The sequence below is a fragment of the Pseudomonas sp. D2002 genome (assembly GCF_013385735.1).
Lineage (GTDB): Bacteria > Pseudomonadota > Gammaproteobacteria > Pseudomonadales > Pseudomonadaceae > Aquipseudomonas.
The window spans coordinates 600,558-654,698 of the sequence record NZ_JACAPL010000003.1 but is presented as its reverse complement, the minus strand read 5'-3'; the positions used below and the strand labels follow the sequence as shown (position 1 = coordinate 654,698).

The following is a 54,141-nucleotide window of genomic DNA, read 5'->3' as shown; positions in this document are numbered from 1 at the left end:
GGCGAAGTGTGCCCTGCCAACTGGAAAAAAGGCGACAAAGGCATGAACGCTTCGCCAGAAGGCGTTGCGGCTTACCTGACCGAGAACGCCGGCAAGCTGTAAGCCTCGTTCGACGCAAAAAAAACCGGCCTGAGAAGGCCGGTTTTTTTATGCGCGGTGTTTAACTCTGTGGCCAGCGTGCTTCTGTGGCGAGCTAGCTTGTTGTGGCGAGCGAGCTTGCTCGCGTTGGGCTGCGCAGCGGCCCCAGAACCTGACACCGCGGTTTAACAGGTCAACGGTGGCGGTCTTATTGGGGCTGCTTCGCAGCCCAACGCGAGCAAGCTCGCTCGCCACAGAAGCTCGCTCGTTGCAGAGGTCGTGTTCGGGGCAGCCTCAGTCGTTGAAATCTTCCCAGCCGCCCATCTGCTTCCACCGATTGACGATGCCGCAGAACAGCTCGGCCGTCTTCTCGGTGTCGTAGCGAGCCGAGTGGGCCTCACGGCCGTCGAAGTCGATACCGGCCGCCTGGCAGGCTTTCGCCAGGACGGTCTGGCCATACGCCAGGCCTGCGAGGGTGGCGGTGTCGAAGCTGGAGAACGGGTGAAACGGGTTACGTTTCATGTCCAGCCGCGCCACGGCAGCGTTCAGGAAGCCCAGGTCGAAGCTGCTGTTGTGCCCGACCAGAATCGCGCGTTTGCAGCCATTGGCTTTCAACGCCTTGCGCACACCGCGGAAGATATCGGTCAGCGCCGCTTCTTCACTCACTGCCATGCGCAGCGGGTGATCCAGTTTGATCCCGGTGAACTCCAGGGCAGCCGCTTCGATGTTCGCGCCTTCAAACGGCTCAACGCGGAAGAAGTGAGTGTGTTCCGGGAACACAAAACCCTGCTCGTCCATGCCGATGGTGGTGGCGGCGATTTCCAGCAAGGCGTCGGTGGCGCAATTGAAACCACCGGTTTCTACGTCGATGACAACCGGCAGATAGCCGCGAAACCGCTCGGCCATCGGGTGACGGGAGCCGCCACCACTGTGCTCGTGTTCGTCATCGTAATGGTCTTCACTCACTTGCTTTCCTCCAGCAGGCGCCAGCGCAGTGTTTCACCGGCGCGCAGCGGGATAACAGTCAGCTCGCCAAACGGCAGGCTGGCAGGGGCGGTCCAGTCTTCACGGACCAGGGTAATGCGGTCGGTATTGGCCGGCAGGCCGTAGAAACGCGGGCCATTGAGGCTGGCGAAGCCTTCGAGCTTGTCCAGGGCATTGCGCTGTTCAAACGCTTCGGCGTACAGCTCGATCGCCGCATACGCGGTGTAGCAACCGGCACAGCCACACGCAGCTTCTTTGGCGTGTTGGGCGTGAGGTGCGGAGTCGGTGCCGAGGAAGAACTTCGGGCTGCCGCTGGTGGCGGCATCCAGCAAGGCCACCTGGTGGGTGTTGCGCTTGAGGATCGGCAGGCAATAGAAGTGCGGCCGAATCCCGCCCACCAGCATGTGGTTGCGGTTGTAGAGCAGGTGATGCGCGGTGATGGTCGCGCCCACGTTGGCCGAGGCCTCGCTGACGAACTGCACGGCGTCGGCGGTGGTGATGTGTTCAAACACCACTTTCAGCGTCGGGAACAGCTCGACCACACGGCGCATGTGTTCGTCGATGAAGATCTTCTCGCGATCAAACACGTCCACGTCGCCACGGGTGACTTCACCGTGAATCAGCAGCGGCATGCCGACTTCAGCCATGGCTTCGATGGCCGGCAGGATCTTGTCGATACTGGTCACGCCGGAATCGGAGTTGGTGGTCGCGCCGGCCGGGTACAGCTTGGCGGCGTGCACGAAGCCGGTCGCTTTGGCAGCGCGAATTTCTTCAGGCTGGGTGCGGTCGGTCAGGTAGAGCACCATCAGCGGTTCGAAGCGGCTGCCGGCCGGTCGTGCAGCGAGGATGCGCTGGCGATAGGCGTCGGCTTCAGCGGCATTACGTACCGGAGGCACCAGGTTAGGCATGATGATGGCGCGGCCAAACGTGCGCGCTACATCGGCCACAGTTTGGGGTAACGCAGCACCATCGCGAAGATGAATATGCCAGTCGTCGGGACGCAGCAGGGTCAGGCGGTCGGACATTGGGGATTCCAGGCGGGTCAATCTGGTGGGAATGCTACCGGAAAAGACTCTTGCAGGCACTCGCTATCAAGTTTTGCAGGACGCTACCGATATCCCTGGGTATGCCTTAACGACGTATGACGCTTTGAAGTGTTGTAGAAACCAGTGGAGCCTCCCGTGCGCCAGCATTATCTAGCCCTGCTCAGTGTGTTCGCCAGCCTGCCTGCGATGGCCCTCACGTTCCAGACACGTCTGGAGAATATTGAGTGGAAGGTGGAAGGCGACCAGTTTGAGTGCCGCCTCACCCAGCCGATCACCGATTTCGGCTCGGGCGAGTTCGTGCGCCGGGCCGGCGAGCAGGCGACATTTCGCCTCAAAGCCTACAACGGTGCGCTGGGCGTGGGCTCGGCAACCTTATTGGCGGCCGCCGCACCCTGGCAGCCGGGCCGTGGCGATATCAACCTTGGCGCCGTGCGTGTCGGCAGTGGCGACGTCTTGTTCAACAGCTCCCAGGCCCAGGCCGGGCGCCTGTTCACCGGTTTGCTCGAAGGGCGCAGCCCGACCGTGCGGCATTACGGGCGTGAAGGCGGCTACTCGGAAATTCGCCTGCTGCCGGTGAAATTCAACAAGGCCTTCAACGACTATCAACTGTGCACCACCAAGCTGTTGCCGATGAATTACGACCAGGTCAAACAGACCGAAGTCGGCTTCCCAGGCGGTGGTATCGAGCTGGACGCAGCGGCGAAGAAGAAGCTGGACGTGATTCTCGCGTTCATGAAAGCCGACCCTACCGTCAACCATATCGAGTTGAATGGCCATTCGGACAACAGTGGCAACCGCCTGACCAATCGTGATGTCTCGCGCCGTCGGGCGCTGGCGGTCACGGACTACTTCAAGGCCAATGGCATCCCGGAATCGCAGATCACCATGCGTTTCCACGGCGAAAGCTACCCGCTGGCGCCGAACACCAATGCCGCCAACCGGGCGCGCAATCGGCGTGTGAACATTCAGCTCGAACGCGTCGCAGCGCCTGAGAAGCCGGCGCCACAGGCCACTGCACCAAGCAACGCCGCCCACACATCCTGAGGTGCGACCATCGGTCGCCCGCTCGACATAATCTGTCGCTTTATCTTCATTTGCTGTCGCGCCTCTGTAAATTCACGGTTTTGGTCGGTAGAATCGACGGCTTTCCGTACAACCCCGTGGAGTGATGGCATGGCCGACGTAAACAAGGTCGTTCTCGCGTATTCCGGCGGCCTGGACACTTCGGTGATCCTCAAGTGGCTGCAGGATACTTATAACTGTGAAGTGGTGACCTTCACCGCTGACCTGGGTCAGGGCGAAGAGGTCGAACCTGCACGTGCCAAGGCGCAAGCCATGGGCGTGAAAGAGATCTACATTGACGACCTGCGCGAAGAGTTCGTCCGCGATTTCGTCTACCCGATGTTTCGCGCCAACACCGTCTACGAAGGCGAGTACCTGCTGGGTACTTCCATCGCACGTCCGCTGATCGCCAAACGCCTGATCGAAATCGCCAACGAAACCGGCGCCGACGCCATTTCCCATGGCGCCACCGGCAAGGGTAACGACCAGGTGCGTTTCGAACTGGGTGCCTACGCGCTCAAGCCAGGCGTGAAAGTGATTGCTCCTTGGCGTGAATGGGACCTGCTGTCGCGCGAAAAGCTGATGGATTACGCTGAAAAGCACGCCATCCCAATCGAGCGTCACGGCAAGAAGAAGTCCCCGTATTCGATGGATGCCAACCTGCTGCACATCTCCTATGAAGGCGGCGTGCTGGAAGACACCTGGACCGAACACGAAGAAGACATGTGGAAATGGACCGTCTCCCCGGAGAACGCTCCAGACAAGGCCCAGTACCTGGAACTGACCTACCGCAACGGCGACATCGTCGCGCTGGACGGCGTTGAGATGACGCCGGCCACCGTGCTGGCGACCCTGAACCGTATCGGTGGCGAACACGGTATCGGCCGTCTCGACATCGTCGAGAACCGTTACGTGGGCATGAAGTCCCGTGGCTGCTACGAAACCCCAGGTGGCACCATCATGTTGCGCGCCCACCGCGCCATCGAGTCCATCACCCTGGACCGTGAAGTCGCTCACCTCAAAGACGAGCTGATGCCTAAGTACGCCAGCCTGATCTACACCGGCTACTGGTGGAGCCCTGAGCGTCTGATGCTGCAACAGATGATCGACGCCTCCCAAGTCCACGTGAACGGTGTGGTTCGCCTGAAGCTGTACAAGGGCAATGTGATCGTCACCGGTCGCAAGTCCGATGAGTCGCTGTTCGACGCCAACATCGCCACCTTCGAAGAAGATGGCGGCGCCTACAACCAGGCGGATGCTGCGGGCTTCATCAAGTTGAATGCGCTGCGCATGCGCATCGCGGCCAACAAGGGTCGCAAGCTGTTCTGAGTGATCCCTTCGCTGTAAAAAAATGGCCCCTGTTTAAGGGGCCATTTTTTTTTGCTTGAATATTCAAGGCACTAGCCAGAAGTACGGCGTGATGTTTAAAAGCGTTTGGTAAATGTTTATGGTCTGTCAGTGAAAAAGTTATGGGCTGTGCTTTTGTTTTGGAGTTTTATTTTTTACGTCAGTGAATGATTTTTTAACACCTGTCTAGGAACTATGTCTTACAGAAGATTCACTATATAAGTGCGAATGGTATGTAAGACTAAGAAAATTCTGTAGGAATTAGGGATGTTAGAAAATATGTGGAATGGAACTAAAAGAGTCGGAATTTTCTCACCTGTTCACTCGCCTGGCGGCGCCACGCAATGGGCATTTCCTGAAAGTCTTGTGCGGCACGTTTACCTTGATCCCCTTATGCGGCGGATATTTCACTCAAGATATGTATGCCCACGGAAAGGTCTGAAAGTCTGCATAAAATCGGACGCGTCTGGGTTAATGTTTTTTTGTAGGTTAATTCCTATATCGTTGTGGGTTGGGTCTCTGCTTGCTGTTGCTTGGGGGGGAGCGCTATGCCAACTAGGAAACGACTAGGCTATTGTGCTTGCTCTAAATAATTCGAACAGCGAAATTGGACTTTCTCATGAATAAAGTGCTGATCGTGGATGATCATCCCGTCATTCGTCTTGCTGTGCGCATGCTCATGGAGCGTCATGGTTATGAAGTCGTTGCGGAGACTGATAACGGCGTCGATGCGTTGCAACTTGCACGCGAGCATGTGCCGGACATTGTTATATTGGATATCGGAATTCCCAAACTCGATGGCCTGGAGGTTATCTGCCGCCTGGCCTCCACCAAGCAGCCTGCGCCTGTGAAGGTGTTGGTGCTGACGTCCCAGGCGCCCGGGCATTTTTCCATGCGCTGCATGCAGGCGGGCGCGGCGGGCTACGTGTGCAAGCAGCAGGACCTGACTGAGTTGTTGAGCGCCATCAAGGCGGTGCTCTCCGGCTACAGCTATTTCCCCAACCAGGCGCTCAACTCCGTGCGCTCCACCATGGGTAACGCCAGTGAGGCGGACATGGTCGAACGCTTGTCGGGGCGCGAAATGATGGTGTTGCAGCAACTGGCGCGTGGCAAAACCAACAAAGAGATTGCTGACGGCATGTTCCTCAGCAACAAGACCGTGAGTACCTACAAGACGCGCCTGCTGCTCAAGCTCAATGCGCGTTCCCTCGTCGACCTGATTGAGCTGGCCCAACGCAACGGCCTGGTATAACGGCGGCGGGCGGCCCGCAGGAGCTCGTAGAACCGGCAAAAAAAAGCCTCCGTCAGGGAGGCTTCCGGTCGAAGGCGGCTCGATCAGAGATCGAAGTCGTAATCGGCCAGCTGTTTTTGCAAGCGTCGCTCTTCCAGAAGGTTATCGATAGTGCGACGTTTGCTCAAATTGGTCTTGGCCACCTCAACAGGAGGTGCTTCCCCCTCGTCTTCCGAATCAGCAACGAGGTCGTCTTCTACATCCAGTTGTTCTTTGCCAGTGCTCATAAGGTTAACTCCAGGCTAAGACTGCCGTTGGCGCCCCTTATAACGATAAACCACGAAAGGGTAAAAAAGATTTTTTCAATCGACTGATCGAGAAAACCAATGAACCCTCAATCGTCGGACGTCTTGTCCTTGTATTCGCACAAGTCTTCGATGCGGCAACTGCCGCAGCGCGGTTTGCGGGCCTGGCAAACGTAGCGTCCGTGAAGGATCAGCCAGTGATGGGAGTCGAGCAAGTACGGCTTGGGCACGAACTTCATCAACTGCTTTTCCACTTCCACCACGTTCTTGCCGCGCGCAATGCCGGTTCGGTTGCTGACGCGAAAAATATGCGTGTCCACCGCCATGGTCAGTTGCCGGAACGCGGTATTGAGCACCACATTGGCGGTTTTACGCCCCACCCCTGGAAGCGCTTCCAGTGCCTCGCGGGTCTGTGGGACTTCGCCGCCATGCAACTCGACGAGCAGGCGGCAGGTCTCGATAACATTCTTGGCTTTGCTGTTGTACAGGCCGATGGTCTTGATGTATTCCGACAACCCTTCCACGCCCAAGGCATAGATGGCCTGCGGCGTATTGGCCACCGGATACAGTTTGGCCGTGGCCTTGTTGACGCCAACGTCCGTGGACTGGGCTGACAGGATCACCGCAATCAGCAATTCGAACGGCGTCGAGTAGGCCAGCTCGGTTTTGGGTTCCGGATTGTCTTCGTGAAGCCTGCGGAAAATTTCCAGGCGTTTTGCGGCGTTCATGGGGCAGGCATTTCCTTACGGGCGGTCAGCGTGAGGGGCAACGTAGGGCCGAGCGTTGCAGGATAAACCATCGTCACCGTGCCCGGCAGCGCCGGTTGCGGCTCAAGCGCCGATATGGGCATCGACTTGGCGCTGCGCTTCGTCCAGTTTGAGTTGTGCGGCTTTCAGTTCATCCGCGCTGACGTCCGACTGGCGTTGCAGCTTGCTGACATCGGCGCGGGCATAGGCCAGGGCGGTTTTCAACTGACGCAACTGGGCGTCGACGGGGCGTTTTTCCACGCGCTGCAAGTCGGGCCGGGGCTGTTCGCTGATCGCCTCGGCATCATGCAGCGCCTGTTCGGCGTTGGACAGTGCGGCGCTCAGCGTTGCCAGTTGCTGCTCGTCGGCATTCAGGTCCTGAGCTTTTTTCAATTCGGCGCGGCGCATGGCCAGCTGGATTTTTGCGCGCTTGAGCTCAGGGTCTTTGGTGGTTGGAGGTGGCGGCGAGCTGTTCACTTCCAGTGCCGCAAGCGCCTGCTCCGCCGCTTCGAACTGCTGCTGCAGGGCAATCAACTGCGACTGCTGCTCAAAGGTTGGCGGGTGGCCGAACGCTTTCAGGGATTTGTGCAGTTGGGCGCGACTCATGGCGACCGTGATCTTGGCTTTCTTGACGGCAGCATCCCTGGCGGCCGCGGCGGAATCGGCCAGCACGGGCGCAATCGGCACCGAGCGTTTGGCCCGCGCCAGGCGCTCAGCGAGCTTGTGCGCTTCTTCGCGCTGCAAGCGTGCGTTGCGCTGCTCATAACGCCGGCGTGCGCGGTCGCGCTTGAGGCCGCGTTCATGGCGCTGGCGATCGTTGGCCGCCAGGCCGCCCACAATCGGCAGCACGGTGGTCGCAGGGCGCATTTCGATGCAGTCAACAGGGCAGGGCGCGACGCACAGGTCGCAACCGGTGCACTCATCGATGATCACCGTGTGCATCAACTTGGCCGCGCCGACAATCGCATCCACCGGGCAGGCCTGAATGCACTTGGTGCAGCCGATGCACTCGGCCTCGCGGATATAGGCGACTTGGGCGGGGGCTTCACCCCGGCTGGTGTCCAGTTCCAGCACCGGCACGCGCAGCAACTGCGCAAGGCCCGCGATGGTTTCCTGCCCACCGGGCGGGCACTTGTTGATTGCCTCGCCCTGAGCGATACCTTCGGCGTAAGGCTTGCAGCCCGGGTGCCCGCATTTGCCGCATTGGGTCTGCGGCAGCAGCGCGTCGATACGTTGAATCAGGTTCATGGGGTGATCATTGGCGTGCCGGTTAACCAAACAGAGGCTGATTATCCGGTAAGCGAGAAAAGGGGACTAGCTGAAAAGCCCTGTCGCCGAAGCGGCAGGGCTATTGTGCGGGCTTACTTGATCCGCTGACCCGGCTTGGCGCCGCTGTCAGGGCTCAACAGGTAGATCTCTTCGCCACCAGGGCCGGCGGCCATCACCATGCCTTCAGAGATGCCGAACTTCATTTTCCGTGGCTTGAGGTTGGCGATCATCATGGTCAGGCGGCCATCGAGCTTGGACGGGTCCGGGTAAGCGCTCTTGATACCGGAGAACACGTTACGTTGCTCGCCGCCCAGGTCCAGGGTCAGGCGCAGCAGCTTGTCGGCACCTTCCACGGCTTCGGCTTTGACGATCAGCGCGACACGCAGGTCCACGGCAGCAAAGGCGTCGAAATCGATTTGCGCCGAAATCGGGTCCTTGTCCAGTTCGCCGTTGCCTGCCGGTGCGGCCTCGCCGGTGTCGGTCTGGCTGGCGACCAGGTCTTCTTTCGAAGCGTCGGTCATCGCCTGCACCTTGACCGGGTCGATACGGGTCATAAGCGGCTTGAACTCGTTCAATTGATGGTTGCTGAGCAAGCTGGCGTGGTCGTTCCAGGTCAGCGGCGCGACGTTGAGGAATGCTTCGGCGTCAGCGGCCAGCAATGGCAGCACTGGCTTGAGGAAGATCACCAACTGGCGGAACAGGTTGACGCCCGTGGCGCAGATCGCCTGGACTTCAGCCTGCTTGCCTTCCTGCTTGTTCAGCGACCACGGTGCCTTGTCGGCGATCCAGGCGTTGGCACGGTCGGCCAGGCCCATGATCTCGCGCATGGCGCGGGCAAAGTCGCGGGCTTCATAGGCGTCGGCGATGCTTGGCGCAGCGGCCAGGAAGGCTTCGGTCAGTTCCGGCGCGGCGTTTTCCGCAACCAGTACGCCAGCATTGCCCTTGTGGATAAACCCGGCGCAACGGCTGGCGATGTTGACGACTTTGCCGACCAGGTCCGAGTTGACCTTCTGTACGAAGTCTTCCAGGTTCAGGTCGAGGTCGTCGACGCCACGGCCCAGCTTGGAGGCGTAGTAGTAGCGCAGGTATTCCGGCGACAGGTGGTCCAGGTAGGTGCGCGCCTTGATAAAGGTGCCACGGGACTTGGACATCTTCTGGCCGTTGACCGTCAGGTAGCCGTGTACCGCGATGCCGGTTGGCTTGCGGTAGCCCGAACCTTCGAGCATCGCCGGCCAGAACAGGGCGTGGAAGTTGACGATGTCCTTGCCGATGAAGTGGTACAGCTCGGCGGTGGAATCCTTGGCCCAGAACGCGTCGAAATTAAGCGCAGGCGTGCGGTCGCACAGGTTCTTGAAGCTGGCCATGTAGCCGATTGGCGCGTCCAGCCAAACATAGAAATACTTGCCCGGCTCGTCCGGAATCTCGAAGCCGAAGTACGGCGCATCGCGGGAAATGTCCCACTGTTGCAGGCCGGCATCCAGCCATTCGGCGATCTTGTTGGCCACGGCGTCTTGCAGGGTGCCGCTGCGGGTCCAGGTTTGCAGCATTTGCTGGAAATCCGGCAGCTTGAAGAAGAAGTGCTGGGAATCCTTGAGCACCGGAATGGCGCCAGAAATGGCCGAGCGCGGGTTCTTCAGGTCAGTCGGGGCGTAGGTGGCACCGCACTTCTCGCAGTTGTCACCGTACTGGTCCTCGGTGCCGCATTTCGGGCAGGTGCCCTTGATGAAGCGGTCGGCCAGGAACATTTTCTTTTCCGGGTCGAAATACTGCGTGATCGAGCGCGTGGCAATGTGCCCGGCGTCGCGCAAGCGCGTGTAGATCTGGCTCGACAGCTCGCGGTTTTCGTCGGAGTGGGTCGAGTGGAAGTTGTCGAAATCGACCAGGAACTCGGCAAAGTCGGCGCTGTGTTCAGCCTGCACATTGGCGATCAGTTGTTCCGGGGTGATCCCTTCCTTTTCGGCGCGCAACATGATGGCCGAACCGTGGGCGTCGTCCGCGCAGACATAAATGCATTGATTGCCGCGATGCTTCTGAAAGCGCACCCACATATCGGTCTGGATGTACTCAAGCATATGGCCAAGATGGATAGAACCATTGGCATAGGGCAGGGCGCTGGTGACGAGGATCTTGCGTGGCTCGGACATGGGGCTCGGCTACTTGATGAAACGGAGGTCGGCCACTATAAAGCGCCGGGAAATTTATTTCACCCCGTGAGGCTGTTTCAACCACCTCCCAACCTTCGAAAGCATGCCGCTGGGCGGCTGGAACGGTTAGGATAGCCGCCTGTTTCAGTCAGTCTTTTTTCGGGAGTAGCCCATGAGCGCCGTCAATCGCGCAGCGGTGGAAGCCGTTCTTCGCCAATACACCGACCCCTATTTGAACCAGGACCCGGTCAGTGCCGGCTGTGTACGCGCCATCGAAGTCCAGGGCGACACGGTGTCGGTCCAGCTGGAGCTGGGTTATGCCGCCGGTCTGTTCAAGAGCGGTTGGGCGCAGATGCTGCAAATGGCTATCGAGGGTCTCGACGGTGTGCGTTCCGCCAAGGTCGACATCCAGTGCGTGATCGCCGCGCACAAGGCCCAGGCGCAAATTCCTGGCCTGGCCAACGTCAAGAACGTCGTGGCCGTGGCGTCGGGCAAAGGCGGCGTGGGTAAATCCACCACGGCGGCCAACCTGGCGCTGGCGCTGGCCCGTGAAGGTGCGCGCGTGGGGATTCTCGACGCCGACATTTATGGCCCAAGCCAAGGTGTGATGTTCGGCATCGCCGAAGGCACCCGGCCGAAGGTCAAGGACCAGAAGTGGTTCGTGCCCATCGAGTCGATGGGCGTGGAAGTCATGTCCATGGCCTTCCTCACCGATGACAACACGCCGATGGTCTGGCGCGGGCCGATGGTCTCGGGCGCCTTGCTGCAACTGGTCACCCAGACCGCCTGGGGCGACCTGGATTACCTGGTGATCGACATGCCGCCAGGCACCGGCGATATCCAGCTGACCCTGGCGCAGAAAGTCCCGGTGGCCGGTTCGGTGATCGTGACCACACCGCAGGACCTGGCGCTGCTCGACGCGCGAAAAGGCGTGGAGATGTTCCGCAAGGTCAACATCCCGGTGCTGGGCGTGGTGGAAAACATGGCGGTACACATCTGCTCCAACTGCGGGCATGCCGAGCACCTGTTCGGTGAAGGCGGCGGTGCGAAGCTGGCCACCCAATACGGGGTTGAAGTGCTGGCCTCGTTGCCACTGGCGATGGAGATTCGTGAGCAGGCAGACGGCGGCAAACCCACCGTGGCCGCCGAGCCCGATGGGCAGATCGCTCTGATTTATCAAGAGCTGGCGCGGCATGTGGGCGCGCGTATCGTCCTTCAAGAAGCGGCTGCGCCGGCAATGCCGACGATTACGGTCAGCGACGACTGATCCGCCTGAAGGAAAACAAGCCTCGACTGGGTCGGGGCTTTTTCTTGCCTGCGAATAGGTCAACAAGGTGTAACTGCGCATTTACACAATTGCGCGTGTAAGCATTCGCTTACTTTTCCGTAAGTGTTTGGGTTTTTTGCCGGGTCGGGACGTCTCGAATTGACGAGAGTATTTTCTATCTTGTTGAAATATAACAATTATTTATATTTGTTTGAGCGTTCAAGTCTGTCAGCCCGCCGGTTGGATCCCGTTGAACTTACGTTGGAAGTCTCTAAGATCAGCCCTGTGTCCACGGATTGACACAGCCATCAAGGAACGATGGTTGAAGGAACGTCGCAGGATGCGATTCATCAGGACGATGAAAAGGAATACAGGGACTAGGGAAAAAATGTGGGCGGGTCATACCGCCCCTTTTTTTGCCTGCAGAAAAGTGAAACCCGCCACACAGAAACGCAAAAAGGCCCGCAAGGGGCCTTTTTTATTGGGCGGCGGCGCTGTTAGCGCTCCAGGTCTGCAATCTTGCCTTTCTTGCCATCCCACTGCGCTGCATCCGGCATCGGATCCTTGCGCTCAGTGATGTTCGGCCAGATTTCCGCCAGCTCGACGTTCAACTGAATGAATTCCTGCATCTCTGCCGGGACTTCGTCCTCGGAGAAAATAGCGACGGCCGGGCATTCTGGTTCACACAGGGCGCAGTCGATGCACTCGTCCGGGTGGATAACCAGGAAGTTCGGGCCTTCGTAGAAGCAGTCCACCGGACACACTTCGACGCAGTCGGTGTACTTGCACTTGATGCAGTTGTCGGTAACGACGAAGGTCATTTCTAATTTTCTCCTCAGGCGGCGGCAGCGAAACCCTTTGTGGCAGGGCTCGCGAGGTTCGGGAGCGATAGTCTGCAGGCCAGGCTAAAAGCCTGCAGCATCCCAAACCGCGCGAGAGTCTACCAGCTTGCAAGCGTCTGCGTTATATCCGAACTTGCAGTGCATATAACATTTCTAGCGCTTTTCGCGGCGTCAACCCGTCCAGGTCAAGTTTGGCCAGCTCATCCAGCACCGGATGCGGCAGGCTGGCGAACATGTCGCTCTGGTGCGGCGCGGCGGGTTTGCTGCTGGCTTTGGCCGGGCTGGCCACGGGAATATCGTGGGGCAGCGCGGTTTCTTCCAGGCGGCTCAAATGCTCGCGGGCACGGGTGATGACCTCGCTCGGCACACCCGCCAGCTGCGCCACGGCCAGGCCGTAACTCTGGCTGGCCGGCCCCGGCAGCACGTGGTGCAGGAACACAATGCGCTCGTTGTGCTCGGTGGCATTGAGGTGCACGTTGGCCACCAGCGGCTCGCTTTCCGGCAGTACGGTCAGCTCGAAATAGTGCGTGGCGAACAGCGTATAGGCACGCAAATGCGCCAAACGCTCGGCCGCCGCCCATGCCAGCGACAAACCGTCGAAGGTGCTGGTGCCGCGACCGACTTCGTCCATCAGCACCAGGCTGCGCTCGGTGGCGTTGTGCAGGATGTTGGCGGTTTCGCTCATTTCCACCATAAAGGTCGAACGGCCACCGGCCAGGTCATCGCTGGAACCGATCCGCGTGAAAATGCGGTCCACCAGCGACAACTCGCAACTGGCCGCCGGCACAAAGCTGCCGATATGCGCCAGCAACACGATCAAGGCGGTCTGGCGCATGTAGGTGGATTTACCGCCCATGTTCGGACCGGTGATCACCAGCATGCGGGTGTCGTCATCCAGCGACAGGTCGTTGGCGACGAACGGCGTGGTCAACACCTGCTCCACCACCGGGTGACGGCCTTGCACGATGCGCATGCACGGCTCGCTGACAAACCGCGGGCAGTTCAAATCAAGGTTCAGCGCGCGCTCGGCGAGGTTGCTCAACACATCCAGTTCCGCCAGGGCAGCGGCGGTGTCCTGCAACGGCGCCAGGCGGCTGATCAAATCTTCGAGCAACGCTTCATAAAGCATTTTCTCGCGCGCCAGAGCGCGGCTCTTGGCCGACAGCGCCTTGTCTTCAAACTCTTTCAGCTCCGGCGTGATGAAACGCTCGGCACCTTTAAGGGTTTGACGACGCTGGTAGTCGATCGGCGCCGACTCGGCCTGCTTGCTCGGCAACTCAATAAAGTAGCCGTGCACGCGGTTGTAACCGACCTTCAAGTTGGCCAGGCCAGTGCGCGCCTTTTCGCGGGCTTCCAGGTCGATCAGGAACTGCCCGGCGTTTTCGCTCAGCGACTGCAGCTCATCCAACTCGGTGTCGTAACCGGTTTTCAGCACGCCGCCGTCACGGATGATCGCCGGCGGGTTGTCGATAATGGCTTTTTCCAGCAGCGCCGCGAGGTCCGGGTAAGTACCGGCGGTCACGGCCAGCTGTTGCAGGTGCGGCGTGTCGAGGTGGGCCATCGCCGCTTGCAACTGCGGCAGCGCGCTCAAGGCATCGCGCAGGCGCGCCAGGTCACGCGGCCGCGCATTGCGCAGGCCGATGCGCGCCAGGATGCGCTCGATATCGCCGATTTCTTTCAGCTGCGGCTGCAGCGTTTCAAAGCGATAGCCATCCAGCAGGCAGGTAATAGAGGTCTGGCGCGCTTGCAGCACGGTCAAGTCGCGCAGCGGGCGGTTCAGCCAGCGGGTCAGTAAGCGGCTGCCCATGGCGGTCTGGCAACGGTCCACCACCGATTGCAGCGTGTTGTCGCGGCCACCGGCCAGGTTAGTGTCCAACTCCAGGTTGCGACGGCTCGCGCCATCGAGCACCACGGTGTCGTCCAGGCGCTCATGGCGCAGGCTGCGCAAATGCGGCAGGGCGGTGCGCTGGGTTTCCTTGGCATAGCCGAGCAAACAACCGGCGGCGCCGATGGCCAGGGTCAGGTTTTCGCAACCGAAACCTTTAAGGTCTTGCACCGAGAATTGCTGGCACAGACTTTTCAGCGCCGAATCACGCTCAAAATCCCACGGTGCACGACGCTTGGTCCCACGACGCTTTTCCGCCGGCAAATCCTTCGGCCAATCATCCGGAATCAACAACTCCACCGGGTTGATACGCTCCAGCTCCGCCAGCAGGTTCTCCCAGCCCTTGATCTCCAGCACGCTGAAATTGCCGCTGGTGATATCCAGCACCGACAGGCCGAACAAACGCTCATCGCCCAACACCGCCGCGATCAGGTTGTCACGACGCTCATCCAGCAACGCCTCATCACTCACCGTACCCGGCGTAATAATGCGCACCACCTGACGTTCAACCGGCCCCTTGCTGGTCGCCGGGTCGCCGATCTGCTCACAAATCACCACCGACTCGCCCAGCTTCACCAGCTTGACCAGGTAGCCTTCCAACGAATGGTAAGGAATCCCACACATCGGAATCGACTGCCCCGCCGACTGCCCGCGCGCGGTCAAAGTGATGTCCAGCAACTTGGCAGCCTTCTTCGCGTCTTCATAGAAGATCTCGTAGAAGTCGCCCATGCGATAGAACATCAACTGATCAGGGTGCTGGTTTTTCAGACGCCAGTACTGCTGCATCATTGGCGTGTGGGAAGACAGATCGGACGTGTTTTTACTCATTGGATAGTAGGCAAATTCGTTGAAAGTGATGGGGCAAAGGGGGCGCTTGGTCCAGTGTCGATCAGTTGCGCAGCGCGGGCTTCCAAACGACGCAGGTTGGATGTGGGAGCTGTCGAGCCTGGCAGACCGCAGCCCCTGCATCGCTGAAGTTCGAAAGCTCAACATCGTGCCCAGTCGTGGTCGCTTAACTGATCGGCATCGGGCGCTTGGCCCAGCATTTTTGCGATGGGCGCAAGGTTAACACGCGAAGTCGGGGCTTCGCAGGTCGCAAACGGCCAGGTAATACCCACCACCCAGGAAGAAACACCGCAACTGTTAAGGCAGAACACCGTCACTGTGGCGAGGGAGCTTGCTCCCGCTGGGGCGCGCAGCGGCCCCCAAAGATGGGGCTGCTACGCAACCCAACGGGAGCAAGCTCCCTCGCCACAGGTTAGCGGTTGCCCGCCCTTTCTTGAGTGATAACAGGCGAATCCAACACCTTCACCACATCATCCACCACCGCTTTCACCATCTCCTGCAAGTAATGCGACGACCAGGCATAACGATCCGTCTCCTTGGTCATCGCCGCATCTTCTGCGAGCTGCTTGGCAATGTGAAGGAGGTCGGAGGCGTGGTGCAAGGCTTCGTGCAGGGAAACACCGCTGTTGACGCGGAATAGAGGTTGGTCGGAGTGGAAGGAGAAGGGGGTGACGCCGAGGGTGGTTAGATCTTGCGCAGCGTTCATAAAACACCTCCGAGCACGGAGGAAATGAACTGGGAAGGGTGATGCCGTTTGGTGCGGTAAATGTAGAAGCACATAAGTGAAAATTCCTTGATTTGAGGAACTGCCACGAACCTTCTCACAGGTTTGGGTGGCAGCTGTGCGCAGGGTGAGAAACCGGCAATCAAGGCAACCGGTAGACCCGAGGGTCTCCCACGCACAGCCGCCATAAAACGATACCGCAGACGAAAAAAAACGCCGCGATAGGGTTCTTGGGCGCTTTGCGCCTTGATTTGCTCGGGTTCTCACACCCGGTCGCTGAATTTGCAGCGACGGGGGGAGGTTAGCGTGATGGTGGGGTGGGTGCAACTGGGAATATAAGTCTGAATGGGGGGACGTGTGCGGGTTGAATTGGCCCAACAAAAAGCCCGACTCTGGGGCCGGGCTTTGGAAAGAGGTATGGATGCAATCAGGCTCTTTTCGCCTCTGCCTTCATCATCACGAGATTCTGCTGCTTGGTAGCCTCAGTGAGAACCTCACTGTAAACGCGCTTTTTCTGATCGGATTTTGCGTCACGAATAAAGTCGGCAAAGGAGCTTTTTACGCCTTTGGACAAGCCCAGCTTGATCGAAATCATCAATGCGCTCCTGATGGTGGCCCGAGCATGGCCTCTAGATCGGCCCGCGTGTATTGCTCTGGGATATGGTAGTCAATCTTATCGACGCCCGCTTTGTAAAGCCGTCCAGAATTGTCGATGTGCTTGATGAGCAAATCCACGTGAACGTCGCTTCCGTACTCTAGCTTAAGCGCGTTCACTACGTCACGCGCTGCGAAGTACTGCTCGATAAAATGCTCTTTGCGAATTCTTCTGCCTTCGGCCTCCTCGCGGGCCTTCACAAAATCCCAAGCAAGCATGGGGTTTTGATATACGTACAAGATCTGTACGAATCGTCCTTTTTTCAATGAGCGTTCAACATTGCTCCTGGCGACCTTAAGGTTTGAAAAGGTGCCGTCGAGTAGGAGGGACTGCCGTTGGTCCAACGCCTGGTCAATTATTTTTTCGACCAGAATCGAAACCCCGCGTTGGAAAAGCCACGAATTTGACCCTTGGTAAGCGGCAAACTCGTTGCGAAGTTCATCAGGATCGATTCGTAGAATGGGGGTGTCGGCGAATAGGTTTACAAGAGCGACTGAAGCCTCTGTTTTTCCTGCGCCGGGCGATCCAGCCATGAAGACGGATACTGGCGACTCCTCTGATGGGTAGATAGCTTTATCTGTCAGGCGTCTGGCAATTGACTTTTTATTTGAGCGAGCGAAGCGCAGGGCGTCTTCTGAAATCTCAGTCTCTGCCGGTGTCATCCCGTCAGCGTCGGAAAATGCGGTCTGTTCCATCAAACACCCCCATCTGCTTCTTATAGTGCGTGAAAGACTATCACGCGGTTAAAGCCTCGCTGCTGATCGAAACTTCACTTAATACATCCTTGTTTATGCACTACTTATGCAAATTAGCATTTGCCAATGCTGAAAACACCCGGCACTATCCCCGTTATGCAAAAACGCAACGTTTCAACCGTCTTAAGAGAACTCCTAGACCGCGACCGGATCTCCCCCACGGAGCTTCACCGGCGTACTGGCGTGCCTCAATCCACACTCTCGCGGATCCTCAGCGGCAAGATCGTTGATCCGTCGGACAAGCATATCTCGCGCATCGCCGAGTACTTCCGTGTCAGCACCGACCACTTGCGCGGGCGCGCGGCGGTGGGGGCTTTGCGGGATGATGGGCGCGACCCGATGCATTCGGAACTCAAGGACATAAGCCTGTGGGACGACGACACGCCCGTTAATGATGACGAGGTGTCGATCCCCTTTCTGCGTGAGGTTGAATTGGCTGCTGGATCAGGAAGATTCGTCATCGAGGAAAGCGAGAAGGCCAGTTTGCGGTTCGGCAAGCGCAGCCTGCGGCATAACGGTGTGCAGTTCGACCAGGCGAAGTGTGTGACGGTGCGTGGCAACAGTATGTTGCCGGTGCTGCGCGACGGAGCCACGGTCGGGGTGAACGCGGGCAAGAGTGGCATTGGCGATATCGTTGATGGCGACTTGTATGCCATCAACCACAATGGCCAGCTGCGGGTGAAACAGCTCTATCGCCTGCCTTCGGGGATTCGCCTGCGCAGTTTCAATCGCGATGAGCACCCGGACGAGGACTACAGCTTCCAGGATATCCAGGATGAGCAGATCAGCATCCTCGGTCATGTGTTCTGGTGGGGCATGTACGCCCGTTAACCTCCTTACGTAAGACAAAGCCCGCCAGTGCGCGGGCTTTTTTTCGCCTGTAGAAAACCGCCAAACCCTTAACCCGCAAGGCCGAAAATGCACTCGTGCATTTCATTGTGAAAAATAAATGCATTTGTGCATTGACTGTATATGCATACACGCATATTCTTCATCTCAAGCCAGCCAACAAGGCCTGGTGGAGGCGGCAAGGATGCTGCCAAGGAAGACAGGGAAGGCACGCAACATCGGCAAGGACGCCATCGAAGCGATGGCAGGGAAGCCAGGCAACATCGGCAAGGATGCCGACGCTCTTTAGTCGTACCGCTTCAAGAAAACAGGCAGCGATGAACCGGCCTTAACGGTTCAGAGGGTTGGCAACTGACCCGGGTGTGCAGCGTAAAGCACCAGAAGCAGTTATCCGGCAGACAGGGATCGTGGTCGGAAAAACATCTTAGGAAAGAACCGTACCGCGCCAGTAGCGCCGAACGTTCGAATCTGGACCGCATTACTGAAAAGCCCGGGCGACCGGGCTTTTTGGAATGCCTACCTATAAATGGATTTACCCAAACACCGGCCCGTTGCCGGTAATGCTCAGCCAGGAGGCGTGACATGACAAACGAGCAGCAAGCGTTAGCGGAAATGCCTATCTGGCTGGTGATCGTACTGGCCCTGATCGGCGGTGTATCCGGTGAAATGTGGCGCGCCGACAAGGAGGGCGCCCGTGGTTGGTCGCTGATTCGGCGCCTGGCCCTGCGGTCCGGGGCGTGCATGGTGTGTGGGGTTTCTGCCCTGATGCTGTGCTACGCCGCCGGTATGTCGCTCTGGACGGCCGGCGCCATTGGTTGCCTGACCGCCATGGCCGGCGCCGACGTGGCCATCGGCCTCTATGAACGCTGGGCCGCCAAGCGTATCGGCGTTAACCAAGGCTCCGGCCAGGACCCGCAATAACCGTTGCAAGGACGCTGATCAAAATGGACCTTATCGAAAAACCCTCCCAATTGCCCCAAGCCATCGGCGACGCACTGCACGCCGCCTTCCCGGACTTGAAGGTCGGTAATCATCAGGACTTTCAAGGCACCGGGGATAAAACCGGCGTGCTGATCACGGTCGAGGGCAACGGCCCGGGCATTCGCTCCCGTGAGGGCCGTAAAGCTCACGCCTTGTCGATTTCGCTCAAGGCCATGGTCGCGCCGGGTGCATTGCCGTTTGATGCCTGCGATTTGGCCAGCCAACTTATGGACCTGGTGCTGGATAACCGCTGGAACCTGCCACGGGCACAGTGTGATTTGCCGACCTCTATCGTTGCGGCTCCCTCACTGCGTGCCACCGCAGAAACGGACTACGACACCTGGACCGTTTCCTTCACGCAAACCCTCTATCTCGGACCGGTGCTGCTCAACGATCCCACGGGCCAACCGCTGTTTGCGCGCACCTGGGAAGTCTCGAATATCAACGACCCCGATCAATACAAACCACTGGCGGAGTAGCCCATGTTCGACGCGCTGTTACGCATGCAACTGGGGCCGATCATCGAGCGCTTGGCGGAGATGGAAACCCAGCTCGAAGACCTGTATCGACGCGCTGAAAGTTTCTGTCGGATTGGCACCTGCCAGGCAGTCGATGCCGCCAGCAATACCTGCAAAGTCAGTCACGGAGACCTGCTCTCGCCATCGATCCGTTTTTTCAACCCCAGCGCGGGAGCGCAGAGCGAAACCCGTATCCCATCGGTGGGCGAGCAATGCCTGTTGCTCAACTACGGCGGCGGTGAAGGTGGCGCGCAGTCTGTGGCCTTGTTCGGTCTTAACAGTAGTCTGTTTCCGCCGGTTTCCAGCGTTGCCTCGCTGACCCGACGCCGCCATCAGGACGGCACCCAAAGCGACTACGACGACGCCAGCCACACCTTTAACTGGGTCAACGGCCCCACCACCTTCAGCGGCTCCCGCGAACAGGTTGACATCAAGGTCGGCGCCGCCAGCCTGACGATCAATGCCCAGAGCATCACCCTGCAAATCGGCGGCACCCGCCTGTTGCTGGACGCCGGCGGCGCGCACTTCAGCGGCCCGGTGGTGGACCACCAAGGACGCGTCATCAGCCCCTGATAAGGACATCCCATGATCGGAATCGACAGGAACACCGGGGCAGCCGTCGATGACTGGCTGCAATTCGTGCAGCGCGCCACCCGAGCGCTGACCACCCCCGTAGGCACTCGCCAGAAACGGCCGCTGTACGGCTCACTGATCCCGCAATTGCTCGGCCAGAACCTCGGCGACGACCTGCTGATCCTCGCTCAAAGCCACGCCGCGCAAGCGTTCTACAACACCCAGAACGGCATCGCCGACTTTCAACCCCAGGTCATCGTCGCCACCCGCCAGGGCGCCGGTTTGTTGCTGCGTTTTGCCGGCACCTGGAAAAACCGCCAACAAACCTTCGAGGTCGTGACATGAGCATGCTGATCCCCGGCCAGAACCAACTGGCCGAACCGGCCATCATTACGGTGGATGAGTTCGAGCCGTTGCTGGCGGAATTCAAGGCGTTCGTGGTCGATTACGTCGCCACCCGCGCGCCGCAAAGCGCGGCCAAACTCAAGGTCAGCCTCGACAACGAAAGCGAGTTGCTGACCCTGGCCCTGGAAGCCTTTTGCGTGCGGCTGCAAACCCATGAACGCAAGTACAACGCCCGCATCAAGCAGATGCTGGCGTGGTGGGCCACCGGCAGCAACCTGGATGCCCGCCTGGCCGACATGGGCCTGGAGCGCCAAGTGCTTGACCCTGGCGACCCGGCTGCGTTTCCACCCGTACCGCCGACGTTGGAAAGCGACGACGACGCACGCCTGCGTTATTACCTGGCGCCACATGCCCCGGCAGCGGGTTCGCGAATGCAGTATCGGCGTGAGGTTTTTACCCTCGGCGAGCGGCCGTCGGTGAAGGTGCAAAGCGCCACGCCGGGCGTGGTAACCGTCAGCTACACCTTTGACCCGGACGGTTATGCGGCGCAGGTCAAGGACGGCAACGGGCGTCGAACCGCGCCCGGCGAAGTGATGGTCACTGTGCTTTCAAGGGAAGGGAACGGTACGCCGTCCACCGATTTGCTTGACGGTGTACGTCGCCATTTCGCACGGCCGGATGTACGACCGGAGACTGACCTGGTCAGCGTACAAGGCGCGCAAATTTTGCCTTACAAAATCCGCGTGGTCGCAAAGATCAACGCCGGCCCGGATTCGGGGCTGACGCAAGTCGCCGCGCAGACACTGCTGCAGGACTACGCACAGTCCTGTCATCGCCTGGAAGGGCGGGTTGATCCGAGTTGGATTGACTATGCGATTCACAGCGCAGGGGCTGCGCAATTGCAGATCCTCGAACCCCTGGCGCCGATCATCTGCACCGCATTCCAGGCGCCGTATTGCACGGGGGTTGAAGTGGAGGTGCATACGCTATGAGTGAGCCAAAAGCGAGTTTGTTGCCGGCCAATAGTTCGCCGCTGGAAAAGGCTTTGGACCAGGGGTTTGGCAAGTTGCTCGACCGCGTGACGCCGCCGTTTCCGGCATTGATGAATCCATTGCAAACGCCTGCCGGTTTTCTTCCTTATTTGGCCGCCGATCGTGGCGTCAGCGAATGGGATGCGGACGCCATCGAGGAAGAAAAGCGCCTGACGGTGGCCTTGTCCTGGCAGATCCAGCGCCAGGCGGGTACGCCCAAGGCCCTGAATTATGCCGTGGAGTCACTGGGTTTCACCCCAAACATCAGCGCCTGGTATCAACAGCGGCCGTTGGGTTTGCCCTACACGTTCGACGTGCAGGCAATCATCGGACGCAGTTGGTCCAGCGGTGATCACAATCGACTGATCCGCCGAGTCAATGCCGCACAAAGTGAGCGTGACCAAGCGACGATCACAATCGTGCATGAAACCTCTCAGGGGTTCCGGCTCGCCGCGGCGGCTGATCCGGGGCTGAGCATTCGGGATGACAGCCAGCCGGGTGCCTTGCCCGAGGTGAAGCTACACAGCATCACGTCCATTAGCAGCGCAGCCCACACACCACTGACGGATGGCGAGTTGCAGCTGGGAGGCGTATTGCCTGAATTCGGGCTAGCCGCCCGGCTTAACAGTGCCGGTTTTGCCCGGTACTTCACTATTAACGACTACGACCTCAGGGCGCAGCCATGACAGATGACATTACGCGCCTGGTGCGCTTCACCTCCAAGGGTTTGGATGAAGTGCTGCAGGCAAAGAACCAAGGCTTGAAAGGCGAAATCACCCACGTCGGTGCTGGCACCGGCCGCTACAACCCGGATGGCACAGAAGTGGCCTTGCGTGATGAGCGCCAACGGGTCGCCATTGTGGATTATGAGGATTTGGGCGACCGGCAACTCAGGATGGCTGCGCTGTTTGATGGCGAGGCTGAGTATGAAATTGGCGAATTCGGTTTTTACCTCGCCAGTGGGACCTTGCTGGCGGTGTATTCCGTGGCGGGGAAGTTGCTGACGTATAAAGCGGCAGCGGCGCGGGTACTGCAAAAGTTCACGTTGGATATTTCGCCGCTGCCAGCGAACAGCGTGACGATTGTGGTGGGGAGTGACAACCTCAATATTTTGTTGGGGGAGGATATCGCGGTACTGGCGACGGCGAATATCGACAACATGGCACGTCATACTGAATTGCTGTTTCGTGTGATGTCGTTGGAATCGCGCCGTTAAACATAACTAGTTCAGGAGTTTGAATATGAGTCTAGAAACGACTATTGCGTCGCTGGTGACAGCGGCGAATAACTTGACCACTTCGGTCAATGGAAAAATCGGCAGTATAAACTCGACGATGGCTGGCGCGTTGGCGCAGTTTAACGAATGGCGAAATCTCAAGGATGTTGAGGGGAGCGCTAATGCGATTGGCTCTGTACGGCGTAATATTTTTCAGGGGCATGTCTATACTACCGGTGGGATAGATGGGCTGGGTGCGCCTATGAGTGTTTTGTCGGACGGGGATTTCGAATCGACTGATTTGGGCGGTCTTGAAAAGGTATACGTGCATTTCAAGTTGCCATTGAATATTAACGTTAGTTCTGAAATGTTCTGGTTCAATATTCAGGGGTACAGCTACGGAACCGCTAAAATTATTGATGAGACGGTGGTGGGGTATTGCTATAAGCCCAATAGGTCCATTATGAATGTTTCGACGTTTGGTAATATGACGCCTGCAGTTTACGCGGATGCCAATGGGAACGTCGTAATGCGAATTCTGGTTCCAAATATCTATTATACGACTGTGCGGGTCGACACGATGAGAGTGGGTAATGGTCGGCTTTTTAATGTGGGCGAACTGAAGTCTAAGTTGTCGCGGACTGAAAACGTTGTATTTAACTGAGGTGACTAATATGTCCGATACAGCTATTGACCAGACCCAAACCGCGCCACTTGCGTTTCCGATGCCGGAAGTGGAGTGGGCCGCTACTCGTGCCCGTCGCGATCAATCTCTACGCGCCACCGATTTTACCCAGTTGCCGGACTATCCGGCCACCGACGCACAGCGTGCTGAAGTCGCGGCCTATCGCAAGGCATTGCGCGATATTCCTGAGCAGGCAAGTGACCCCTCGAAGCTGATATGGCCCGCGCTGCCAGCCTTCCTGAAATAACCCACCGCGAAAGCGGTTTTTTTTCGCCTCTCAAAGCCCCTCCCCGCAGGGGCTTTGGCGTTTTCCATTCGGAGAGTTCGAACCATGCACAACCGCCAAACCTACACCGTCCTCATCCCATTCCCCATCGGAGGTGGCCACTGGTCCACCGCCGGCGAGGAGCTGGAACTGCTCGACGTCGAAGCATCCGCGCTACGCACCGCTGGCCGCCTGGAACTGACCAGCGTCCTCAACTCCACCCCCAAGAAGGCTGACTAACCATGGCTGAGGTTCTTAACTTCGAGCACAACGGCATCACCGTGAATGCCACCGAATCCCCCGAGGCCATGGGTGGCCTTGGCGACAACGTCATCGGCCTGGTCGGCACTGCGCCGAATGCCCATGCGTCGATTCCGAAAAATGCGCCGTTTCGTATCAACAGCTTCACCACCCAGGCGCTGCTGGACCCCACCGGCGCCGAGTCGGGCACGCTGTTTCAGGCGGTGTACCAGATCCTCAAAGTGGTGAAGGTGCCGGTCTACGTGGTGATCGTGGAGGAGGGCGCAACCCCGGCTGACACGATCAATAACGTGATCGGCGGCAATGAGCCGACCACCGGCCGCAAGCTCGGCCTGGCTGCGTTGAGCAGCGTGCCGGAAGACCTGACCATCATCGGCGCCCCAGGCTTCACCGGCACCAAGGCCGTGGCCGGTGAGTTCGCCTCTTTCGGCAAGCGCATCAAGGCCCGTGTGGTGCTGGATGGCAAGGACGTGTCCGTCGCCGACCAAGTGACCTACAGCGGCGAGCTGGGCGGTGCCGAGCTCGGTTTTGACCGTTGCCTGGTGGTGCACAACATGCCGTCGGTGTATTCCAAGGCGGCGAAGAAAAACGTGTTCCTGGCGCCATCCTCGTTGGCCATCGCCGCGCTGGCCAAGGTCAAGCAGTGGGAAAGCCCAGGCAATCAGGTGACGTTCGCCGAGGACGTTTCCCGCGTGGTCGAGTACAACATCCTCGACACCTCCACCGAAGGCGACCTGCTCAACCGCTACGGCGTGAGCTACTACGCACGCACCATCCTCGGCGGCTTTTCGCTGCTGGGTAACCGCTCCATCACCGGCAAGTTCATTAGCTACGTGGGCCTGGAAGATGCCATCAGCCGCAAGCTGGTCAAGGCTGGCCAGAAAGCCATGGCCAAGAACCTCACCAAGTCCTTCATGGACCAGGAGGTCAAGCGCATCAACGACTGGCTGCAAACCCTGGTTGCCGACGAAACCATTCCTGGCGGCAGCGTGTACCTGCACCCGGAACTCAACAGTGTCGAGAAGTACAAGAACGGCACCTGGTTCATTGTCATCGACTACGGCCGCTACGCGCCGAACGAACACATGATTTATCAACTCAATGCCCGCGATGAAATCATCGAGCAGTTCCTGGAGGACGTTCTCTAATGTTTACCAACCGTGTAAGACAGGCCATTGCGGCCACCCTTCAAGGCCTGCCGTTGTCCGCGACCGTGGAAGAGTTCGACCCGCCGAAGATTGAGTTTGAGATGGAAGCCATGTCCGGCGGGCGTTTTATCGCCGAAGAAATGGCCAAGAGCGGCAAAGTGCTCAACGCCACGCTGGTGCTGCAAGGCGCCGGCCCGGAAATCATGCTGGCCCTCGGCGTGCGCCTGGGTGATGACATCTTGCTGAACGTGCGTGAAGCCGGCCAGGACCAGGACGGCAAGACCTATTTCACTTATCACACCGTCGGCGGCAAGTTGAAATCCCTGGCCGAGGCCAAGTTGAAGATGGGCGAGAAGGCCACCACCACGCTGGAGCTGTCCTGCCGCACCTACAACCGCCTGGAAAACGGCATTCCGGTGATCGACATCGATGTGCGTACCCAGAAGTTCGTGCTCAACGGTGTCGACATTCTCGGTGACGCCCGCCGCGCCGTACTGATGCCGTAAGCCTTCACGGCTCCTGAAGTGGACACTGTCAGTGTGGGAGCGGGCTTGCTCGCGAATGCGGAGTGTCAGTCAATACCTGTGTGACTGATAGACCGCATTCGCGAGCAAGCCCGCTCCCACATGGACCGGTGTTGTCTTGCGAATACTTTTTTACCAAGGAATTGCCCCATGGCCTGGATGCCACCGCTGCATATTCTGCTGTCTCCGATCACCGCCGACACTGGCGCGACGATCCAGCAGATTCAACTCAAACCGCTGTTCTACGCCGCGCAAAAAGCCGCGCTGGCCCGGGCCGGTGATGACGAGGACGACCAGTTTTTTGAACTGGCGAAACTCGCCACCGGCCTGTCGGAAAAAGAGCTCGACCAGCTCAAGCGCCCGGACTACGTGAGCATCGCTCAGTACGTACACGAAATGTCGACGCGCCCTGCGTCGTTCTTCCTGGATGTGCAGGAAGAAGCGTCCCACGACCAACCGGTCCAACTCCTTTTGCCCCTCGACGCAGCCGGTCGCACCCTGACCGAACTGCCCCTGGAAATGCCCGCCCTGCGCGCCACCAAGGTGATGAAAAAACTCGCCACCAACAAAGAACGCGCCGAGTTCATCACCGCGCATTGCTGCGGCTTGATGCTCCCCGACCTGGCCGGCCTGACCGTGCCCGACTGGACGCAACTGCAGGAGCGCATCGACGATTTTTTAAATCAACCGGCGGACTTCTTTCGGAGCGCGACATCGAAGTAATCCTCGATGTCGTGCCGCTGATTTACTCGGTCAATGAGGCGGAAATCCTCGACTGGGACGCCGGAAAAGCATTGCGCCGCTACGACATTGCGATCTCTCGCCTTGGCGTCAAACAGGAGTAAGCGGGATGCAAGAGACTCAATTTCAGACCAGGCTTGCTCAGGAAGACAAACGTTGGCTGTTGGGTGATGCGGACCTCGGCAGTGTGCTGGCACCGTTTTCCGCAGACCTTGCTGCGCCGGTCAGTCTGGAGGCTTCGGTGCCGCAGGTGTCGCCGCAGCAGGCGCTGACCACGGCGCTGGACAACGTCAGCGTGGAAATCAAAGTCCTGACGCTAGGGCAAACCCAGTTGCGCGAGACGCTGGAGACGCTCAACAGCACGCTGTTTATTACCGAAAATTCGCGGCTGACCCAGACGGCGGATGTTGGCACTGGAGCCACCCATAGCAAGCAGGAAAAACCTGTACCCGCTCCCCGTTCCTGGAGCGACCAGGGCCTTGAAATGGGCGCGGACGCGGCTAAGTTTGTTGGCAAGGAGCTGCTCTCCGGTTTGTGGGATAAGGCCAAGGATCGGCTTTCAGGCAACGCACTTGATGCCGTGGCTGACAAGTTTCCAACGGCCGCCAAGTGGCTTAAAGAGGGCAAGGACAAGGACGGTAGTAAAGGCAAGGAGTGCTGCTGCACAGGAGCGCTTCCTGCTGATATCCGTGGCCCACTGGAGACGGCGACTGCACAGTTGCCTGAAAGTGTGGGCGAGACCAACCGGGAGAACGACAAGGCCCGCTCCAAAAAAGCCAATAAAAAGGGGCCGCGCGGCAAGCGTAGCAAGACCACTCAATCAAGATCACGCACGGTCAAAACCATCAAGGTCAGCAAGTCAGCGGAGGTCAAATCGCAACGTTCCGCCAACGCGGGCAAGGCCGCGCCCCCGATCAACGTCATGGGCCAGCCGCAGCTTCCCTTCGACAGCAGGCGGGTGGGCCAGGCCTCGTCCCATCTTCCCGGTCATTCGTTCGCGTCCTCTGCTGCACGCTCAACAGCCCAACCCATCGCTCGCGGTGCGAGCAAAGGCGTGGCAGCAGGGCTGCCGGGTGTACTGGCCAAACTTGAATCTTCCGCCGCCCGCCGCCTGGGCCCTTTGAAGTATGTCGACACCGCCATGGATGTGGCCCAAGGCATACGCAATGGCGACGCCAAAGCCGTCGGCGCTGGCCTCACCACAGCCGGTGGCGCCTGGGCTGGAGCCTCTGCTGGCGCCGCGATCGGCACGCTGATTTTCCCCGGCGTCGGCACCGCTGTCGGTGGCGCAATCGGCGGTTTGCTCGGCAGTGAGGCGGGCAGTTGGCTGGGCGATAAAGTGTTCGGCCAAAGTGATCGCTTGCCTGCGCCGACTGCGGTGAGCAAAGAACTTAATAGTGCGCGCGCGGACAGCGTGCAAGTCACCCTCGCCCCGAGCATCCAGATCACCGGGGTCAACCCCGCCGATGCCCAGCAGGTCGTCAATCAAGTGATCCAGGCCCTGCAATTCCAGTGCATGCCGATGGTCACTGACGCCCTCGGTATCCGGCGCAACGTGGCACTGGCTGATCCTTCAGGAGGTGATTGATGCGACAACAAATGGTCCTCGGCGACTTTATCTTTGGCCTGTCTCGAGGCTTTGCCTATTCGTCGCTGGTGCGTACCAACGACGGCGGCTGGAGTGATTTGGCGATTATTGCCAGCAAGCCTCAGTCGCGCCAGAGCGGTCAGAAGCTGGAAAAACTCACGTTCAGCGGCACGGCGATGTACGCCGTGGGCATGCAACGCCTGGACGAATTGCGTGCACTGCAAAATGCGCGGGCGCCGCTGCCCCTGGTTGATGGCATCGGCCGCAACTGGGGCCTGTGGCGCATCAATTCGGTGGTCGAAACCCAGAGCAATGTGATCGATGACGGCACCGCCATGGTCATGGCCTGGACCCTTGAACTGGAGGAATTCGTCAATGCGTAGAGTGCGAAGTATTGCCGGTGATTCGGTCAACCTGCTGCTCTATCGCGAGTTGGGGCGATGTGATGACGCGGCGGAAGAAACCCTGTGGCGCCACAACCCTTTGCTTGCCGAATATGGCCCGGTGCTGCCGGCGGGTGTGTGGGTGATCGTGCCGGAAATGCAAGCGCGGCCCGCGGCCGTGCGACCTGTTCTGGCGTGGGATTAAGGAGGCTGCATGGCACAGGGATTTACCCCGATCGTGGAGTTTTATGGCGCCAACGCGGCGCTGCTCAATCAACGCGTGATGCACTGGAGCCACACCGACGCTGCGGGCATTGAGGCTGACCGGCTGGAGCTGACGCTGAATATCGAAGGGCTCGAGGGTTTGCCCAGCCTCAACGGCAAGATCGGCCTGCGTGTCGGTTATGTGGAATCAGGCTTGGTGGAAAAGGGCGAGTTTGTCGTCAGCCAACGTACGCCCGTGCTGTTTCCCATGCGCTTGATGGTCGTGGCCACAGCCGCGCCCTTCAGCGTTGCGGACGCCAGCGGCTATCGCCAGCGTCGGTCAGCCAGTTACGGGCCGACCACCCTCGGCGCACTGTTTCGCCAACTGGTCAGCCGTCACGGCTATTCACCGCGTGTGGCGCCGGCCCTGGAGGGCATTGCCATCGCGCATATCGACCAGTCCAACGAAAGCGACATGGCGTTTATTTCGCGGCTGGCCAGGCTCTACCGTGCAGTCACCAAACCGATTAACGAACTGTATGTGTTGGGCGAAGCCGGTCGGGTCAATTCGCTCTCCGGCCAGCTACTGCCGGACGTGAAGCTGTCTGTCACCCAGGACAACCGCCCCGGTGAGCAGAGCTTCATCACCGCCAAACTCGACGAAAAGTCCCGCGCAAAATACGAAGGTTGCCGCGCCAGCTGGTGGGATGCCGGCGCCGGCAAGCAGCGCGTGGTTCAAGTCGGCAATGCGCCGTTCAAAACCTTGCGCCAACGCTACCAGAACGAAGCCGAGGCCCGCGCGGTGGCAGAAGGTGAGCTACGCCGTGTGGGGCGTGAAGATCTGCAATTGCTGATCGATTGCCCAGGCAATCCATTGTTGGCCGCCGAAGGTCTGTTAGTGCTGGATGAGAGCTGGCCGTCTTATATGCAGGGGCGCTGGTCGATAAAACAAGTGGTGCATGTTGGCGATCCAGCCACGGGATACCGCAGTTCGATCACGGCGAGCGGGTTGTCGAAATAGATAATTTTAAAGAGTAGAGCCAATGCTGATAACACTCCCTCAATTGCTGGGTGTGATGCCGGGAGCCCGCCTTAACGCGGGCGTTTTTTTAGCCCCCTTGAATGCAGCGTTTGCGCGTTACGCGATTAACACGGCCAAACGCGTTGCCGCCTTCCTCGCCCAGGTCGGTCACGAGTCCGGCGAACTGCGCTACGTGCGCGAGTTGGGCAGCGATCAATACCTCAGCAAATACGACACCGGCACCTTGGCCGCACGCCTGGGCAACACCCCCGAGGCGGACGGCGACGGCCAGCGGTATCGGGGCCGGGGGCTGATCCAGATTACCGGGCGGCGCAATTATCAGGCCTGCAGCCAGGCGCTGTTTGGCGACGATCGGCTGTTGCGCCAGCCTGAGCTGCTGGAGCAGCCGCAATGGGCATGTGAATCCGCGGCGTGGTTCTGGCAGAGCAACGGTTTGAATGAACTCGCCGACAAGGACCAGTTCACCACCATCACCCGGCGCATCAATGGCGGGCTGAACGGGCTGGAGGACCGTCTGCAACTATGGACACGGGCCAAGGTGGTGCTAGGCGTTTCTTAGCTTGCCTGCCGGGCGTACGTGCGCGCCGTCGGGCGTTAGCATCTTGATCCAGTCTGTCGCTTGCGTGTGCGAATTGCTCCTGTAGGGTAGGCAAAATCCCCGCCTACTTCTGGAGACGACCGTGAAGGAAATCACTCAACTGGCCGCTGAATTGGGGCGCCGCTTGCAGGTGCTCAATGCCCACGTCACCACCGCAGAGTCCTGCACCGGCGGCGGTATCGCCGAAGCGATCACGCGGATTCCGGGCAGTTCGGCCTGGTTTGAAGCGGGCTATGTCACCTACTCCAATCGACAGAAGACCCGGCAACTGGGGGTGCCAGAGGCGCTGTTCGCCAAAGTCGGCGCCGTCAGCCAGGAAGTGGTGGAGGCGATGGTGCGAGGCGCGCAGGAAAAAAGCCTGTCGCGTTTTGCCGTGGCGGTCAGCGGCGTCGCAGGGCCGGATGGCGGTTCGCCGGACAAACCGGTCGGCACCGTCTGGCTGGCGTTTGGTGTGGGCGAGGAGGTAACCGCCGAGCTGGCGCACTTCCCCGGTAACCGCGACGAGGTCCGCCGACAAACGGTAAAAGCCGCCTTGGAGGGCTTGTTGCGACGAGCTGCAGCAGAAATAGACAATCAGGGGTAGGCGATCTTCAATCTTTGTGGAACAATACTGTCTACTTATACAGGTGTTGGCCGTCAGGCCTTATTGATTACGTGAGGACTTTAATGGACGACAACAAGAAGAAAGCCTTGGCTGCGGCCCTGGGTCAGATCGAACGTCAATTCGGCAAGGGTGCCGTAATGCGTATGGGCGATCACGACCGTCAGGCGATCCCGGCTATTTCCACTGGCTCTCTGGGTCTGGACATCGCGCTCGGCATTGGCGGCCTGCCAAAAGGCCGTATCGTTGAAATCTACGGTCCTGAATCTTCCGGTAAAACCACCCTGACCCTGTCGGTGATTGCTCAGGCGCAAAAGATGGGCGCCACCTGTGCATTCGTCGACGCCGAGCACGCCCTTGACCCTGAATACGCCGGCAAACTGGGCGTGAACGTTGACGACCTGCTGGTTTCCCAGCCGGACACTGGCGAGCAAGCCCTGGAAATCACCGACATGCTGGTGCGCTCCAACGCCATCGACGTGATCGTGGTCGACTCCGTGGCGGCCCTGGTGCCAAAAGCAGAAATCGAAGGCGAAATGGGCGACATGCACGTGGGCCTGCAAGCCCGCCTGATGTCCCAGGCGCTGCGTAAAATCACCGGTAACATCAAGAACGCCAACTGCCTGGTGATCTTCATCAACCAGATCCGTATGAAGATCGGCGTGATGTTCGGCAGCCCGGAAACCACCACCGGTGGTAACGCGCTGAAGTTCTACGCTTCGGTCCGTCTGGACATCCGCCGTACCGGCGCGGTGAAGGAAGGTGACGAGGTTGTTGGTAGCGAAACCCGCGTTAAGGTCGTGAAGAACAAAGTGGCTCCGCCATTCCGTCAGGCCGAGTTCCAGATTCTCTACGGCAAAGGTATCTACCTGAACGGCGAGATGATCGACCTGGGCGTGCTGCACGGTTTCGTCGAGAAGTCCGGTGCCTGGTATGCCTACAACGGCAGCAAGATCGGTCAGGGTAAGGCCAACTCGGCCAAGTTCCTGGCGGACAATCCGGACATCGCTGCCACGCTTGAGAAGCAGATTCGCGACAAGCTGCTGACCGCCGCGCCGGACGTGAAAGCTGCCGCCAACCGCGAGCCGGTTGAAGAAGTAGAAGAAGCCGACACTGACATCTGAATTAAACGATGACAGTTGTACTGGATACACTCGTCGCCGTTCGGCGCACGGCAATGGACCTGCTCGCTCGACGCGAGCATGGTCGAGTCGAGCTGACGCGTAAACTGCGTCAGCGCGGCGCAGAGCCCGAGATGATCGAAACTGCCCTCGACCGTTTGACGGAAGAGGGGCTGCTTTCGGAAGCCCGTTACCTCGAAAGCTTTGTTTCCTATCGAGCGCGCTCCGGCTATGGCCCCGCGCGAATTCGCGAAGAACTAAGCCAACGTGGCCTGCAACGCGCCGATATCGACCTCGCCCTGCGTGAGTGCGGCATCAGCTGGCAGTCGCAGTTGGAAGACACCTGGCGCCGCAAGTTTGCCGGCCATCTACCGATTGATGCTAGGGAGCGTGCGAAGCAAGGCCGCTTCCTGAGTTATCGGGGGTTTTCGATGGACATGATCAGCCGCCTATTAAGCGGCCGGGACATGGACGACTGAATCCTGGATTGATGGAGTTGATAAGGCAGGGGGGTTGTTGTGGCGAGGGAGCTTGCTCCCGCTGGGCTGCGAAGCAGCCCCATTCATTTTTACGGAACACCACAAAAAAGGCCCACTATGAAAATAGTGGGCCTTTTTTTTTGCCTAAAAAAATCACGCCGTCTCAGGCGTCGCTCGCTGCTGCGCCTTGCCCTGAGCGTGTGCCCAGTTTTCCGGCAAATTGATATAGTCCACCAACTCCCGCAGCCGGCCCTGATCACGGCCATTGAAGTTGAACACCAGCCGCGTCAAATGGCTGAACTTCGGTTCATCATGTTCCTCGCCGGTATAGGCCTGCTGCTGGAACTCCCCACTCAGTCGCAGGCTGGCAAATTCGCTCTGCAAATGGGCCAGGGCACGCTCACTCAGCGGGTGATTCATGCGCACCACAAACTCACGCTTCAACCAGCGTGTGGAATGGAAGTTGGCGTAGAACTGGTTGATTTCATCCACGGCTTCTTCAGCGCTGTGCACCAGTCGAACCAACTTGAGGTCGGTCGGCAGGATATAGCGGTTGGCTTCCAGCTGGCTGCGGATAAAGTCCAGGGCGCCCTGCCAGAAACCGCCGCCTGGCGCGTCCAGCAGTACCACCGGCACCAACGGGCTTTTGCCGGTCTGGATCAGAGTGAGTACTTCCAGCGCTTCATCCAGGGTGCCGAAACCGCCAGGGCACAGTACCAGCGCATCAGCTTCCTTGACGAAGAACAGCTTGCGGGTGAAGAAGAAGTGGAAAGACAGCAAGTTCTCGGTGCCGTCGATGGTCGGGTTGGCGTGTTGTTCAAACGGCAGGGTAATGTTGAACCCCAGGCTGTGTTCCAGGCCTGCACCCTCATGGGCGGCAGCCATGATGCCGCCACCGCCGCCGGTGATGACCATCAAGTCCGATTGCGCCAGCAATGCGCCGACTTCTCGGGCCAAGGCGTACAACGGGCTTTCCACCGGTGTGCGCGCCGAGCCGAACACGGTCACCTTGCGGCGGCCTTTGAACTGTTCGAGCACGCGAAAGGTATTGTCCAGTTCGCGGATGGCTTGCAGGGTGATTTTAGCGTTCCAGCGGTTGCGGTCGTCCTGGGCCATGCGCAGAACGGTGAGGATCATGTCGCGATAGAGGGGAATGTTCGGGCTGTTGGGAGCGATCAGCTGGAGTTGCGCGTCGACCTGCTGTGTGAGGTCGGTCCCGTGTTCTTCAAAATGCCGGAGCAGAGCGTCATTCGATTCGTAAGGCATTCAACTTCTCCTTCTTCACAGAACCTGGGCCATCGGCGAGAGATTCGTCCGGGCCGCGACACTGCGTGTGTCGCTGCATGCCAGAGGCTGTGCACGGTGTTCGCCAAGCGGCAAAGCGGGTTCTGTATGTTCCTTGTGATTTAGAAACCTTTGCACTGCAAGTCGCAGAAGGGCAACCCTCTTTTGCCCTGAAAATGTTACAGAACGGCGTGGAACACGCACGGGAAGGGTTACCGGGATGACTTGATCATGAGCCGAGAAACCCTTGGCTGGCAACCGGTTATTGGCCACACATCATGGAGTTTAGCTGTCGGCAGGCAACTGCAGCGGGGGAAGTGCGCGCCACTGGACAGCAGCGCGCGACGGTCGAGCAACGGTTACTTTTTCTTCTTGGCAGCCGCAGGTGCCGGGCAATCCGCTTCTACAAACTTGACCGAGGCCACGGGGCGGTTGGTCTTGTTCTCGGTAATGTCGTAGCGCATCACGGCGCCCTTGGCCATCAGCTCGCGGTAGCCCTTGTTCAGGCACACGCTTTGGCCCAGCTGGAAATACACGGCCTTGGGGTTGGCGCGCATCTGTTCGGCCCGATCAGGTTGCACACTGAGGTGGTCGATCAGTTGCATGCCTTCAACGGTGTAGGCCACTTCCAGGGTTTTTTCATCGATTTCCCGGGGCAGGTCTTTGTTGCTTTCAGCCGCGACGCTTTGCAGCTTCCTGTTCATTTGAGCCTCCAGCAGCGAGGCCGCGTGGGCGCTCATAGGCAGGACCAGCGCAAGGGCGACGGATGGGGCAACAAGGCGCAGCATGGAACGCAGCATGAAACTCTCCTGATTCGGTTACTGGTGCATAGACCAGCCACTGCGCTGTGCGTTCAGTGGCGCGCAATTATAGGGGAGCGCTTGCCACTACAGCCAGGCGTATCGCTCAGAAGTGCCAGTGGCTCTGTTAAACTGCCGCCACTTAAAGCCTGCCCCGAGTTTCCTCAGTGTCGATTTCCCCTTCTACGGCGTGTACCCGATGAGCCACGCCGTCTCCCGATTGCGCACTCAGCGCCTGGCGCGGGCCGTGCGGCCTTTTGTCAACCGGGGTTCGCGCGCCGAACGCTGCCCCGGCTGCCGGGTGATTCCCGCGTATTGCCTGTGCGCCTGGCGCCCGCAGGTGCAGGCCCGCTCGGCCATGTGCCTGCTGATGCACGATGTTGAACCGATGAAACCCAGTAACACCGGCTGGCTGATCGCCGATGTCATCGACGACACCACCGCATTTGCCTGGTCGCGCACCGAGGTCGACCCCGAGCTGCTGACCTTGCTGGCCGACCCGCAATGGCAACCCTATATTGTATTCCCCGGCGAATTCGTCGCGCCGGAGAGGGTTGTCAGCGAGGTGAAGGTGGAGGAGGGCAAGCGCCCGCTGTTCATCCTGCTGGATGGTACGTGGAGTGAAGCGCGCAAGATGTTCCGCAAGAGCCCCTACCTGGAACACTTGCCGGTGCTGAGCCTGGCGCCCGAGCAGTTGTCGCGCTACAAATTGCGCCGCTCCAAGCGCGATGACCATTTCTGCACCGCTGAAGTCGCGGCGCTGTGCCTGGAACTGGCGGATGATCAAGTTGCCAGCGAAGTGCTGGACGCTTACCTCGACGTATTCAGCACCCATTACTTGGCGGCCAAGTTCCTGCTGCCGCTGGACCCGACGGACAGCGTGCATACGCGTCTCTCGCCGCATATACCGGCGGTATGACCAGACGACGTTTGCATGATGGCACCGTAAACCCGCAACCCGCTAAAATGCCCACGGGCGTAGTGCTTGACCCCCCAGGCTACGCTGGGCATGCTGGGCGCCGATTGGGGCGTAACCGTGAATTTTCAGCGTCGTTGCAGGTGTTTTTGGCGTTGAGCGTGCCCTGTGGCGATGGCTGCCTGGCTGTTGCCTTGTGTACTGGCGAACCCTGAACCCATCAGGGCAGCCATAAAAAACAGGATCATTTAATCAATGGCCACATACGAAATCCTGATAGCCGATGACCACCCGCTGTTTCGCAGTGCGCTGCATCAGGCAGTAACGCTGGGCCTTGGCCCCGACGTGCGACTGGTTGAAGTGGCCAGCATTGCCGAGCTGGAAGCCCGCCTCAGCGAAAAATCCGACTGGGACCTGGTGCTGCTCGACCTCAACATGCCGGGCGCCTACGGTTTTTCAGGGCTGGTGCTGTTGCGCGGGCAATACCCGCAAATCCCGGTGGTAATGGTCTCGGCCCAGGAAGAAGCTGACGTGGTGGTACGTTCCAAGGAGTTTGGCGCCAGCGGGTTCATTCCCAAGTCCAGCTCGATGGAAGCGATTCAGCAAGCCGTACGCAGCGTACTGGACGGCGATGTGTCCTGGCCGCCGCAAGCGTTTGAAGAAATCAATGTGTCCGACGAAGCCAAGGCCGCCCGTGATGGCCTCGCCAGCCTGACGCCCCAGCAGTTTCGCGTGCTGACCATGGTCTGCGAAGGCTTGCTGAACAAACAGATTGCCTACGAGCTGAGTGTGTCGGAAGCGACCATCAAGGCCCACGTGACGGCGATCTTCCGCAAGTTGGGCGTGCGTACGCGCACCCAGGCGGCGCTGCTCTTGCAACAACTTGAGTCAATTTCGCAGCATTAAGTTGTTACTGGTTCACGCTTTTTTGACTTTGCGTCATCTAGTTTCCCCACTCCTTTGGTTCAGTTGCCTACATCTATGTCGCCTTTCAAGGGTCAAACCGGTATCAAACGTATCTTCAACGCAGGGGGCTATTCCCTGGATGGCCTGCGCGCGGCTTTCACTGGCGAGGCGGCGTTCCGTCAACTGGTGTTGCTCAACGTCATCCTGATCCCGTTGAGTTTTTTCCTGCACGTGAGCCGGGTCGAACGCGCCTTGCTGATCGCGGTGTGTCTGCTGGCCTTGATCGTCGAGTTGCTCAACTCCGCTGTGGAAGCCGCCATCGACCGCATCTCGCTGGACCTGCACCCGCTGTCGAAAAACGCCAAGGACATGGGCAGCGCCGCGCAATTCGTGGCACTGACGATGATCACCCTGGTGTGGGCCGTGATCCTGATCTAACGCTCAGGCGATGCTCGGCAGTACGATCTCGTCGCTGCGCTGCACCCCGGCGGTGAAGGCGCGGCACAGTTCCAGGAACTCGCGCATCGCCGAGGTCTGGTACTTCTGTTTATGCCAGATGAAATAGAACTGCCGGGCCAGGTCCAGGTCCGGGGTTTCCACCGGCACCAGGCTGCCACGGCGGAACGCATCGCGCAGCGCCAGCCGGGAAATACAGCCAATCCCCAGCCCGGACTCCACCGCACGCTTGATCGCCTCGGTGTGTTCCAGCTCAAGGCGGATATTCAACGCGCTGCGGTGATGCCGCATGGCCTGGTCAAAGGTCAGGCGCGTGCCGGAGCCTTGCTCACGCAGGATCCACGCTTCATGGGTCAGCTCTTCCATGCTCGCCACGCCGCGTTTGGCCAGGTGATGTTGCGGTGCGCAAAACACCACCAGCTCGTCCTCCACCCAGGTTTGCACTTCGATGTCCGGGTGGCTGCAGTCGCCTTCGATTAGACCCAGGTCAATTTCGTAGTGCGCCACCTGATGCACGATATGCGCAGTGTTCTGCACATGCAGCTTCACCTGGCTTTCGGGGTGCTGCTGCATGAAGCTGCCGATCAGCAGGGTTGCAAGGTAATTGCCGATGGTCAGGGTGGCGCCGACGGCGAGCGAGCCGAAGCCGGACTTGCCGTTGAGCAGGTCTTCGATCTCCTTGGCCTGGTCCAGCAGCGCCACGGCCTGGGGTAACAGCTGATGGCCGAGGGCGTTGAGGCTCAGGCGTTTGCCCGCGCGGTCGAATAATTGGCAGCTGGATTGGCGCTCCAGCTCGGTGATCGAGGTGCTGGCGGCGGATTGAGATAAGGCCAGAAGGCCAGCAGCGCGCGAGACGCTTTCCTGCTGGGCGACGGCGACGAAAACTTGCAGTTGACGGAGAGTAAATCGCATATCGATATAACCGATAACCCTTATCTTAATAATCCAGTTAACAGATATTGTCGCCGCCATTAGAATGCTGTGCAATTGCGCATCTCAATCTTGGCGCAGACCCATTTCCAGGAGTCCCCCGTACATGAGCAACATGAACCACGAGCGTGTCCTCAGTGTTCATCACTGGAACGACACTCTGTTCAGCTTCAAGTGCACCCGCGATCCGGGCCTGCGCTTCGAGAACGGTCAGTTCGTGATGATCGGCCTGCAACAGCCAAATGGCCGCCCGCTCATGCGCGCTTACTCCATTGCCAGCCCGAACTGGGAAGAGCATTTGGAGTTCTTCAGCATCAAGGTGCCCGATGGCCCGCTGACTTCCCAATTGCAGCATTTGAAGGAAGGCGACGAGATCATCATCAGCAAAAAACCGACGGGCACCCTGGTGCTTGACGATTTGAAGCCGGGCAAACACTTGTATCTGCTCAGCACCGGTACTGGCCTGGCTCCATTCATGAGCGTGATCCAGGACCCGGAAACCTACGAGCGTTTCGAAAAAGTGATCCTGTGCCACGGCGTGCGTTACGTCAACGAAGTCGCCTACCGCGAATTCATCACCGAGCACCTGCCGCAGAACGAATTCTTCGGCGAGGCCCTGCGTGACAAGTTGATCTACTACCCAACCGTGACCCGTGAGCCGTTCGAAAATGAAGGCCGCCTGACCGACCTGATGCGCAGCGGCAAGCTGTTCAGCGACATCGGCCTGCCGCCGATCAACCCCGAGGACGACCGCGCCATGCTGTGCGGCAGCCCGAGCATGTTGGACGAAACCAGCGAAGTGCTGAACAGCTTCGGCCTGAAGGTTTCGCCGCGTATGCGTGAGCCGGGTGATTACTTGATCGAGCGTGCGTTCGTCGAGAAGTAAGCAGTCAGGCCATGTGCTGACTGAGCAACAAAGAAGACCTAAATGTGGGAGCGGGCTTGCTCGCGAAGACGGTGTATAAGTCGCCAAATCGGTTGACTGAACCACCGCTTTCGCGAGCAAGCCCGCTCCCACATTTGGTTTCCGGTTTCAGTCAGTTGGCACCACTTCAAGCACGCAAATCATCCCAGCCTCGGGATAGTGCCAGCGCACATCCACATCCCAGAACTGCGCGCCATACTCGCGTTCCGGCCCAGGCGTCTGATACGCGGGCCGCGGATCCTGCGCCAAACATTGCTCGATCAACGCCACCAACGGCTCATCAAGGCGCTCAGCATGGCCTTGCGCCTGGAACAGCGCCGTCTTCAGCCACTGCACGGGAATCAGCTGCGGCGCGCTGCTGGCGATGTCGTTGGTGGCGGTGTCAATGATGTCGGCATACGGCACATACGGCTTGATATCCAGCACTGGGGTGCCATCAAGCAGATCAATCCCGGAAATCCACAACCGCCCTGGCTCGACCTTGTCCAGCTTCACCACCGACTGGCCAATGCCGTTGGGCCGGTGAGTCGCGCGGGTGGCGAACACGCCCATGGACGTGTTACCGCCCAAACGTGGCGGCCGTACTTTCAGGCGCGGCTTGTCTTCCAGGGCCTGGTGGAACAGAAACAGCAACCACACATGGCTGACCTGCTCCAGGCCCTGCACCGCCTCACCTTGATCGAACGGCGCCACCAGTTCCAGCACGCCACGGGCGGCCGGTGCCAGTTGTGGCTGGCGCGGGATGGCGAACTTCTCCTTGAAGCAGGAGCGCACAAAGCCGACGGGCGAGACGTTGTAACTCATGGCTTACGCACGAACCCGCAGGGTCAGGCCCTTGAGGAAGTTGCGCAGCAGCTGGTCGCCGCACGGGCGGTAGTTGGTGTGGCCGAATTTGCGGAACAGCGCGCTCAGCTCCGGTTTGGACACCGGAAACTCGGCGGCCTTGAGGATCGCGTGCATGTCGTCTTCCTTCAGTTCGAAGGCCACGCGCAGCTTCTTGAGGATGATGTTGTTGGTCACCGGGGTTTCGATCGGCTGTGGCGGACGGCTTTCGTCCTTGCCACGCTTGAAGATCACCAGGCCATCAAGGAAGTGCGCCATCACGTCGTCCGGGCAGAACACAAAGCCTTCTTCCTCATCTTTCTTGAGGTAAGTCAGCAGGTCTTCCTTGGTCACGTCCATGCCGCCGAGCTTGATGATCTCGACCATCTTGTTGTCGCTGATGTCGAGCATGTAGCGCACGCTGCGCAGTACGTCGTTGTGAATCATTGGGCAATCCTGGTATTCAACTGAGGGCACCGCGCAAATGTGCCGGTGCCGATAAAAAGGGGTACGGCTTAGAACTTCTCTTTGCTGGACAGGTAGCGCCATTGGCCGACCGGCACTTTGCCGATGGACACGCCGCCGATGCGGATGCGCCGGATGGCGATGACTTTCAAGCCAACGGCCTCGCAGAACAGGGCGATCACGCCCGGTTGCGGGTTCTTCATCGCAAAGCGCAGACGGTTTTCGTTCTGCCAGCTGGCCTTCACGGCCGGCAGCTCTTTGCCTTTGTAGGTCAGGCCGTGGTTCAGGCGGTTGAGGCCGTGGGCAACCATGTCGCCTTCAACCTCAACCACGTATTCCTGCTCGATCTTGGCGGCATCGGCGGTCAACTTGCGCAGAATCTTCCAGTCCTGGGTGAACACCAGCAGGCCGCTGGCCTTGGCTTGCAGGTCCGCACTGGCGGTCAGGCGCAGGAAGTGGCCTTTGAGCGGGCGTTTGCTGAAGCGGTGTTCTTCGGACAGGGTCTCGGCGCTGATCGAGGCCATTGCCGTTTCGGCATCCACACCCACCGGCGCGTGCAGCAGAATGGTCACCGGCTCCGGCGCAGTGGCTTTCGCCTCTGGGTCCAGCTCGACCTTCTGGGTGGTGACCTTGAACTGCGGTTCGTCGATCACTTCGCCGTCCACCGAGACCCAGCCGCCTTCAATAAACAGCTCAGCCTCCCGACGGGAGCAACCGACCAGTTCGATAAGGCGTTTGGAGAGGCGTATGGGGTCAGTCATGACAAGGGCCGTAGCAAAAGGGGGCGGCTATTGTACCTGCCTGGCGCCGGTTAATCCCGGCCCCATTTCAGCGCAGGGGCTTTATTGGTGAATACACGGTTCAAAATGTGGGAGCGGGCTTGCTCGCGAAGGCGTTGGATCAATCAGCACATCCTTGGCTGATACACCGCTTTCGCGAGCAAGCCCGCTCCCACACCTGTTCGGTGCTGGGTCAGCCTCTGCGCAGTTGCTGCTGGCGCAAACGCATGTGCAGCAACGGATACGGCTGGCCCAGCCCATCATGCTCCGCACGGCCGATCACCTCAAAGCCCTGCTTGAAGTAGAACCCCAGGGCCTGCGGGTTCTGTTCGTTGACGTCCAGGGTATCGGCGTTCATGTGTTCGATGGCATACCGCAGCAGTTGCCGGCCAAGTCCCTGACCACGGTGTTGCGGGTCGATAAACAGCATCTCGACCTTGCCCGCCGCCACCCCGGCAAACCCGGTGATGCGTTGGCGCGCGTCCTTGGTACAAATCAGCATCACCGAGTCCAGGTAGCGCGTCAGCACCAGTTCCTTGAGCAGCACGATGTAGCTGTCCGGCAAGAAATCGTGGGTCGCCCGCACCGAGTCTTCCCAGAGCTGCGCCAAGTACGCGAAGTCGCTGAGTTTGGGTGTATGGATAACCGAAAGCTGACGCATGCCCGCTGCTCCTTGACTGGATCTTCGCCAATGCGCAAACGATAGACCGAAAAAAGCCCCGCATCTTGTCCAGAAACGGGGCTTTTAAAGTTTTTACAGACTTAGTCGCGCTTTACGGCCCACAGGTCGTATTCGTCGGCGTCGGTCACGGTGCACCAGACCTTGTCGCCCGGCTTCAAACCGCTGGCGTCGTCGATAAACACGTTACCGTCGATTTCCGGCGCATCGAAGAAGCAGCGGCCTACCGCGCCTTGCTCGTCGACTTCGTCGATCAACACTTCGATTTCCTTGCCAATGCGCAGTTGCAGGCGTGCCGAGCTGATCGCCTGCTGGTGCGCCATGAAGCGCTCCCAACGGTCTTGCTTGACGTCGTCCGGCACGATGGCCGCGTCCAGCAGGTTGGCCGGCGCGCCTTCAACCGGCGAGTACTGGAAGCAACCGACGCGGTCCAGCTGCGCTTCGGTCAGCCAGTCCAGCAGGTACTGGAAGTCTTCTTCGGTTTCGCCAGGGAAGCCGACGATGAAGGTGGAGCGAATGATCAGTTCCGGGCAGATCTCGCGCCAGTTCTTGATGCGCGCGAGGGTCTTGTCTTCGAAGGCCGGGCGTTTCATCGCCTTAAGGATTTTCGGGCTGGCGTGCTGGAACGGGATGTCCAGGTACGGCAGGATCTTGCCGGCGGCCATCAACGGGATCAGCTCGTCCACGTGCGGGTACGGGTAAACGTAGTGCAGGCGCACCCACACGCCCAGGCTGCTGAGGGCTTCGCAGAGTTCGGTCATGCGGGTTTTCACCGGCGCGCCGTTCCAGAAACCGGTGCGGTATTTCACGTCGACGCCGTAGGCGCTGGTGTCCTGGGAGATCACCAACAGCTCTTTCACGCCGGATTTGACCAGGCGCTGGGCCTCGTCCAGCACATCACCGACCGGGCGGCTGACCAGCTTGCCGCGCATCGACGGGATGATGCAGAAGCTGCAACTGTGGTTACAGCCTTCGGAAATCTTCAAGTACGCGTAGTGTCGCGGGGTCAGCTTGATGCCTTGCGGCGGCACCAGGTCGATCAGCGGGTTGTGGTCCTGACGCGGCGGCACCACGTCATGCACGGCGTTGACCACCTGCTCGTATTGCTGCGGGCCAGTCACGGCCAGCACGCTTGGGTGCACGTTGCGGATATTGCCTTCTTCCACGCCCATGCAGCCGGTCACGATGACCTTGCCGTTTTCCTTGATGGCTTCGCCGATCACTTCCAGCGACTCCGCCTTGGCCGAGTCGATGAAGCCGCAGGTGTTGACCACCACCACGTCCGCGTCCTGATAAGTGGACACGACGTCATAGCCTTCCATACGCAGTTGCGTGAGGATGCGCTCGGAGTCGACCAGAGCCTTCGGGCAACCCAGGGATACAAAGCCGACCTTGGGGTTGGCTTTTGCGATGGTGGTGGACATGTCTAACCTCGGTATTGAATGGCGCCGCCAGTCGGGCACGACACGGCGGTAGACGGGCGCTTGGTGCGCCTCTGATCAAAAAGTGCGCAATTCTATCGATGGGCAGCGCACTTGACCAGCTTTATGCAGGGAAATGCGACGAGTGCTGCGCCGCTATCAGCCGTCAGCAGATGCTGTTTTGCCGCGAGTTGGCCCCAATCTTTGTCAGGCCGCTACCGCTGAACCACGCCACGTCTACCTGCGTGCCGCCCTGGCAGAGATCAGCCACCGCACTGACGTACGCTTTCGCGTGTCTGATTAGCCCTACGCAGGCGTCAAAGCACCGTTCTTTTAGAGCCCTGTCGCTGGATACCAAGGGTTGGACAGCCTCGCCAGAGTTTTCAGCATTCTCGACTTCATCTGGCAGCAGCGGGGTGACGGAGAGGTATTCGTGGGCAGTTGGGCCGACAGCTTATTTTAGTGTTCGCTCGCGGCTGCAACTGCCGGTGGAACTGTTTGACGACTACCAGGGCAACCGGAGCGCAATGATTGCGGCCCTTCCCGGGTTGCGACCAGGTGCAACGATCAATCACGGCGAGCACATCACCAGTTTGGCGCTCATCGACAACTAGATGGCAATCCGATGGACGACGCAATCCGCCGCAGCGTAGAACGACAATTTCCCGAACTCACCGGCGGTTACCACCTGCCACGCTTTGCCCGGGTTGTCGCCGTTGCCGATGCGCGCGCCGGCGCCGGGATCTGCGACGACTTCCGTCCGCGTTATGCGGTCGACATCGAGGTCATGGGGCCGGACGGGGAGCCAGACAGCAAGCTGCCGATACTTGCCGGCGTGCCTTTGCCGCTGCCCACCGGTGGCGAGGAAATGGGCATCTATGCATTCCCTGAGGAAGGCACCCAGGTTGTGGTGTGTTTTGCTTACGGCCTGCCGAATAAGCCCTATATCCAAACCATTTTGCCCCACGGCCTGAGCATGCCCAGCGTCCCGAAGGGTGACCAAGTGTGGCAGCACAGCGAGGCCTGTCAGCAGCGCGTTGACGCCGACGGTAACTGGCTACGTCAGACCGATGGCAAGATCCTGGACAAGGCGATTGAGCGGGAAGTGGAGGCGATGGGCAACACCGAGCGGTTCCAGAGCCAAACCAGGACCGTGGATGACCATTCAACGGAATCGGTAGGGGGCATCAAGACTCTTGTAGCCTTGGGCGCGCTCAAGCTGCTGTCAGGCGGATCTGCGAGTCTGGCGGCGGTCGATGATCTGCACCAAGTGACAGTGCGGGACTTGAACCTGGTGGTGGGGCAAAAGCACAACACCACGGTGGGGGGCGACATGGAGGAAAGGATTGAGGGGCTGCGTAAGAGTGTGGCAGCAGTCAGTCAACGACTGGTGGCGCCTAAGACTTGGCTTGGATCCGAAGAGGTGAACGTACTGCAGGTGCTATGTGATTTGCTCTGCCTAGTCCAGCAAATGAATACTCAATTAGCCCTGCATACACATGGTCAGAAACTCCCGCCTACAAATGCGCTAGAATTTGAGAGTAACTTTTATAGCGCAAGTTTGATGGTCGATAAGTTAGAGGTAATTGCGTTGTAAGTGTGACAATACTTTAGGCCTTGTTTGTATAGTTACTTTTAATTTTGAGTAGGAAGGTAGAACTTTACCGTCGATTCAATTCCTTCGCTTTTGAAAGTAAAGATCTCGCGATGAGAAGGTATCTCAATTAACGGTTTCTTGATCGCTCCCAACGTCTCTGCCCAGTTTTCTGGGGAGAGCCTCAAGTCTTCAATCTTCTTCATGTAGAAGACCGCAGATGGTAACTCTGGACCGCTTGTTTTCTGGATTAGATCTTTAGCGTGAGAATAAATTGCATCGGCCCACTCAGCCTTTGCAATGATGGCCTCTCGAGCATGGTATGTGGAACACATAACAAGCGTCTCTGCTCCTTCATTTTTACAGAGTGTTTCTGCGTAATTGTACCAGTCCCTACCATTTTCGAAATAGCCAATGCGATAACACAGCATTCCTAAGTTGGCCGCTGCATGAGACGCGCTTGCTTTTTCTTTTTTTATTATGTCTTTGAAGAAGGTTGTCCAGGTTGTGATTGTTGTCTCATCTATTGGCTGTGTCTCAATAATTCCAATTTTCGCTATTTCAGCATATGCTTTATTTAACTTAAGGGTAAGATTGTCTGGATTTGTCTTCAAGCCCTCTATTGCTACTCTAATCACAATATCATATTGATCGATCAGTGCGGCAAGATAAGTCGCCAGCATAGGGGGTTTGCTTGAATAAGGCTCAGACTTGTACCACTCCATACAGTAAACTAAAGCTTTATTTATATCGCCTTCAATATAGTTTTCCCAAGCTTTGGCCTCGAAGGCCATCTCCATCTGCTCATTAGTAATTATAACGCCTGCTTTTAAGTCATGCGCTTGCTCTACCCATTTTGCCTGCGCTAAGACATTTCTATTTGGAGAGATTAGAGAGCTTCTAAAATAGTTTTTAGCTTTTTTATTAGCTCCTGCAGAAAGCTCTAATGTACCCAATGCACTTGCAAGTTCTGCTGTGTGTTTCGGGTTTAGGCCCGACTCCAGTAACTTTTTGGATACGCTAATATTTTTGCTTGTGCGGCCAGATAGCTCTGAAACTGCAATTTCAGCCGATGCGATCCACGGGTCGTTACGGATACCAGGATGGTTCATCAAGATTCGGTGAGATTTATCAATCAGATCGATGTGAATAAAGAGCCGTGAAGCCACTCTGGTAACCCATCTATGGTTCGGTGCTAAACTTAAAGCTACAGTCATTGCTCGTTCTGCATGATCGCTGTTGCCCAGAATTACATGCTCTCTAGCTAAGTCGACCCAAGCAAGGATGTTCCGTGGTTGTTGATTTAGGTTGGCACGTAATTTTCTTATCTTATAGAACTCTGAACTCGTATTGATTTCTTCCATCTCGCCTAGAATTTGTCGAGCTAAGTTCATTATAGGGGTTGGTAGGCCGCTTTCTTTCAATATTCGCTTAGCTGCAAATTGTAATGCATCTTCCTCGCGCTCTAATGACGCAACATTCAATAGCTCAACGGCCACGCCAACTCTGTCGTTACGCTTTAGTTCCTCTTGCAGCTTATTTGTGAGTTTTTCTGAGGAAATCGTTGTGTTTGAACTTTTCAATGAAGAGTTTTCAGCTAGGTTTCCGGATGCTGCAGAATCATCCCATATGGGTAACACTTTCCGATCAAATTCGTTGTTGTAGAGGCTCATATGTTATGCCTTCCTCTTTGCAGCGATAATTGATTGGCGTTCGGCTTCATTGCTCAAATAGTCAAGCTCACTTACGAAACGATTGAGGCCTAAGCCTAAATAATTCTTTTTTCCCATTACGCCCGTTGCGCCACGCATATTGTAGTCGGGATTTGAGCATTGGTTGATCAGACTTACAACTCTTTTTCCAAGCCAGTCCGGGTGGGTTGTTCTAAATTCTTCAAGGCCGTCATAGAATGCTTTCTGAAGGTATGGCAGTGCTTGTGCATAAGTGCTTTGACCTCCACCCCATCTTCTAGGAGAGAGTGCTTCAGGCAGCCTTCTTTGTATAATGGTATTAACTGTGACTCCGAATATAAGGAAACTGATCATCGAGCCGAATTGATATAAGTCGCACCGTTCACGGCGGTCAACCCACTCGTTTAGTGTCAGACCATATAACTGCTCTGGTGGAGCATAGCCATGATCACCTGCTACTACCCAGCCGTCGTAAACGCCAATAGTTCCTTGGATGCTTGCGCGGCCTAAGTCGCCAATTTTTGCTCCGGTTTCCTCAAAAATCATTACATTGGAAGGCTTTATATCTTGATGGCTGATTTTTTCCGCGTGTAGCTGTGAAATGCCTAATGCGATTTCTTTCAAATACCTAAATTTTATTGATAGATCATGTAGGTTGTTTTGCTTTATATAGCTCCTTACATCGCCACCATCAGCTAACTCCATCACCATGTATGGGATGTCGTTAACCATATCTCCGGGCTCTTGGGGGACGGTGACATCTCCATGCTCAATTATTCTAACCACTTGTCGCATTTTCGACTTAACGCAAAGTGTGTTTAATCCTTTTTCATTATTGAATGCCGTCGTTTCTTGTTGCAATGTTTCCATCCAAGATCGGCTTCCGCGCTTCTTGAGTACATTGTCTAGATCAAATGCCTTTAAAAAGGCCGTTTTACCTTCTTTGCTTACGACATACGATACGGAAAACGTGCCGCCGCTACCCTCATCTCCATCCTGAGCCCGTCCCACTGCTAAGATTTCCCCTACAGTCCACCCATTGGGTAGGGTAATACCACTCAAGCGTGTAGCTGGGGTGTTATCGAGCATTGACTTTCTCCGTGTCTCGCCATTTAGAGTTTTCGATTTATTTTGGCCGTTCTAAGGTCTGGCTTTTTGCTATGACGTGTCAATCGGGTGACGAGAAAAAACACCATAAAACGACTTATCCCCCTCCCGCCGACGGGCTTTGTCTTCGCTTTTTGTGCTAAACGACTGTGGGGGTGAAAACGATGCCTCCACCCAGGCCCGCTGGGAGCGTTGGCGGATATTTCGCAATTGCACGCAGTGAAAAAATTTGCAAAGCGGTGTAAGGACGTTTCACCACGGGGGATGACCGAGGAGGGAATGGTAGCTGCTAGGAGCCCTGAGTTCATTGGACTGGTGGCAGGAAAAACGACGAGGAATGAGGTTTTCGAAAATGGAATGCGTTGAAGACCTACGCCGGCTTGGCGAGGTTGAATTATTATGCGGATAGACTGAAAGCCCCAGAATCTAGGGCTTTCAGTTCAAGTTGACGCTGGCATACGTTACAAAACCTAGCCAAAGTCTTTTTCAGCGAGGTCGACCATTGCTTTGATCGTTGGCACGTATTCTTTCATGAACTCAAGGACATCATGGAATGACTCCATTCCATAGAGGTGCATTTCATCACCGATTGTCAGATGGACTAAGGCCTTGTGATCTGTACCGCCTGCGCCCGTGAAAAGCTCGATAGACGCGATCTCAGGGTTTCCAATTTCAAACTGACGCATGAAACCCATTTCTCGTAGCGCTTTGTTGACGTCGTCCGTACCTGCTTTATCGCAAGCTTCGTTGATCAGATTTCGTTGGAGTTAAACCACGCCTCGGCTGCTGGAATAGCTATACATCGTGTTTTTCCCTGGCATCGAATTGGTGACGAATTCTGCCTCAATCGGGCGGAGGGGGTAGTCAGAATTTCGAGTCAGAAATGTTTATCTTCACGGTCGTTAGAGCAACCCAGGGATACAGAGCCGACCTTGGGGTTGGCTTTTGCGATGGTGGTGGACATGTCTACCTCGGTATTGAATGGCGCCGCCAGTCTGGCACGACACAGCGGTAGACGGGTACCCGGTGTGCCTGTAGTGGCTGATTCGCACAGACCTTACCAGGCTCTTAAGCCCGGACGTCTTGCTCGGCGCGGTGCGCTACAACTTTAGACATGCCCACACCTAAGGCCTGAAGCACTTTCAGGAGGGTAGAGAGCTTTGGGTCGCCGCCGGCGGCGATGGACCTGTAGAGATTTGCCCTATTCAGCCCTGTGTTCTGCGACAAACTGAGCATTCCGCCACGTGCTTCCGCTACGCGACGGATAGCGACGAGGAAGGCGTCCTCGCCACCCGCTTCATCGATTTCCTCAAGCGCGACAGACAGATATTCGAGGGCGAACGCTTCGTCGTCTCGAAGCATTTCTAGAACGCTGTCTTCATGAGAACGCGTACCAAGGGTCATTTATGCTGCACCTTGTAAGATTTCCAGAAAGCATTGCTGAGCCGGGCCGAAAATATACGATTGGCCGTAAATGTGATCAATGCAGGCAAAAAGGCTCCAAATTGCCTTTATCTCTGTTACTGAATGCATTACCTGAATCACTTGAGCAGCGAAATGCGACGAGTGCTGCGCTATGCTTCGCGCCGTTGCAAATGGGTAAAACCCTTGGGTCAATAAAACGTCTGTTACGAGAAGTAAAACAGCGCATGCTACGGTCAGCTTAGACGCGTTGTTTATAAAAGACCTCAGGTCAAAAGGGCAGGAGTGGTTGATGGGTCAGGCAAATAGTCAGGCAGCAGGTGCCGAGCATTCCAATGCAAAGCCGATTGGCATGCTGGTGGCGGCAGTCGGGGTGGTTTACGGCGATATCGGTACCAGCCCGCTCTATACCCTTAAAGAAGTGTTTACTGGTGGTTACGGGGTTCAGGTCAATCATGACGGGGTCTTCGGCATTCTGGCGCTGATTTTCTGGTCGCTGGTGTGGGTCGTGTCGATCAAGTACGTGCTGTTTATCCTGCGCGCTGACAACCAGGGCGAGGGTGGCATCATGGCCCTGACGGCACTGGCGCGGCGGGCGGCGTCGCCGTACCCCAAGTTGCGTTCGGTGCTGGTGATTCTTGGCCTGATCGGTGCGGCGCTGTTCTACGGCGACAGCATGATCACCCCGGCGATCTCGGTGTTGTCGGCGGTCGAGGGCCTGGAATTGGCCTTTGATGGCCTGGAACGTTGGGTCGTGCCGCTGTCGTTGGTGGTGCTGGTCGGGCTGTTCCTGATCCAGAAACACGGCACCGACCGCATCGGCAAGCTGTTCGGGCCGGTGATGGTGGTGTGGTTCCTGGTGTTGGGCGGCCTCGGCGTGCACGGCATTCTGCAACACCCCGAAGTGCTCAATGCGCTTAACCCGGTGTGGGGCGTGCGTTTCTTTACGGCGCATCCTGGCATGGGCGTGGCAATTCTCGGTGCCGTGGTGCTGGCGTTGACCGGCGCCGAAGCGCTGTATGCCGACATGGGCCACTTTGGCCGCAAACCCATCGCCCGTGCGTGGTTCGCCCTGGTGCTGCCGGCGCTGGTGCTTAACTACTTCGGCCAGGGCGCCTTGCTGCTGGAAAATCCTGAAGCGGCGCGCAACCCCTTCTACCTGCTGGCGCCGGAGTGGGCGTTGATCCCGCTGGTCGCGCTGTCGACCCTGGCCACGGTGATTGCCTCCCAGGCGGTGATTTCCGGTGCGTTCTCCTTGACCCGCCAGGCGATCCAACTGGGTTACATCCCGCGCATGCATATCCAGCACACTTCAAGCGCCGAGCAAGGCCAGATCTACATCGGTGCGGTGAACTGGTCGCTGATGGTCGGCGTGATTCTGTTGGTACTGGGCTTTGAATCCTCGAACGCCTTGGCTTCGGCTTACGGCGTGGCGGTGACCGGCACCATGCTGATCACCAGTATCCTGGTGTCGGCGGTGATGCTGCTGCTGTGGAAATGGCCGCCGGTGCTGGCAATTCCGGTGTTGATCGGTTTCCTGTTGGTGGACGGTCTGTTCTTCGCCGCCAACGTGCCGAAAATCGTGCAGGGCGGTGCCTTTCCGGTGTTGGCGGGGATTGTGCTGTTTATCCTGATGACCACTTGGAAGCGCGGCAAGGAACTGTTGATGGACCGCCTCGACGAAGGCGGCCTGCCATTGCCGATCTTTATCAGCAGTATCCGCGTGCAGCCGCCCCATCGCGTGCAGGGCACCGCTGTGTTCCTGACCGCGCGGCCCGACGCCGTGCCCCACGCGCTGTTGCACAACCTGCTGCATAACCAGGTGTTGCATGAGCAGGTGGTGATGCTGACGGTGGTCTACGAAGATATCCCGCGCGTGCCGGCGTCGCGGCGCTTCGAGGTGGACGCCTATGGCGAAGGCTTCTTCCGCGTGATCCTGCACTTCGGGTTTACCGATGAGCCGGACGTGCCCGAAGCGCTGAAGTTGTGCCATCTGGACGACCTGGATTTCAGCCCGATGCGCACCACCTACTTCCTCAGCCGCGAAACGGTGATCGCCTCGCGCATCAAGGGCATGGCCCGTTGGCGCGAAAGTTTGTTTGCCTTCATGTTGAAGAATGCCAACGGCAACCTGCGCTTCTTCAAACTCCCGGTAAACCGGGTGATCGAGCTGGGCACCCAGGTCGAAATGTAAGCTGTTGCGACACGGGAGCCGGCAATCGGCTCCCGTTTTCCGTCTGAACCCTGTGCAAGCTACCGTTGTCGACTAGGCTCTAAGCACTGTTTGAATAGTGCCCACAGAACCCAGAAGAGGTGCGCCATGAGTCAGCTGCTCGAACCCTACACACTCCGTCAATTGACCCTGCTCAACCGCATTGCCGTGTCGCCGATGTGCCAGTACTCATCCGACGATGGCCTGGCCAATGACTGGCACCTGGTGCACCTCGGCAGCCGCGCAGTGGGCGGCGCCGGGCTGATTTTCACTGAAGCCACCGCCGTGACCGCCGATGGCCGCATCACCGCCCAGGACCTGGGCCTGTGGAACGACGCACAGATCGAACCGCTGCAGCGCATTACGCGTTTTATCGCCGCCCAAGGTGCGGTGGCGGGCATCCAGCTGGCACATGCCGGGCGCAAGGCCAGCACCCATCGGCCGTGGATCGGCAAGCACGGCAGCGTCAAGCCGGAAGATGGCGGCTGGGTGCCAGTGGGCCCATCGCCCATCGCCTTTGACCCCAATCACACCCAGCCCAAGCCGCTGGACGAAGGGCAGATCCAGCAGGTGATCGCCGACTTTGTCGCCGCCGCCAAGCGCGCCCTGACCGCCGGTTTTGAAGTGGTGGAAATCCACGCCGCCCACGGTTACCTGTTGCATCAATTCCTCTCGCCCATCAGCAATCAGCGCCAGGACCACTACGGTGGCTCGTTTGAAAACCGCATTCGCCTGGTGCTCGAAGTGACCCAGGCCGTGCGCGAAGTCTGGCCCCAGGAGCTGCCGCTGTTCGTGCGGGTGTCGGCCACCGATTGGGTCGAAGACGGCTGGAACCCGGATGAAACCGTGGAACTGGCGCGCCGCCTGAAAGACTTGGGCGTCGACCTGATCGACGTGTCCTCAGGTGGCACCGCCGCCAATGCCGAGATCCCCACCGGCCCCGGTTACCAGACGCGCTTTGCCGAGCGTGTGCGCAAAGAGTCGGGCATCGCCACCGGCACCGTGGGCATGATTACCGAGCCTGCCCAGGCCGAGCACATCCTGCGCACGTGCCAGGCGGACATCATCTTCCTCGCCCGTGAGTTGTTGCGTGACCCTTACTGGCCGCTGCATGCCGACGATGACCTGGGTGGGCGCAAGGCAATCTGGCCAGCGCAGTACCAACGGGCGACTCATCGGGATCAGCCGATCCATGAGTCTGATCTGAGGGATTGATCCCACGCCTGATTGACCGAAACCCACCCTGACCCGGTGGGTTTTTCTTGCCTGGGTTTAACCCAAGCTTGATCCTTGGTCGCTTGAAAGCAGGAGGCCCCATGTTGCTCGAACGCGCGTTAACCGAAAGCGATATCCCGTTGCTGGCAAGCATCGACCGCACGGAACTGATCCATGAGTGCTATCGCCTGGAGGGTGGCGAGTTGGTGTTATACCCCGACCACCACGACATGCGCGGCTGGCCTGAAGGCGAGGCGCAGCAGGACGCCGTGGCGCTGCTCGCCTGCCTCAGGCGGGGCGGGTGGTTGTGGGGCGTGTTCGACGGGCCGACCCTGGCGGCGGCGGTGGTGGTGGACAACCACCCACTTCACATCCAGGACCTGGTGATGCGGCAATTGAAGTTCCTGCACGTCAGCCACGCCGCGCGGGGGGTGGGGCTAGGTGGACGTTTATTCAACCTGGCCTGCGAGCACGGCCGGCAGGTCGGGGCCGACGCGCTGTATGTGTCCGCCACCGAATCACGCAACACCGTGGACTTCTATCGACGCCATGGCTGCCGGTTGCTGGCACGCCCCGACCCTGAATTGTTGGCGCAGGAGCCGCACGACATCCACCTGTATCGATCGTTGTGTGGGAAAACGCTGTAGGTATTTGTTACTTAAGCGATTTATTTAAGTTAATACTCTAAAAAAATCCCACACGTGAGCAGATTGTTTCTACGCTTAGGGTAAGTCTGATTTCTGGCCCAGAGAGTCAGGCTGTTGGTTCCGCGAAGGTCTTGCGCCTCACGGAAGGCAGGCGATGGGCACCAGGAGTCTTAGATCGATATCAGGAGAAGCAGTCCATGGCCAAATCCAATGGTGTTGCGGGTGCGGTGGTGAGTTTTCTGACCCGCAGGATGTCTTTGCGTGGCAGCCGGTTGAGTTCGGACGAAGCCGAATTGCTGGCGCAGTATCGCGCCCTGACCGAAAGCGATCAGGTGGCGATGCGGTACTTGATTGGGGCGATGAAAAGCGTGTCGCGGTTCTGAGCCGATCGTTCCCACGCTCCGCGTGGGAACGCATCCCGTGACGCTCCGCGTCATCTCGCACAGGCCTCAAACGTTGCATGAGTGGCGGGGCGCGGAGCGTCCCAGGCGGCATTCCCACGCAGAGCGTGGGAACGATCAGATGGCCGGTATCAGCTGTACTTGCGCGCCTCTGGCGCAGGCGGGAAGTACTGGTACAGCCAGGTTTCACTCAAGGTGCGGTCCTGAGTACGGATAAACAAGCGCAGTTCTACCGGCTCCACGCTGTCGCTGGTCGGGTACCAGTCGAACAGAATGCGATAGCCCTTGATGTTGTCGAGCACCAGCACGCTGAAGTCTTTGACCTCACCGTGGGAACAGGTCACCACCGGTTCGATGCCGGTGCCGGCGGGCAGGCGATCGAGGCCGCCGCCTTTGAAGTCCACGGCAAACCGACGGGCCCACACTTCGGGGTAATGCTCGCCCGGTGCCCAGCCTTCGGTGAAACCGCCCATGCCGGAACGGGTGGCGTCGACTTGCGCCAACGGCGTGCTCACAGGTGGCAATGCGCTCCAGTACAGCTTGTAGCCATAGTTGAGCGAGTCGCCGGCAGCCACGGGCTTTTTCGGGGTCCAGAAGGCCACGATGTTGTCGAGGGTTTCGCCGGTGGTCGGGATTTCCAGCAGGTCGATCGAGCCTTCGCCCCAGGCCGTCGTCGGTTCCACCCACAGGCTCGGGCGCTTGCTGTACCAGTCCACGGTGTCCTGGTAGCTGGCGAACTCATGGTCGGTCTGCACCAGGCCGAAGCCTTTCGGGTCGGTATCGGCGAACGCGTTGAATTGCAGCTTGGCCGGGTTGTTCAGCGGGCGGCAAATCCACTCGCCGTTGCCGCGCCACATCGCCAGGCGATCCGAGTCGTGGATTTGCGGGTGGATGGTGTCGCACATGCGGCGCTCGTGGGTGCCGCAGCTGAACATGCTGGTCATCGGTGCGATGCCCAGTTGCTCGATGGTGGTGCGTGCGTTGATATTTGCGTCGATGGCCATCACCACCTGACTGGCCTGGCAATCGATGTCAAAGCGGTAGGCACCGGTGGCGCTTGGCGAGTCGAGCAGGGCGTAGACCACAAAGCGCGTGGCGTCCTTGGCCGGGGTTTCGAACCAGAACTGGGT

Annotated in this window: 60 protein-coding genes and 1 pseudogene (2 of these 61 running past the window's edge); 37 read left to right on the top strand and 24 right to left on the bottom strand. The window is 58.5% G+C overall.

What is annotated here, in order from left to right; all coding sequences use genetic code 11:
* Positions 1-102, top strand: partial view of a peroxiredoxin gene (locus HX783_RS06365; protein WP_003172097.1) — the 3' end only. 501 nt of this gene lie to the left of the window's left edge; only the last 102 of its 603 coding nucleotides appear in the window; the start codon falls outside the window, past its left edge; the stop codon is at positions 100-102.
* 270 nt (positions 103-372) lie between these two features.
* On the opposite strand, the gene rnt is transcribed toward HX783_RS06365, so the two are convergent.
* Positions 373-1,044 carry a ribonuclease T gene (gene rnt, locus HX783_RS06360; RefSeq protein WP_010564138.1) on the bottom strand — a complete coding sequence of 224 codons (672 nt, stop codon included), beginning with the start codon at positions 1,042-1,044 and terminating at the stop codon, positions 373-375.
* Positions 1,041-2,087 carry a dihydroorotase gene (gene pyrC, locus HX783_RS06355; protein ID WP_177016329.1) on the bottom strand — a complete coding sequence of 349 codons (1,047 nt, stop codon included), beginning with the start codon at positions 2,085-2,087 and terminating at the stop codon, positions 1,041-1,043. The genes rnt and pyrC overlap by 4 nt, the downstream gene beginning before the upstream one ends.
* Positions 2,088-2,243: 156 nt before the next feature.
* On the opposite strand from pyrC, the gene HX783_RS06350 reads away from it, so the two are divergent.
* The 3 genes from HX783_RS06350 to HX783_RS06340 all read left to right on the top strand — a co-directional run bounded on the left by HX783_RS06350 (position 2,244) and on the right by HX783_RS06340 (position 5,769).
* A complete protein-coding gene (locus tag HX783_RS06350) occupies positions 2,244-3,152 on the top strand; it encodes an OmpA family protein (protein ID WP_159954498.1) in 909 nt (302 codons plus the stop codon).
* A 129-nt stretch (positions 3,153-3,281) separates the two neighbouring features.
* A complete protein-coding gene (locus tag HX783_RS06345; RefSeq protein ID WP_159954499.1) occupies positions 3,282-4,499 on the top strand; it encodes an argininosuccinate synthase in 1,218 nt (405 codons plus the stop codon).
* Between the two features lie 637 nt (positions 4,500-5,136).
* Entirely contained in the window at positions 5,137-5,769 is a 633-nt protein-coding gene (locus tag HX783_RS06340; protein WP_053254650.1) for a response regulator transcription factor, read from the top strand.
* Between the two features lie 83 nt (positions 5,770-5,852).
* Here the strand turns inward: HX783_RS06340 and HX783_RS06335 are convergent, their stop codons facing one another.
* The 4 genes from HX783_RS06335 to metG all read right to left on the bottom strand — a co-directional run bounded on the left by HX783_RS06335 (position 5,853) and on the right by metG (position 10,212).
* Positions 5,853-6,035, bottom strand: a complete 183-nt coding sequence (locus HX783_RS06335; RefSeq protein WP_177016328.1) for a PA3496 family putative envelope integrity protein — start codon at positions 6,033-6,035, stop codon at positions 5,853-5,855.
* A 107-nt stretch (positions 6,036-6,142) separates the two neighbouring features.
* Entirely contained in the window at positions 6,143-6,781 is a 639-nt protein-coding gene (gene nth, locus HX783_RS06330; protein WP_177016327.1) for an endonuclease III, read from the bottom strand.
* A 102-nt stretch (positions 6,782-6,883) separates the two neighbouring features.
* Complete coding sequence (gene rsxB / locus HX783_RS06325) at positions 6,884-8,077, bottom strand: electron transport complex subunit RsxB (RefSeq protein ID WP_256347111.1); 1,194 nt, start codon at positions 8,075-8,077, stop codon at positions 6,884-6,886.
* A gap of 83 nt (positions 8,078-8,160) precedes the next feature.
* Positions 8,161-10,212 (bottom strand): methionine--tRNA ligase, encoded by a 2,052-nt coding sequence (gene metG, locus HX783_RS06320; RefSeq protein ID WP_177016325.1) that lies wholly within the window; start codon positions 10,210-10,212, stop codon positions 8,161-8,163.
* Between the two features lie 172 nt (positions 10,213-10,384).
* Between metG and apbC the strand changes: the two genes are divergently transcribed.
* Positions 10,385-11,479 carry an iron-sulfur cluster carrier protein ApbC gene (apbC, locus tag HX783_RS06315; protein WP_177016324.1) on the top strand — a complete coding sequence of 365 codons (1,095 nt, stop codon included), beginning with the start codon at positions 10,385-10,387 and terminating at the stop codon, positions 11,477-11,479.
* A gap of 497 nt (positions 11,480-11,976) precedes the next feature.
* Here the strand turns inward: apbC and fdxA are convergent, their stop codons facing one another.
* The 5 genes from fdxA to HX783_RS06290 form a co-directional block, all read right to left on the bottom strand.
* A complete protein-coding gene (gene fdxA / locus HX783_RS06310) occupies positions 11,977-12,300 on the bottom strand; it encodes a ferredoxin FdxA (protein WP_177016323.1) in 324 nt (107 codons plus the stop codon).
* Between the two features lie 142 nt (positions 12,301-12,442).
* A complete protein-coding gene (mutS, locus tag HX783_RS06305) occupies positions 12,443-15,034 on the bottom strand; it encodes a DNA mismatch repair protein MutS (RefSeq protein WP_177016322.1) in 2,592 nt (863 codons plus the stop codon).
* 430 nt (positions 15,035-15,464) lie between these two features.
* Positions 15,465-15,758 (bottom strand): DUF3077 domain-containing protein, encoded by a 294-nt coding sequence (locus HX783_RS06300; protein WP_177016321.1) that lies wholly within the window; start codon positions 15,756-15,758, stop codon positions 15,465-15,467.
* A 445-nt stretch (positions 15,759-16,203) separates the two neighbouring features.
* On the bottom strand, positions 16,204-16,371 hold the full coding sequence (locus HX783_RS06295) for a hypothetical protein (protein ID WP_177016320.1): 168 nt from the start codon (positions 16,369-16,371) through the stop codon (positions 16,204-16,206).
* Positions 16,371-17,093 (bottom strand): zeta toxin family protein, encoded by a 723-nt coding sequence (locus HX783_RS06290; protein ID WP_177016648.1) that lies wholly within the window; start codon positions 17,091-17,093, stop codon positions 16,371-16,373. Before HX783_RS06290 ends, HX783_RS06295 begins: the two co-directional genes overlap by 1 nt.
* 189 nt (positions 17,094-17,282) lie before the next feature.
* Between HX783_RS06290 and HX783_RS06285 the strand changes: the two genes are divergently transcribed.
* The 22 genes from HX783_RS06285 (at position 17,283) to recX (ending at position 32,339) form a co-directional block, all read left to right on the top strand.
* Entirely contained in the window at positions 17,283-18,017 is a 735-nt protein-coding gene (locus HX783_RS06285) for an XRE family transcriptional regulator (protein ID WP_094949894.1), read from the top strand.
* A gap of 600 nt (positions 18,018-18,617) precedes the next feature.
* Positions 18,618-18,956 carry a phage holin family protein gene (locus HX783_RS06280; protein ID WP_177016319.1) on the top strand — a complete coding sequence of 113 codons (339 nt, stop codon included), beginning with the start codon at positions 18,618-18,620 and terminating at the stop codon, positions 18,954-18,956.
* Between the two features lie 23 nt (positions 18,957-18,979).
* Positions 18,980-19,495 (top strand): hypothetical protein, encoded by a 516-nt coding sequence (locus HX783_RS06275; protein WP_177016318.1) that lies wholly within the window; start codon positions 18,980-18,982, stop codon positions 19,493-19,495.
* A 3-nt stretch (positions 19,496-19,498) separates the two neighbouring features.
* Positions 19,499-20,107 carry a phage baseplate assembly protein V gene (locus HX783_RS06270; RefSeq protein ID WP_177016317.1) on the top strand — a complete coding sequence of 203 codons (609 nt, stop codon included), beginning with the start codon at positions 19,499-19,501 and terminating at the stop codon, positions 20,105-20,107.
* 12 nt (positions 20,108-20,119) lie between these two features.
* Positions 20,120-20,452, top strand: a complete 333-nt coding sequence (locus tag HX783_RS06265) for a phage baseplate protein (RefSeq protein ID WP_028619075.1) — start codon at positions 20,120-20,122, stop codon at positions 20,450-20,452.
* Complete coding sequence (locus HX783_RS06260) at positions 20,449-21,444, top strand: baseplate J/gp47 family protein (protein WP_177016316.1); 996 nt, start codon at positions 20,449-20,451, stop codon at positions 21,442-21,444. The genes HX783_RS06265 and HX783_RS06260 overlap by 4 nt, the downstream gene beginning before the upstream one ends.
* On the top strand, positions 21,441-22,169 hold the full coding sequence (locus HX783_RS06255) for a phage tail protein I (protein ID WP_177016315.1): 729 nt from the start codon (positions 21,441-21,443) through the stop codon (positions 22,167-22,169). Before HX783_RS06260 ends, HX783_RS06255 begins: the two co-directional genes overlap by 4 nt.
* The gene (locus tag HX783_RS06250) at positions 22,166-22,699 is read left to right on the top strand and encodes a hypothetical protein (RefSeq protein WP_159954588.1); all 534 of its coding nucleotides are present in this window, start codon (positions 22,166-22,168) and stop codon (positions 22,697-22,699) included. Before HX783_RS06255 ends, HX783_RS06250 begins: the two co-directional genes overlap by 4 nt.
* A 25-nt stretch (positions 22,700-22,724) precedes the next feature.
* Complete coding sequence (locus HX783_RS06245; protein ID WP_159954589.1) at positions 22,725-23,363, top strand: hypothetical protein; 639 nt, start codon at positions 22,725-22,727, stop codon at positions 23,361-23,363.
* A 10-nt stretch (positions 23,364-23,373) separates the two neighbouring features.
* Complete coding sequence (locus HX783_RS06240) at positions 23,374-23,631, top strand: tail fiber assembly protein (protein WP_237235737.1); 258 nt, start codon at positions 23,374-23,376, stop codon at positions 23,629-23,631.
* Between the two features lie 84 nt (positions 23,632-23,715).
* Entirely contained in the window at positions 23,716-23,889 is a 174-nt protein-coding gene (locus tag HX783_RS06235; RefSeq protein ID WP_174245595.1) for a hypothetical protein, read from the top strand.
* A gap of 2 nt (positions 23,890-23,891) precedes the next feature.
* A complete protein-coding gene (locus HX783_RS06230) occupies positions 23,892-25,058 on the top strand; it encodes a phage tail protein (protein ID WP_177016314.1) in 1,167 nt (388 codons plus the stop codon).
* Positions 25,058-25,564, top strand: a complete 507-nt coding sequence (locus tag HX783_RS06225) for a phage major tail tube protein (RefSeq protein WP_159954591.1) — start codon at positions 25,058-25,060, stop codon at positions 25,562-25,564. Before HX783_RS06230 ends, HX783_RS06225 begins: the two co-directional genes overlap by 1 nt.
* A gap of 168 nt (positions 25,565-25,732) precedes the next feature.
* Positions 25,733-26,305 (top strand): phage tail assembly protein, encoded by a 573-nt coding sequence (locus tag HX783_RS06220; protein WP_177016313.1) that lies wholly within the window; start codon positions 25,733-25,735, stop codon positions 26,303-26,305.
* Positions 26,306-26,432: 127 nt separating this feature from the next.
* Positions 26,433-27,911, top strand: a complete 1,479-nt coding sequence (locus HX783_RS06215) for a tail tape measure protein (RefSeq protein ID WP_177016312.1) — start codon at positions 26,433-26,435, stop codon at positions 27,909-27,911.
* Complete coding sequence (locus HX783_RS06210; RefSeq protein ID WP_177016311.1) at positions 27,911-28,294, top strand: phage tail protein; 384 nt, start codon at positions 27,911-27,913, stop codon at positions 28,292-28,294. Before HX783_RS06215 ends, HX783_RS06210 begins: the two co-directional genes overlap by 1 nt.
* Positions 28,287-28,499 carry a tail protein X gene (locus HX783_RS06205; RefSeq protein ID WP_083359878.1) on the top strand — a complete coding sequence of 71 codons (213 nt, stop codon included), beginning with the start codon at positions 28,287-28,289 and terminating at the stop codon, positions 28,497-28,499. The genes HX783_RS06210 and HX783_RS06205 overlap by 8 nt, the downstream gene beginning before the upstream one ends.
* Positions 28,500-28,508: 9 nt before the next feature.
* The gene (locus HX783_RS06200) at positions 28,509-29,519 is read left to right on the top strand and encodes a phage late control D family protein (protein WP_177016310.1); all 1,011 of its coding nucleotides are present in this window, start codon (positions 28,509-28,511) and stop codon (positions 29,517-29,519) included.
* 22 nt (positions 29,520-29,541) lie between these two features.
* Positions 29,542-30,099: a glycoside hydrolase family 19 protein gene (locus tag HX783_RS06195; RefSeq protein ID WP_177016309.1), complete on the top strand. Its 558-nt coding sequence runs from the start codon at positions 29,542-29,544 to the stop codon at positions 30,097-30,099.
* Between the two features lie 121 nt (positions 30,100-30,220).
* The gene (locus HX783_RS06190) at positions 30,221-30,721 is read left to right on the top strand and encodes a CinA family protein (protein ID WP_159954598.1); all 501 of its coding nucleotides are present in this window, start codon (positions 30,221-30,223) and stop codon (positions 30,719-30,721) included.
* Positions 30,722-30,804: 83 nt separating this feature from the next.
* Complete coding sequence (recA, locus tag HX783_RS06185; protein WP_003189042.1) at positions 30,805-31,863, top strand: recombinase RecA; 1,059 nt, start codon at positions 30,805-30,807, stop codon at positions 31,861-31,863.
* Between the two features lie 8 nt (positions 31,864-31,871).
* Positions 31,872-32,339, top strand: coding sequence for a recombination regulator RecX (recX, locus tag HX783_RS06180; RefSeq protein WP_034118389.1), 468 nt, complete (start codon positions 31,872-31,874; stop codon positions 32,337-32,339).
* Between the two features lie 153 nt (positions 32,340-32,492).
* Here recX and HX783_RS06175 read toward each other — a convergent pair whose 3' ends face one another.
* Positions 32,493-33,605: a TIGR00730 family Rossman fold protein gene (locus tag HX783_RS06175; RefSeq protein WP_177016308.1), complete on the bottom strand. Its 1,113-nt coding sequence runs from the start codon at positions 33,603-33,605 to the stop codon at positions 32,493-32,495.
* A 377-nt stretch (positions 33,606-33,982) separates the two neighbouring features.
* Entirely contained in the window at positions 33,983-34,423 is a 441-nt protein-coding gene (locus tag HX783_RS06170) for a PA3611 family quorum-sensing-regulated virulence factor (protein WP_159954600.1), read from the bottom strand.
* Positions 34,424-34,622: 199 nt separating this feature from the next.
* On the opposite strand from HX783_RS06170, the gene HX783_RS06165 reads away from it, so the two are divergent.
* From HX783_RS06165 to HX783_RS06155, 3 genes are all read left to right on the top strand, one after another.
* A complete protein-coding gene (locus HX783_RS06165; protein ID WP_177016307.1) occupies positions 34,623-35,342 on the top strand; it encodes a tRNA-uridine aminocarboxypropyltransferase in 720 nt (239 codons plus the stop codon).
* A 252-nt stretch (positions 35,343-35,594) separates the two neighbouring features.
* Positions 35,595-36,245, top strand: a complete 651-nt coding sequence (gene erdR / locus HX783_RS06160) for a response regulator transcription factor ErdR (protein WP_177016306.1) — start codon at positions 35,595-35,597, stop codon at positions 36,243-36,245.
* 75 nt (positions 36,246-36,320) lie between these two features.
* Positions 36,321-36,683, top strand: a complete 363-nt coding sequence (locus HX783_RS06155) for a diacylglycerol kinase (protein ID WP_094949927.1) — start codon at positions 36,321-36,323, stop codon at positions 36,681-36,683.
* Between the two features lie 3 nt (positions 36,684-36,686).
* On the opposite strand, the gene HX783_RS06150 is transcribed toward HX783_RS06155, so the two are convergent.
* Positions 36,687-37,613, bottom strand: a complete 927-nt coding sequence (locus HX783_RS06150) for a LysR family transcriptional regulator (RefSeq protein WP_057012105.1) — start codon at positions 37,611-37,613, stop codon at positions 36,687-36,689.
* Positions 37,614-37,737: 124 nt separating this feature from the next.
* On the opposite strand from HX783_RS06150, the gene fpr reads away from it, so the two are divergent.
* On the top strand, positions 37,738-38,517 hold the full coding sequence (fpr, locus tag HX783_RS06145) for a ferredoxin-NADP reductase (protein WP_003189055.1): 780 nt from the start codon (positions 37,738-37,740) through the stop codon (positions 38,515-38,517).
* 147 nt (positions 38,518-38,664) lie between these two features.
* Here fpr and tsaA read toward each other — a convergent pair whose 3' ends face one another.
* The 5 genes from tsaA to rimO form a co-directional block, all read right to left on the bottom strand.
* A complete protein-coding gene (gene tsaA / locus HX783_RS06140; RefSeq protein ID WP_177016305.1) occupies positions 38,665-39,360 on the bottom strand; it encodes a tRNA (N6-threonylcarbamoyladenosine(37)-N6)-methyltransferase TrmO in 696 nt (231 codons plus the stop codon).
* A 3-nt stretch (positions 39,361-39,363) separates the two neighbouring features.
* Positions 39,364-39,825, bottom strand: a complete 462-nt coding sequence (locus HX783_RS06135) for a DUF1456 family protein (RefSeq protein WP_034118394.1) — start codon at positions 39,823-39,825, stop codon at positions 39,364-39,366.
* A gap of 68 nt (positions 39,826-39,893) precedes the next feature.
* A complete protein-coding gene (locus tag HX783_RS06130) occupies positions 39,894-40,604 on the bottom strand; it encodes an rRNA pseudouridine synthase (protein ID WP_177016304.1) in 711 nt (236 codons plus the stop codon).
* Between the two features lie 211 nt (positions 40,605-40,815).
* Positions 40,816-41,283, bottom strand: a complete 468-nt coding sequence (locus HX783_RS06125) for a GNAT family N-acetyltransferase (protein ID WP_177016303.1) — start codon at positions 41,281-41,283, stop codon at positions 40,816-40,818.
* Between the two features lie 101 nt (positions 41,284-41,384).
* Complete coding sequence (gene rimO / locus HX783_RS06120; RefSeq protein WP_159954606.1) at positions 41,385-42,725, bottom strand: 30S ribosomal protein S12 methylthiotransferase RimO; 1,341 nt, start codon at positions 42,723-42,725, stop codon at positions 41,385-41,387.
* 173 nt (positions 42,726-42,898) lie between these two features.
* Here rimO and HX783_RS29910 point away from each other — a divergent pair.
* Positions 42,899-43,336, top strand: a pseudogene (locus HX783_RS29910) (hypothetical protein); the annotation flags it as partial.
* Positions 43,337-43,347: 11 nt separating this feature from the next.
* The gene (locus tag HX783_RS06115) at positions 43,348-44,319 is read left to right on the top strand and encodes a hypothetical protein (protein ID WP_177016302.1); all 972 of its coding nucleotides are present in this window, start codon (positions 43,348-43,350) and stop codon (positions 44,317-44,319) included.
* A gap of 38 nt (positions 44,320-44,357) precedes the next feature.
* On the opposite strand, the gene HX783_RS06110 is transcribed toward HX783_RS06115, so the two are convergent.
* The 4 genes from HX783_RS06110 to HX783_RS06095 form a co-directional block, all read right to left on the bottom strand.
* On the bottom strand, positions 44,358-45,989 hold the full coding sequence (locus HX783_RS06110; RefSeq protein ID WP_177016301.1) for a hypothetical protein: 1,632 nt from the start codon (positions 45,987-45,989) through the stop codon (positions 44,358-44,360).
* Positions 45,990-45,992: 3 nt separating this feature from the next.
* A complete protein-coding gene (locus tag HX783_RS06105; protein ID WP_177016300.1) occupies positions 45,993-47,096 on the bottom strand; it encodes a protein kinase in 1,104 nt (367 codons plus the stop codon).
* Between the two features lie 488 nt (positions 47,097-47,584).
* Positions 47,585-47,800 (bottom strand): hypothetical protein, encoded by a 216-nt coding sequence (locus HX783_RS06100; protein WP_177016299.1) that lies wholly within the window; start codon positions 47,798-47,800, stop codon positions 47,585-47,587.
* A 382-nt stretch (positions 47,801-48,182) separates the two neighbouring features.
* On the bottom strand, positions 48,183-48,518 hold the full coding sequence (locus tag HX783_RS06095; protein ID WP_177016298.1) for an addiction module antidote protein: 336 nt from the start codon (positions 48,516-48,518) through the stop codon (positions 48,183-48,185).
* A 310-nt stretch (positions 48,519-48,828) separates the two neighbouring features.
* Between HX783_RS06095 and HX783_RS06090 the strand changes: the two genes are divergently transcribed.
* The 4 genes from HX783_RS06090 to HX783_RS06075 all read left to right on the top strand — a co-directional run bounded on the left by HX783_RS06090 (position 48,829) and on the right by HX783_RS06075 (position 52,993).
* Positions 48,829-50,730, top strand: coding sequence for a potassium transporter Kup (locus HX783_RS06090; RefSeq protein ID WP_177016297.1), 1,902 nt, complete (start codon positions 48,829-48,831; stop codon positions 50,728-50,730).
* A gap of 126 nt (positions 50,731-50,856) precedes the next feature.
* Positions 50,857-51,963 (top strand): NADH:flavin oxidoreductase/NADH oxidase, encoded by a 1,107-nt coding sequence (locus HX783_RS06085; protein WP_177016296.1) that lies wholly within the window; start codon positions 50,857-50,859, stop codon positions 51,961-51,963.
* A gap of 101 nt (positions 51,964-52,064) precedes the next feature.
* The gene (locus HX783_RS06080) at positions 52,065-52,610 is read left to right on the top strand and encodes a GNAT family N-acetyltransferase (protein WP_177016295.1); all 546 of its coding nucleotides are present in this window, start codon (positions 52,065-52,067) and stop codon (positions 52,608-52,610) included.
* 197 nt (positions 52,611-52,807) lie between these two features.
* Positions 52,808-52,993 carry a hypothetical protein gene (locus tag HX783_RS06075; protein WP_159954610.1) on the top strand — a complete coding sequence of 62 codons (186 nt, stop codon included), beginning with the start codon at positions 52,808-52,810 and terminating at the stop codon, positions 52,991-52,993.
* A 149-nt stretch (positions 52,994-53,142) separates the two neighbouring features.
* On the opposite strand, the gene HX783_RS06070 is transcribed toward HX783_RS06075, so the two are convergent.
* Positions 53,143-54,141, bottom strand: the 3' portion of a protein-coding gene (locus HX783_RS06070; RefSeq protein WP_177016294.1) for a glucan biosynthesis protein D. Its footprint extends 627 nt past the window's final position; 999 of the gene's 1,626 nt are visible here — the last part of the coding sequence; its start codon lies beyond the right edge, outside the window — the gene reads right to left on this strand; its stop codon occupies positions 53,143-53,145.

What these genes read in the sequence shown, in the direction of transcription:
- pyrC (WP_177016329.1), bottom strand. Translation starts at nt 2,087, where the DNA reads ATGTCCGACCGCCTGACCCTGCTGCGTCCCGACGACTGGCATATTCAT.
- HX783_RS06345 (WP_159954499.1), top strand. Translation starts at nt 3,282, where the DNA reads ATGGCCGACGTAAACAAGGTCGTTCTCGCGTATTCCGGCGGCCTGGAC.
- HX783_RS06340 (WP_053254650.1), top strand. Translation starts at nt 5,137, where the DNA reads ATGAATAAAGTGCTGATCGTGGATGATCATCCCGTCATTCGTCTTGCT.
- HX783_RS06335 (WP_177016328.1), bottom strand. Translation starts at nt 6,035, where the DNA reads ATGAGCACTGGCAAAGAACAACTGGATGTAGAAGACGACCTCGTTGCT.
- nth (WP_177016327.1), bottom strand. Translation starts at nt 6,781, where the DNA reads ATGAACGCCGCAAAACGCCTGGAAATTTTCCGCAGGCTTCACGAAGAC.
- metG (WP_177016325.1), bottom strand. Translation starts at nt 10,212, where the DNA reads ATGTCCGAGCCACGCAAGATCCTCGTCACCAGCGCCCTGCCCTATGCC.
- apbC (WP_177016324.1), top strand. Translation starts at nt 10,385, where the DNA reads ATGAGCGCCGTCAATCGCGCAGCGGTGGAAGCCGTTCTTCGCCAATAC.
- fdxA (WP_177016323.1), bottom strand. Translation starts at nt 12,300, where the DNA reads ATGACCTTCGTCGTTACCGACAACTGCATCAAGTGCAAGTACACCGAC.
- mutS (WP_177016322.1), bottom strand. Translation starts at nt 15,034, where the DNA reads ATGAGTAAAAACACGTCCGATCTGTCTTCCCACACGCCAATGATGCAG.
- HX783_RS06300 (WP_177016321.1), bottom strand. Translation starts at nt 15,758, where the DNA reads ATGAACGCTGCGCAAGATCTAACCACCCTCGGCGTCACCCCCTTCTCC.
- HX783_RS06295 (WP_177016320.1), bottom strand. Translation starts at nt 16,371, where the DNA reads ATGATTTCGATCAAGCTGGGCTTGTCCAAAGGCGTAAAAAGCTCCTTT.
- HX783_RS06290 (WP_177016648.1), bottom strand. Translation starts at nt 17,093, where the DNA reads ATGACACCGGCAGAGACTGAGATTTCAGAAGACGCCCTGCGCTTCGCT.
- HX783_RS06285 (WP_094949894.1), top strand. Translation starts at nt 17,283, where the DNA reads ATGCAAAAACGCAACGTTTCAACCGTCTTAAGAGAACTCCTAGACCGC.
- HX783_RS06280 (WP_177016319.1), top strand. Translation starts at nt 18,618, where the DNA reads ATGACAAACGAGCAGCAAGCGTTAGCGGAAATGCCTATCTGGCTGGTG.
- HX783_RS06275 (WP_177016318.1), top strand. Translation starts at nt 18,980, where the DNA reads ATGGACCTTATCGAAAAACCCTCCCAATTGCCCCAAGCCATCGGCGAC.
- HX783_RS06270 (WP_177016317.1), top strand. Translation starts at nt 19,499, where the DNA reads ATGTTCGACGCGCTGTTACGCATGCAACTGGGGCCGATCATCGAGCGC.
- HX783_RS06265 (WP_028619075.1), top strand. Translation starts at nt 20,120, where the DNA reads ATGATCGGAATCGACAGGAACACCGGGGCAGCCGTCGATGACTGGCTG.
- HX783_RS06260 (WP_177016316.1), top strand. Translation starts at nt 20,449, where the DNA reads ATGAGCATGCTGATCCCCGGCCAGAACCAACTGGCCGAACCGGCCATC.
- HX783_RS06255 (WP_177016315.1), top strand. Translation starts at nt 21,441, where the DNA reads ATGAGTGAGCCAAAAGCGAGTTTGTTGCCGGCCAATAGTTCGCCGCTG.
- HX783_RS06250 (WP_159954588.1), top strand. Translation starts at nt 22,166, where the DNA reads ATGACAGATGACATTACGCGCCTGGTGCGCTTCACCTCCAAGGGTTTG.
- HX783_RS06245 (WP_159954589.1), top strand. Translation starts at nt 22,725, where the DNA reads ATGAGTCTAGAAACGACTATTGCGTCGCTGGTGACAGCGGCGAATAAC.
- HX783_RS06240 (WP_237235737.1), top strand. Translation starts at nt 23,374, where the DNA reads ATGTCCGATACAGCTATTGACCAGACCCAAACCGCGCCACTTGCGTTT.
- HX783_RS06235 (WP_174245595.1), top strand. Translation starts at nt 23,716, where the DNA reads ATGCACAACCGCCAAACCTACACCGTCCTCATCCCATTCCCCATCGGA.
- HX783_RS06230 (WP_177016314.1), top strand. Translation starts at nt 23,892, where the DNA reads ATGGCTGAGGTTCTTAACTTCGAGCACAACGGCATCACCGTGAATGCC.
- HX783_RS06225 (WP_159954591.1), top strand. Translation starts at nt 25,058, where the DNA reads ATGTTTACCAACCGTGTAAGACAGGCCATTGCGGCCACCCTTCAAGGC.
- HX783_RS06220 (WP_177016313.1), top strand. Translation starts at nt 25,733, where the DNA reads ATGGCCTGGATGCCACCGCTGCATATTCTGCTGTCTCCGATCACCGCC.
- HX783_RS06215 (WP_177016312.1), top strand. Translation starts at nt 26,433, where the DNA reads ATGCAAGAGACTCAATTTCAGACCAGGCTTGCTCAGGAAGACAAACGT.
- HX783_RS06210 (WP_177016311.1), top strand. Translation starts at nt 27,911, where the DNA reads ATGCGACAACAAATGGTCCTCGGCGACTTTATCTTTGGCCTGTCTCGA.
- HX783_RS06205 (WP_083359878.1), top strand. Translation starts at nt 28,287, where the DNA reads ATGCGTAGAGTGCGAAGTATTGCCGGTGATTCGGTCAACCTGCTGCTC.
- HX783_RS06200 (WP_177016310.1), top strand. Translation starts at nt 28,509, where the DNA reads ATGGCACAGGGATTTACCCCGATCGTGGAGTTTTATGGCGCCAACGCG.
- HX783_RS06195 (WP_177016309.1), top strand. Translation starts at nt 29,542, where the DNA reads ATGCTGATAACACTCCCTCAATTGCTGGGTGTGATGCCGGGAGCCCGC.
- recA (WP_003189042.1), top strand. Translation starts at nt 30,805, where the DNA reads ATGGACGACAACAAGAAGAAAGCCTTGGCTGCGGCCCTGGGTCAGATC.
- recX (WP_034118389.1), top strand. Translation starts at nt 31,872, where the DNA reads ATGACAGTTGTACTGGATACACTCGTCGCCGTTCGGCGCACGGCAATG.
- HX783_RS06175 (WP_177016308.1), bottom strand. Translation starts at nt 33,605, where the DNA reads ATGCCTTACGAATCGAATGACGCTCTGCTCCGGCATTTTGAAGAACAC.
- HX783_RS06170 (WP_159954600.1), bottom strand. Translation starts at nt 34,423, where the DNA reads ATGCTGCGTTCCATGCTGCGCCTTGTTGCCCCATCCGTCGCCCTTGCG.
- HX783_RS06165 (WP_177016307.1), top strand. Translation starts at nt 34,623, where the DNA reads ATGAGCCACGCCGTCTCCCGATTGCGCACTCAGCGCCTGGCGCGGGCC.
- erdR (WP_177016306.1), top strand. Translation starts at nt 35,595, where the DNA reads ATGGCCACATACGAAATCCTGATAGCCGATGACCACCCGCTGTTTCGC.
- HX783_RS06155 (WP_094949927.1), top strand. Translation starts at nt 36,321, where the DNA reads ATGTCGCCTTTCAAGGGTCAAACCGGTATCAAACGTATCTTCAACGCA.
- HX783_RS06150 (WP_057012105.1), bottom strand. Translation starts at nt 37,613, where the DNA reads ATGCGATTTACTCTCCGTCAACTGCAAGTTTTCGTCGCCGTCGCCCAG.
- fpr (WP_003189055.1), top strand. Translation starts at nt 37,738, where the DNA reads ATGAGCAACATGAACCACGAGCGTGTCCTCAGTGTTCATCACTGGAAC.
- tsaA (WP_177016305.1), bottom strand. Translation starts at nt 39,360, where the DNA reads ATGAGTTACAACGTCTCGCCCGTCGGCTTTGTGCGCTCCTGCTTCAAG.
- HX783_RS06135 (WP_034118394.1), bottom strand. Translation starts at nt 39,825, where the DNA reads ATGATTCACAACGACGTACTGCGCAGCGTGCGCTACATGCTCGACATC.
- HX783_RS06130 (WP_177016304.1), bottom strand. Translation starts at nt 40,604, where the DNA reads ATGACTGACCCCATACGCCTCTCCAAACGCCTTATCGAACTGGTCGGT.
- HX783_RS06125 (WP_177016303.1), bottom strand. Translation starts at nt 41,283, where the DNA reads ATGCGTCAGCTTTCGGTTATCCATACACCCAAACTCAGCGACTTCGCG.
- rimO (WP_159954606.1), bottom strand. Translation starts at nt 42,725, where the DNA reads ATGTCCACCACCATCGCAAAAGCCAACCCCAAGGTCGGCTTTGTATCC.
- HX783_RS06115 (WP_177016302.1), top strand. Translation starts at nt 43,348, where the DNA reads ATGGACGACGCAATCCGCCGCAGCGTAGAACGACAATTTCCCGAACTC.
- HX783_RS06110 (WP_177016301.1), bottom strand. Translation starts at nt 45,989, where the DNA reads ATGAGCCTCTACAACAACGAATTTGATCGGAAAGTGTTACCCATATGG.
- HX783_RS06105 (WP_177016300.1), bottom strand. Translation starts at nt 47,096, where the DNA reads ATGCTCGATAACACCCCAGCTACACGCTTGAGTGGTATTACCCTACCC.
- HX783_RS06100 (WP_177016299.1), bottom strand. Translation starts at nt 47,800, where the DNA reads ATGCGTCAGTTTGAAATTGGAAACCCTGAGATCGCGTCTATCGAGCTT.
- HX783_RS06095 (WP_177016298.1), bottom strand. Translation starts at nt 48,518, where the DNA reads ATGACCCTTGGTACGCGTTCTCATGAAGACAGCGTTCTAGAAATGCTT.
- HX783_RS06090 (WP_177016297.1), top strand. Translation starts at nt 48,829, where the DNA reads ATGGGTCAGGCAAATAGTCAGGCAGCAGGTGCCGAGCATTCCAATGCA.
- HX783_RS06085 (WP_177016296.1), top strand. Translation starts at nt 50,857, where the DNA reads ATGAGTCAGCTGCTCGAACCCTACACACTCCGTCAATTGACCCTGCTC.
- HX783_RS06080 (WP_177016295.1), top strand. Translation starts at nt 52,065, where the DNA reads ATGTTGCTCGAACGCGCGTTAACCGAAAGCGATATCCCGTTGCTGGCA.
- HX783_RS06075 (WP_159954610.1), top strand. Translation starts at nt 52,808, where the DNA reads ATGGCCAAATCCAATGGTGTTGCGGGTGCGGTGGTGAGTTTTCTGACC.